Origin of the sequence: Loktanella sp. DJP18, assembly GCF_049310965.1 — a bacterium.
Classification (GTDB): Bacteria; Pseudomonadota; Alphaproteobacteria; order Rhodobacterales; family Rhodobacteraceae; genus Loktanella.
In genome coordinates this window covers 1-53,772 of sequence record NZ_JBMERN010000026.1, presented here as the reverse complement: position 1 = coordinate 53,772, position 53,772 = coordinate 1, and the positions used below count along the sequence as shown (strand labels likewise).

The following is a 53,772-nucleotide window of genomic DNA, read 5'->3' as shown; positions in this document are numbered from 1 at the left end:
TCGTCAAGTCAACAAATTCGGCTTCCGCAGGACTCGGAGTATAACCATAAAAATTTGTAGCAAGGTGGTGGCGTGGGGGAGACTTGAACTCCCGACCTATCGATTATGAGTCGATCGCTCTAACCAACTGAGCTACCGCGCCTTACCACGGCGCATCCGATAAGCGGACCCGGAGGTGGTGTCAAACCGAATCTTGGCGATTTGCCGCGCGGGTCGGATATCGGACGCCTCGGCCCAGATGTCCGGGTTGACAAGCCTTGCACAGCACCGCTTGGTGCGGGTCGGCTTTCAAGGAGTGATCTGATGGCGCAAGGCTTTCTGACGACCCATGTGCTCGACACCGGGCGGGGGCTGCCCGCACCCGGGCTGGTCATCGTCCTGTTTCGGATCACGCAGGACGTCCGGGCCGAGATCGCCCGCCTGACCACCAACGCCGACGGTCGCACCGATGCGCCGATCCTGCCGCAGGACGACTTTGCTGTCGGAACCTATGAACTGGAGTTTCATGTCGGCGACTATCTGCGGGCGACGGGGCAAAATGGCGCCGACCCGCTGTTTCTGGACACCGTGCCGATCCGGTTCGGGATCAGCGATGCGGCGGCGCACTATCATGTGCCGCTGCTGCTGTCGCCCTACGGATATTCCACCTATCGCGGCAGCTAGGCACCCTGCGCTGGGCGTGCAAAGCTGTATGTGGTGAACTGCCGATAGGGCGCGTCCTCGGTCACGCGGATGGACGGAAATCCGGCATGGGTCGGCGCGTCCGGCCAACCCTGCGCCTCGAAGGCGAGGCCTTCGTAGGCACCCTTGCCGGGGCGCACGACCCAGCGGCCGTCGAAGAGTTGCAGGCCGGGTTGGTCGGTGGCCAGTGTCATGGTCGCACCGGTCTGCCCGGTCAGCCAAAGCACGTCGCGCAACGGCATGGGACCGTCGGACAAGCAGACATTCTCGTCCATGTCGGACGCGCCGGGGCTGATCCGGCGGGGTGCCCGGAAATCGAGCTTGGTGTCTGTGATATCGGCAATCTCTCCCGTCGGGGTGAAGTCGGGAGTGGCGGGCAGGTAGCGATCGGCGGCGACCTGTAGGGTATGGCCGTCCCACGTCGGCGTGCCGTCAAGGTTCCAATACGCGTGATTTGCAAAGTTCATCAGGGTCGGCTGGTCGGTCTTGCCGGTAATTTCCATCGTCAGGGTCGCGGGCGCGATGACCGTATAGACGACGCGGATGTGGCGGTCGCCGGGCAGACCGCAGTCGCCGTCGGGCAGGTGCAGCGTCAGCGTGACGCGGTCATGCGACGACTCGCTGATCTTCCATGCGCGGAGGTGCGTGGCATGGCTGCCGGAATGCAGGTGGATGTCGCCTTTACCGTTCCGCTCCAACTCGTACATCATGCCGTCGATGGCGACCCGGCCGGTGCTGATCCGGTTCACGATCGGCCCGATGACGGACCCGCTGTAGCGCGTCTCGCCTTCGTAATCGGCAATGTGATCGGACCCCAGCGTCAGGGGATGGTCCACGCCGGCCAGGCGCACGTCCTGCAGCACGGCCCCCCATGTCAACACCGTGACCGAAAGATCGCCCGCGTGCAGGGTGATCCGGTCGATGTCCTGACCCTTTGCGGTGGTGCCGAAGTGCGTGATCACGGTCGAGCCTCCCAGTGGACCCCCGCGGCGGGGATCGTCGTGCCGTCCCATGTGACAGGCTTGGGGCCGTAATTGAAGAAAAATCGCCTTGTCGCGGTGTCGCGCACGCGCAATCCGTCCGGCAGGCGCAGGGTCGGCACGCCGGCGGCATCGCACAATCCGCCGACGATCCCGTCGAAGGTGGCATCGTCCGGCCAGCCTGCGAGGTAGCGCAGGTGATCGCCGCCCATGATCGCCGGGCGGCCGTCCTTCGTCGACAAATGGACCGGTGCCGTGCCGTCCAGGTGTTCGAACCAGTGCCGGAAACGGCCGCCGCCCTGCAACTTGATCCTGTCGCTGGGCGGCAGGCTTTCGGTCAGCGTGACGGTGACGTCCGTATCGGGCAGAGCCGGGCCCATCGGCAAGGGGATCGCCATGTCGCGCGATTTCAGGTCGCTGCGCGGGCCGATCAGCGCAATGCCGTCATAGGTCGCAAGGGCGGCGCGCAGCGGGTCGGACAGGGTCATGATCCCGGGGGCGAGGACGAGCTTGTAGCCGGACAGATCGCCGGTGTCGGGTGGCAGGATGTCAACCGAAAGCCCCGCCCGGCGCAGGGTGCGATAGGCGGCGAAGGCCAGGCGGAACATGTCGAAGTCGGCCCCCTGCGGTTGGGTGTCCCACGCCCAGGCGGATTCGTAGTCGAAGATCAGGGCGACAGGGGCAGCGGCCTGATCGAGGTCGGGCATCGCCGCGATTTCCGTGGCGACCTGTGCCGCCTCGGCCAATGCGGGGGCAGGCTGGCTGTCAGGCCGCAGCAGGCCCGCGTGCATCTGCTCTTGCGCAAAGGGGGCCTGTCGCCAGCGGAAATAGCAGACCGCCTCGGCACCGTGGGCGAACGCCTCCCACGCCCAGAGCCGGGCCATGCCGGGCAGGGGGGCGGGGTTGTAGGGGGCCCAGTTCACCGGGCCGGGTTGCTGTTCCATGACCCACAGCCTGCCCTTGCCAACGGCGCGATACAGATCATGGTGAAAGGCCTGATTGTCCGGGTGGCCTTGGCGCAGGTAGGTCTGCTTTTCCTTGGCTGACTCCTCGATCCGGTCCGACAGAAAGCCGATCGGATAGCTATCCCATGACGCGATATCAAGGTCGGCCCCGACCTTGTAATGATCGAAGGTCAGGGTGCGGCCCATGTAGTTGTGGATCAGCGGCGCATCTGTCAGCGGGCGCAGGGCATCGACCTGCACGCGGTTGAAGGCCACGACCTGATCCGAACTGTAGCGGCGGAAGTCCATGACATGCGCCGGGTTGGGTTCGGTCACGGTCAGGTTGGGCAATGCGATCTGGTCGAAATGATCGTATTGCATCGACCAGAAGACATTGCCCCAGGCACGGTTCAGGGCGTCCGGGCTTTGGTATTTCTGCGCCAGCCAGTTGCGGAATCCGTCGTGGGAGGCATCCGAGTAGGACAGCGTCGTGTCGTGGCAATCGTATTCGTTGTCGATCTGCCAGGCGGCGACATGAGGATTGCGGCCATAGCGCTCACCCATCGCGCGGACGATGCGGCGACATTCCTCCCGGTAGCCCAGGTGGCTGAAGTCGTAGTGCCGGCGAGACCCGAAGCCGCGCGTCCGGCCCTGCGCGTCGACGGGCAGCATGTCGGGCATGGCATCCACCAGCCAGCGCGGCGGTGTCGCCGTGGGAGTGCCCATGACGACCTTCAGCCCCGCGGCACCCAGAGTCTCGACTGCCCGGTCAAGCCAATCCCAGTCATACTTTCCCGGCGACGGCTCCATCAGGCTCCAAGCGAATTCGCCGATGCGGACCCATGTCAGGCCCGTCGCCTTCATGCGGGCCGCGTCCTCGGCCCATTGCGCCTCTGGCCAGTGTTCGGGGTAGTAACAGACGCCAAGCGTGCGGGGCATGTGAGGGCCTTTTTTGAGTTTATTCTGCCAGATGAAGGGGATGTGTCGCCACTAGAGAATGACGCGGTGTTCCTGCTGGCCGGTATAGCTGGTCTGGATCTTGTAGGTCAGGCCCTGCGCGTCGTCGGGATCATCGATGCCTTGCCGGGCAGAGGTCACGTACAGCGTGCTCAGGTCCGCACCGCCGAAGGCCGGGCAGGACGTATGCTTTGCGGGCAGGTCGAAGGCTTCGATGAACTGGCCCTGCGGGTCATAGACGGCGATGCGCCCGGCCCCCCATTGCGCGTTGAACAGGTTGCCAGCGGCATCGACGACCGCCCCGTCCGGGTGCAGGTCAGTGCCGGTCAGGTCGATGTGGTCCTGCGGCGGGTGGATCGGCCAGCCGTGGGCGTCCAGCGCGGTGCGCATGATCTTCTGTTTCGCGGTATCGGCGAAATAGGCGGTGCGCCCGTCCGGGGCGAAACAGATCGCGTTGCTGATCGAGATGTTGGCGTAAAGGCGGCGCAGGTCGCCGCGGTAGTACCGCCAGATGCTGCCCATGCCGTCCTCTGCGTTCAGGCCCATCGTCCCGATCCAGAAGCCGCCCATCGGGTCCGCGCGGCCATCGTTGGACCGCGTGCCTTTCAGGTCGTGTTCCAGGTCCATGATCTTGACGTGATCGCCCGACGCGATGTCGAAGCGCAGCAGCGCGATTTCAGACGCGACCAACAGCGTTTCGTAATCCACCCATCCCGCTGCAGAGACATGGCCGGGAAAATCCCAGTGCTGGCCCTTGGTGTGCATCCGGTGATTGACGATGTCGAACCAGAACAGTTGGTCGCGTTCGGGATGCCACAGGGGGCCTTCGCCCAACTGGCAGGGGGTGGCGTCAAAGATCATAGGCTGGCCTCGTCGTAGGCTTTCACGATTGCGGTTGCACGCGCGGCGACCTCTGCCGGGCGCAGGCCCGGTGTGTAAAGCGCCGTGCCGATGCCAAAGCCGTCAGCCCCGGCGTGCAGCCAGTCGGCAAAATTGTCCGGCCCGGCACCGCCCACCGCATAGACCGGGCAATCCGCGGGCAGGACGGCGCGCATCGCCTTGACGCCCGCCGGTCCGATCAGCGAGGCGGGAAAGATCTTGAGCCCGTCGGCACCGGCCTGCAGGGCTGCAAAACATTCGGTGGGTGTCATGACGCCGGGCCAACTGGACATGCCGGAGGCCTTTGTCGCCATGATGACGGCGGAATCGCAGTTTGGCGACACGATCAGTGTGCCGCCTGCATCGCGCACCCGGCCCACGTCGTCAGGCGTCAGCACCGTGCCCGCACCGATCTGCGCGATGTCGCGGTGGGCGTCGGCCATGCGGCGGATGCTGTCGAAGGGATTGGGAGAGTTCAGCGGCACCTCGATCCGGGTAATGCCCGCGTCGATGCAGGCGGCCGCCACGGCAACGGCGTCGTTGGGGGTCACTCCTCGCAGGATGGCGATGATGGGGCGTGTCATGTCTTGTCCTTCCAGCGGCGCCAGGCGGCGGTCAGCCCGGCCAGCGTCGCGCGATCCGCATTGACCTGTGTGGCCGGGGCAGACTGCGCGCCAAGGGCGGTGACGTAAAGCAGCGCAAGGGTGCCGGCCCCGATCACGGCGATCTGTTGCCCCAGCCAGTAGGGTTTCGTCGCCGCAAGTTCCGCCCCGATCAGCAGACCCGACAGGCGAGCGCGGGCCACCGCGTCGGGCAGCGCGTTCAGCAAGCCCTCGGCGCGCAGCGAGAACAGCCGCGCCGCCAGCCTTTCGGGGCGAGAGATGGCATCGTCGATACCTTGCAGAAAGCCGGCATCGTCCCAGCCTGCGCCCGTCGAGTGGCGCAGCACGGTATGGCCGGTGATCGCCGCGAACAGATCGCCGGTCATCACGGTCTGAAAGCTGACGACCTCGTCCGCGCTGACGTGCACCCATTTCGTATGGGTGCCGGGCAGACAGATCACCCCGTCCCAGCCGGGATTCAGTGACAAGAAGCCTGCGATCTGAGTCTCTTCTCCGCGCATCACGTCCGCCGGGTCGGTCTGTTTCAGCCCGGGAATGATGTGCGTCCGGTCACCGGCAGGGGTCAGGTTGTCGGCCAGCGGCCGACAGGGGACCGTCGCATAGGCGGCCTCGGCCCAGCCCTGACGCGACCCGACCATGCCGCAGGCGATCACCGGCACGCGCGGCCAGCCGGCGGTCAGCCGGTCCAGCGCCGCGGCGTAGCCGTCGCGCGTCAAAGACCCCATGCCGTCGTCGGACGTAGCAGCGGCCAGCACGCTGCCGCTGGACGACATGGCCCAGACGCGCAGGTGGGTCGTGCCCCAGTCGGCGGCGATCCATGTGGCGGCAGCGGCACTCATCCGGTGAACGCCAGTCCGCCGTCGATGAACAGGCATTGCGCCGTCATCATCCGCGACAGGCTCGATGCAAGGAACAGCGCGGTGCCCGGCACATCTTCGGGGTAGAGGTTCTTGTCGATGCACTGGCGTCTGCGGAAATCCGCGAGGCTGTCTTCGGTATGCACCTCCTCGACCTGCTTTTGCGTCAGCACCAGCCCGGGCGAGATCGCGTTCACGCGGATACCGCGCGGCCCCCAGTCGCGGGCAAGGCTGCGCGTCAGCCCGATGATCCCGGCGTTGGATGCCACATAGGAAGCAAGCATGCCGCCCGCGATCTGGTAGCTTGCGGACGAGAAATTGATGATCGACCCGCCGTTCGTCATCAGCGCAGCCGCCTTCTGGCAGGCAAAGAAGTAGTGTCGCAAGTTGACGGCGATCTGGCCGTCCCAATCCTCGACCGTCACGTCGGCGGGGTCCATGCGGGTGTCGGCGGCGGCATTGTTGATCTGGACCTTCAACGGGCCTTGTGTGGCGACGGCCTGATCCATCGCGGCGTGCAGCGCCGTCGTGTCGGTTACGTCGCATTGGATGAACAGCGGCTTCTGGCCGGTCGCCTCTGCCATGGCGTCGGCGAAATCGGCATAGTCGGACCGTCCGACAAAACTGACCTTCGCGTTTTGCCGCAGGAACGCCTCGGTCAGGGCGGCACCGATGCCGGACCCGCCACCGGTGATGAAGACGTGGGCGTTCTCAAGGTCGGGAAAGTGGGCGGTCATGCGCGGTGTCCTTCGATGATCCACATTGAATCGGGAAGGGCGTAGGGTAGGGCTATGCCCTGCGACATCAAACTCCTGCCGGTCAGCGTCACCGGCCCGGACTTCAGCGCCGGGGTGCCGCGCGACAGGCTCGAGATGTCGTTCCGGTTCGCAAGGTCGATGGTGTAGGTGGCCGTGGGGTCCAGGCCGGTCAACCGCAACGGACGCGGGGCGATTTGGGCGCTGGTCCCCGCATGGCCCGCAAAGACGACAAAGCGACTGCCGTCGGCGGCCTGCTGCTGTTCGGCGATCACGGTCGGGTCGGCAGAGTCCAGTCGCAGGATGTCGGCGGTGCGCAGCCAGTCGCGATTGGCTTTGTACCAGGCCGTCACTTTCGTCAGTGTCGCCGCTTCGTCCTCGGTCAATTCGCGCGGGTCCATCTCGAATCCCATGTGGCGCTGGGCCGCGACCCAGGCGCGAAAGCTGATGGAATGGATGCGCCCGGTCGTGTGGCAGACGCGCGGTCCGACGTGAGAGCCGGTGACGCAGGCGGGCAAGAGCAGGGCCGCGTCATGTTGGATGCGCAGTCGCGAGAGCGCGTCGTTGCTGTCGGACAGCCAGACGCGCTGGGTGTGGTGCAGGATGCCAAAGTCGATGCGGCCACCGCCAGAGGCACAGGACTCGATCTCTAACTTGGGGTGAGTGGTGCGAAGGCGGTGCAGCAGGTCAAGTGTGCCCCGCGTCTGGGCGGCATCGTTGAACGGCAGTACACGATTATGGTCCCATTTGATGTAATCGATTTGATGGGCGTCCAAAATCGTGCTGATTTGATTGAACATGTTGTCGCGCACATCCGTCTTTGCCAGGTCCAGCACGAATTGCCCGCGTCCCAGCGGCTGATCCATCGGTCCCAGAATCCAGTCCGGGTGCGCGCGGGCCAAGTCGCTGTCAGCGTTGACCATCTCGGGTTCGAACCACAGGCCGAAGGTCATGCCAAGGCTGTGGACGTGGTCGATCAGCGGCGTCAGACCGTCGGGCCACTTGGCCGTGTCAATGGTCCAGTCGCCAAGGCTGGTGGTGTCATCGTCGCGACCCTTGAACCAGCCGTCGTCCAGCACGAAACGCTCTGCCCCCAGCGCAGCCGCCCGGTCTGCAATGGCGGTCAGGGCGTCGAGGCTGTGGTCGAAGTAGATCGCCTCCCAGCAGTTGTAATGCACGGGGCGCGGGGTGTCGGGTTTTGGCCAGTTCACGATCCGGTCGCGCAGGTGGCGCTGGAAACTGACGGCGCAGCCGGTCAGGCCGGTGTCGGAGAACGCGAGGTAAAGTGGTGCCGTTACGAAGCGCTGGCCGGGCAGGAGATCGCTGCCACTGGCGTGGCCGAACTGGACCTGGCGTCGCCCGTCAGGCAGTTCTTCGGCCAGCATCCGGTGACCGCCGGACCAGCCGTAGTGCAATGCGTGCGCCTCTCCTCCCGTGTTGGTGCAGCCGCGTGCGGGCAGATAGAGCAGCGGCACATGCTCGTGCCCGGTGCGCCCCGTGCGATTGTCGCGCGTGCGGATGCCGGCGGACCAGGATGTCGTGACCGGTTGGAATTCATCGCACCAGCGGCCCGCGACATCGATCATCCCGTCGGCCAGTTGCGGGCCGGGCAGCACCGGTGCGGCAAGCCAGTCACACAGGATCGGGCTTGTGCTGCCAAGCGTGGTCGATGCGGTGATGACGCCGGTTGCCTCGTCTGCGGTAAAGCGAAAGGTCAGGGTCAGGCCAAGCGCCGCGTCGCCATAGGACAGCGACAGGGCATCGCTGCGCTTGGTCGCGGCCTTGGAGAAAACGGGGCGCAGCGGCGCACCGTCGACACTGCGGACCACCAGTCCCGGCTGGCCGGGAAAGGCGGCGCTGGATTGCGGGCACAGGGTCAGCGCCGGGTTCGCGTCCAGCATCCCGCCGGTCAGGTCCAGTTCCGACGCTGTGGCAACGGCGGCAAGGTCGGCGTTGTCGGGCAGCCGCGCACCCCAGTAGGTGCAGATCGGCAGGCCGTTGGCGGGGGTTGCCAGCACAAGGGTCTGGCGCGCGGCATCGAGGCGGTGATGGGTCATTTACTTGACGGCTCCCAGCGTCAGGCCGGCGATGAAGTGCTTTTGCATCAGGAAGAACATCGCGACGGGCGGCAGTGCTGCGACAATGGACCCCGCAGACACCAGATGCCAGGCCGCGACCCACTGGCCGTTCAGCGACGACAGGCCGGCGGTGACGGGCCGGGTATCGGCGCTTGTGGTCAGGACGGTCGCCCAGAAGAAGTCGTTCCAGATAAAGGTGAAGATCAGCACCGACAGGGCGGCAATGGCGGGCTTCATCAAGGGCAGGACGACATACCAGAAGATCTGCCAGTCGGCGACGCCTTCCACCCGTGCGGCCTCGATCAGTTCTTTCGGCAGGGCGGCGATGAAGTTGCGCATGAACAGCGTGCAGAACCCGGTCTGGAAGGCGATGTGGAACAGGATCAGCGCCTGCGGCGTGTCGTAGATGCCCATTTGCAGCGTCAGGTCGCGCACCGGGACCATCAGGATCTGGAACGGCACGAAATTGCCCGCGACAAACAGGAAGAAGATCAGCAGGTTGCCCTTGAACCGGTAGATGCCAAGGGCGAAGCCCGTCAGGCAGGACAGGGCAACCGCACCTATCACCGTCGGGATCGTCACGACGAACGAATTGCGGATATAGCGCCAGAGGTCGAAGTCGAAGAGGACGGTCCAGTAGTTCTCGAACGCCGCATAGGTCGGCACGCCGAAGTAGTTGCCGGACGCAAGGTCGGAGGCCGGCTTGATCGAGGTCATGGCGATGCCCAGCAAGGGCAGCAGCCACAGGACAAGCGCCACGGGCAGCAGCGCGGAGTAGGACCACTGCGCAGCCTGCGATCGTTGGGCGATGGGGCGGGGAAACATGCTCAGTGACCTCTCTCGTCGCGGACCATCTTCCAGACGAAGCCGGTGATGAAGATCATCATGATCAGGAACAGGACGACCGCGATCGCGGCACCGTAACCCATCCGGTAGCCGTATTCGGACAGCGCCTTTTCATACATGTAGAACGACAGCACGCGGGTTTGCCCGAAGGGTCCGCCGTTAGTCATGATCGACACCAGATCGAATGACCGCAGCGCACCGATAACGGTGACGACGACCGCGATGAAGGTGGCGGGCCGCAGTTGCGGCAGCACGACATACCACAGCATCTTCAACCCCTTGGCACCGTCAAGGCGCGCGGCCTCGACCTGGTCGGGGGCGACGTTGTTCAGGCCCGTCAGATACAGGATCATGCAGTAGGCGATCTGCGGCCAAAGCCCCGCCACGATGATGCCGTAGGTCGCGTATTCCGGGTTCGCCAGCACGGCGGTGCCGGTGCCGAACAGCCATTCGGTCAGGATGAAGAACAGGCCGAAGTTGGGGGCGTAGAACCAGGCGAACATCAGGCCGACGACGACCTGAGAGATCACGAATGGAAAGAAGAACAGCGACTTGTAGATGCGGATGCCGGTCACGGTCTGGTTGAGGAAGATCGCGATGGCCAGTCCCGCCGGCACCGCCAGCATGTAAAGCACCAGCCAGATGATGTTGTTCTTCAGCGAAATGATGAAATTGCGGTCGCCCCAGAGCTCCTGATAGTTGGCCCAGCCGACCCATGTTTTGGGCGACAGCCCGTCCCAGTCGTAGAAGCTGAACTGGAACGACGCGAAGATCGGCCAGATTACGTAAACCACGAACATGAACAGACCAGGGGCCAGGAACAGCCACGGCGTCAGCCTTTGCTGATTGGATTTCCACCACGACCGCTTTGGTCCGTGTGAGTCCGGCAATGCGGCCATGATCGTTCTCCCGACTGTCGCCGGCGGCCCCTGATCAAGGGGCCGCCGGTGGTCCTATTGTGCGTAAATGCGCTGGCGATCGCTTTCGAGGCGGTTCAGGATGTCTTCCAGATTGCCCGGATAGGCCATGAACTCCTGAAAGCCTTCCATGCCGCTGGCCGCCATTTCGGCCGGTGCGTCGCGGTCGAAGAACTGGGCGAGGCCGGATGCTGTGGACAGCATCTCAAATCCCTGGCTCAGGAAGGGATCTGCCTCGTCTACGGTGGATTCGTTGTTCACCGGCAATTGGCCAAGGGCCTTGTTCAGCTTGGACTGGGTGTCGGCACGCGCCAGGAAGGCGAGGAATTTTTTCGCGTCCTCGGGATTCTTGGCACCGGCCGGGATGTGAACCGTGTCGGTCGGCGCGTCCTCCGCACGTTCCACGTCCGGATTGATCGTCGGGAACGGGAAGAATCCCAGCGTCTCGTCGGTCATTCCGCCGTCCTTGAACGTCGCTACTGCAAAGTTGCCCATGACATAGTTCGCGGCCTTGCCCTGGCTCAGCAGGGCCGCCGCATCCTGCCAGTCGATCGCCGCTGCGTTGGCGGTGATGTAGCCGGGTTCCACCAGGCGGTTCCACTGCGCAAAGGTTTCGCGCACGCGCTCGTCCGTCCAGGGAATCTCTCCGGCGGTCAGCTGCATGTGGAAATCATAGCCGTTTGTGCGCAGGTTGAAGTAGTCGAACAACCCCGCTGCGGGCCACATCTGAGAGGTGCCGGTGGTCAGGCAGTCGATGCCCGCATCCTTGAACAACTGACAATTCTCGACGAACTGATCGTAAGTCTCGGGCACTTCGGCGCCGACCTGTTCGTAGACGGATTTGTTGTAGTAAACGCCCCACTGGTAGTAGGTATAGGGTACGCCCCATTGCTTGCCGTCGATGGTCATCGACGATTCCGCCGACGCCAGCTGTTCGTTCAGGCCGTTGTCGGCCCAGACATCCGAGACATCCATGAACTGGCCTGCATCGACGAAGGGCTTCATCCGGTTCCCGGCATACCAGTTGGCCAGATCCGGGCTGTCAGCGGTCAGGAAGTTGCGGATCGCGGTCTTGTAGCCTTCGTGGTCGAACAAGTTCACGATGACGTCGATGTCCGGGTTCTCGGCCTCGAAATCGGCGATCAACGCCTCGAACGCGGCCTTGGGTGCCGGATCGGACGTGTCCGTGTTGAAGGTCAGGACGCGCTGCTGTGCGATGGCGGATGTGCCGGCGAGCAGAGCGACGGACAGCACCAGTCCGGTGCCGAGGGGTTTGCGCAACATTGGTTTCCTCCCTGAATTGCGACCAAGTTTGGTTTCATTATTTGAAACTCGGTTTTGGATATTGATACCAAACCGCGAATCCCCTAGTCTTGTCAACAGTGCCGATCCGCCGCAGCGCAGCATCGGGGCGCAAGGAGGGACGCAATGGCAGGAGGCGCAGACGGGACCGTCGGCAAGGCACTGGATGTGCTCGATCGGGTTGCAGGCTTCGGTCGCCCGGTCCGGTTCTCCGAGGTTCTGGCGCTCAGCGCATTCCCCAAGCCGACATTGTATCGCCTGCTGCAAACCCTCGTCAGCCAAGGCATGTTGTCCTATGACGACGACCGCCAGACCTACGCGCCCGGTGCGCGACTGGTGCGGCTGGCTCATGCGGCCTGGGCGCAGTCAAGTCTTGCACAGGTGGCCAGCGTGCATCTGATGTCCCTGTCCGCAACCACCCATGAGACGGTGCATCTGGCGCAGCTTGACCATGGGCAGGTCCTTTACCTGGACAAGCGCAATGCGGCCAGCCCGGTCGAGATGTACAGTCAGGCCGGCAAGGTCGGCCCGGCCTATTGCACCGGTGTGGGCAAGGCGATGCTGGCCTTCGTCGATCCCGATCAGGCCGACGCGATCATCGCGCAGCAATCCTTCCACCGCTTTCAGCCCGGGACGTTGACCACGCCCGCGGCGCTGCGGCGAGAGCTGCAGGCGACCCGCGCGCGCGGCTATGCCTTTGACCGGGAGGAGCATGAGCCCGGAATCATCTGCATCGCGGCCCCGGTGCTGATGGCCTCCGGCCGCGTGCTTGGTGCTGTTTCTGTCACCAGTACGACGACGCGGATGGACCTGACCGGGCTGGAGGCCTTGGCCCCCCAGGTCCGCGACACGGCCGCCGCCATCGCGCAGGACGCGGCAAAATGGAGCTTTCCGGACACCGGGATGCTGAAGAAAATGAAACTTGCGGGGGAATAGGCCATGTCAGGCGTCACGCTTCGAAACGCGGTGAAGACATACGGTGACGTGGAGGTAATCCACGGTATCGACCTCGAGGTGACGGACGGCGAGTTCTGCGTCTTCGTCGGTCCGTCGGGCTGCGGCAAGTCCACGTTGCTGCGCATGATCGCGGGGCTTGAACAGACAACATCCGGGCAGATCAGCATCGGCGCGCGGGATGTCACCACGCTCGACCCGTCGGACCGGGGCGTGGCGATGGTGTTCCAGACCTATGCTCTGTATCCGCACATGACGGTGCAGGACAACATGGGCTTCGGGCTCAAGATGAACGGCCACCCCAAGGCCGAGATCGCAAGGAAGGTCGCCGAGGCGAGCCGCATCCTGAAGCTGGACGACTACCTCGACCGCAAGCCCGCCGCCCTGTCGGGGGGTCAGCGACAGCGGGTCAGCATCGGGCGGGCCATCGTGCGCGGTCCAGAGGTGTTCCTGTTCGACGAACCGCTGTCGAACCTCGACGCCGAACTGCGGGTCGAGATGCGGGTCGAGATCGCGCGCCTTCACAAGGAGATCGGCGCGACGATGATCTACGTGACCCACGATCAGGTCGAGGCGATGACGCTGGCCGACAAGATCGTGGTCTTGCGAAAAGGCGTCATCGAGCAGGTCGGCGCGCCGATGGACCTTTACCGCGACCCGGATAACAAGTTCGTCGCGGGCTTCATCGGCAGTCCCGCGATGAACTTCATGGCGGGTGACGTTCAGGATGGGACGGTGTCCGTGCCGGGGATGAAGACGCGTTTTGATCTTGGCGTGACGAGCCATAGCGGCCCCGTCACAGTCGGCCTGCGAGCCGAGCATCTGGTGGTCGACGCGGACGGCGACACACACAGTGTCGATATGACCGAAAGCCTGGGCGGCGTGTCCTACGTCTATCTGCTGGGCGATACCGGTGAACGCCTCGTAATCGAGGAACGCGGTGATCACCGATCGCGCAACGGCGACAGGGTCGGCATCAGCATCGATGCCAATCGAGTCTACCTGTTCGATCCGAAGTCCGAGGCCCGCATCCGAACCTGACGTCCGGCCTTCTTCTGCTCAGAAATATCCCGGGGTTTGATGCAGAGCCCTGAGTCGATTTTTCGCGACAGATCGGGAGTGGCAGCCGTCAGCGTTTGCCGTAGTAGAACCCGACGACATGTTCGGCCTGTGCAAAGAACAGCCAGCGCAGGCACAGGACGCCTGCGACATGCGCCAACACGGCGATCAGCGCGGTGATGTGGTTCAGCCCGGCAGCGATTACCGGCATCGGAATACCGAAGGCGAGTATCAGGCCGATGACGCGCAATTGCAGCACATGGCGGCGACCCACGACATAAACGAATTCACGCAGTAGGTAGTTCGATCCGGTGTGCGGCGGCAGAAACGCGCGGACGCGGCCGATGTCACCCAGCCCGGTCGCCGTGGCAAGTGTCGTGCCCGACTGCGCTAGCCGTCCGTCGCCCGTGATCCATGCGACAAGCTGCAGCACAGCCGCCAGCGCCAGCAGCACCAGCGCCGCAGTCCCGCGGTTTGCCAGCAGTGCGCCGCCCGCCAAGGACAGCGTCAGAAACAGTGCGGGTGTGGTCCAGTGCCGCCAGCGCGGCACTGTGCGCATCTGTGCGTAGATCATCGCGGTTGTGAAGACGGTGGCAAGGCAACCGAGCGACACGAGCCAGCCCAACGGCGCAATGCGCTGATCGAAGATCGCCGACAGTGCGAACGCGGCCCCCAGCAGCAGGGTCGCGATGGCCGCGATGCCTTCGCGCGACAGCCAGCTTGTGCGCCACTGGGTCAATGCCAGATGCGCCCGCTCCGGGTGGCCAAGGTGGAAGGTCGAGGCGAGCAGTCCGCCCACGGCCATCGCGTAGGCGAGCGCGAAGAAGGCGAAGGCCACCCAGCCGGACGGTGCCGGCTGGCCGAGCCCGAGCCAGAAAAGCAGGCCGAAGCCGAGGCCCGAGAAGGTCGTGAACAGGATGACGGACGGGGCCGGATGCATCAGTCCCGTGCCCCCGGCAGCTTTGACAGGGCCCGGTCCAGCCAGGCGATAAGACCTTTGCCGTCGCTTGCGACGGGGGCAAGCAGCGGTGCCAGAATGTCGATCTGATCTGCGTCGCGGGGGCGTGGCGGCAGATACTTGTTGACCGGCTTCCTGCCCTGCTCCGGCATCAGGTCGAACCCGCCGCGGTCTGCCACCAGCTGACTGACGGCCGACTCCGGGTCGCCCAGATCGCCGAAATGCCGCGCACCGGCTGGACAGGTCCGCACGCAGGCGGGGGTGCGGTCGACCTCGGGCAGCGCCTCGTTGTAGATGCGATCGACGCAGAGGGTGCATTTCTTCATGACGCCCGCCGCGGGGTCCATTTCGCGTGCGCCGTAAGGGCAGGCCCAGGCGCACAGGCCGCAACCGATGCAGGCATCCTCGTTCACCAGAACGATGCCGTCCTCTGCACGCTTGTAACTGGCCCCGGTCGGACAGACCGTGACGCAGGGCGCATCCTCGCAATGCAAACAGGATTTCGGGAAATGGACCTGCTGGGTCGGACCCGATGCGGGCGTCACCTCGTAGCTGTGCACGCGGTTAAGGAAGGTGCCAGTGGGGGCAGCGCCGTAGGGGTCCTGATCCGACAGCGGCGCGCCAAGGTCGCTTTGCGTGTTCCAGGCCTTGCAGGCCACGACGCAGGCATGGCAGCCGACGCAGGTGTCCAGATCGATGACGAGACCGAGCTTGACCTTGGACGGTGGGGGAAGCGTCGTCATGCGGTGCAGCCTTCGCGCTGTGGAGACTCTTTGCCGAAAGATCGGACTTTGGCACGTGCGGCCTGCGCCGGAGCCTCCGGCGGGAGTTTGTCTGGCCAGATGAAGGGGATGCGTCGCGTCAAGGGCGGACCCGCCAGCGCAGGGATCGGGGTGGCTTGTCGACGGGTGAGCCGACGGACGGCAGGACCGGTTGGGACTCTCGCGGTGCGCCCGACTTCTCGATCTTGACCCGCAAATCGAACCACGCGGCCTGACCTGTCACCGGGTCGGAATTGGCCCAGCGCAGGCCGTCGCCCTTGGGCGGCAGCAGTTCGTGGATCAGATGGTTCAAGAGGAACCCCCGCGTCGCCTCTGGCGCGTTGCGGTCCAGCGCCCAGGCCCCTTTTCGCTTGCCGATGGCGTTCCAGGTCCAGACGGTGTTTTCGTTCAGGCTTTCCTGCAAGGCGACCGGCACGGTGATCGATCCGTGGGCCGACGTGACGCGCGCCCAGTCGCCGTCCTTGAAGCCGTGCTTGGCCCAGATCCTTGTCGGCACATAGAGCGGATTAACCCCATGGATCTGCCGCAACCATGCGTTCTGGCTGCCCCAGCTGTGATACATCGCCATCGGGCGCTGGGTCAGGGCGTGGACGTCATATTCGGCGGGGTCGATGTGGGCATCCTCGAACGGAGGATACCAGATCGGCAGCGGGTCCAGCGTCACCTTGATCTGGCCGCGCAGATGATCCGGAGGCTGGCGCGGTCCGTGCCCTTCGGCCGCAAGCTGGAAGCGGCGCAGGGGTTCGACGTAAAGCTGAAAGATGTAGGGCTGCGGGCTATCGTAAAGGCCCATCGTCACCGCCCAATCCTGATAGGCGCGGTTGAACGGCTTGTAGTAGGCGGCCTCTGCGGGGACATGGCTGGCCCAGAAGCCGCCGTGCGCGATGTATTCGGCCAGCTGGTTGTCGTTGGGATCGCCGCGTCCGCCTTGCAGACCGGTTTCGCCCACGCGCCAGCCGGCCAGTGGGCCGATCCCGGGGCGCCGGATGTGGTGAGTGATGTAGTCGGCGTAATCGGCGTATTTCGCGCTGCCGTCCTCGTTCACGAAGCCGGGCAGACCAAGCCGGGCACCAAGGTCGCAGAGGACCGACTGGAAAGCGCGCACGTCACGGTCGGGTTCCACGACCGGCCAACGGATCGCGTCGGCCACGGCGTCCGCCTCGGAGATCGGGCGGTCCAGCAGGCTGATGCAGTCGTGCCGTTCAAGGTAGGTCGTGTCGGGCAGTATCAGGTCGGCGTAGGCCACCATCTCGGACGCATAGGCGTCGGAGTAGATGATGCGCGGGATGACGTAGTCGCCGTCGGCGTCCGTGTCGGTCAGCATGTCGATGACGCCGCGCGTGTTCATCGACGAATTCCACGACATGTTGGCCATATACATGAACAGCGTGTCGATCTTGTAGGGATCGCCTGCGTGGGCGTTGCTGATGACCATATGCATCAGTCCATGCGCCGACAGCGGATTTTCCCACGTAAAGGCCTTGTCGATGCGCGCGGGCGTGCCTGCATCGGTCAGGCACAAATCGTCTGGCCCCTGCGGATAGCCCAGATGCGGACCGTTCAGAGGCTGACCCGGCACCACCTTGCAATGGGGCCGCGGGTGGGCTGTGGCGGGCTTGGGGTAGGGCGGTTTGAACCGCATGCCGCCGGGGGTTTCCACGGCACCGAGGATGATCTGCAACATGTGCAGCGCGCGGCAGGTCTGGAAGCCGTTGGAATGGGCGCTGATGCCCCGCATGGCGTGGACACTGACCGGACGGCCGATCATCGTTTCGTGCCGCTTGCCCCGGAAATCTGTCCACGGCTGGTCCAGCACGACCGGCTGGTCGAAGGCGACGTCGGCCATGTCGGCTGCCAGTTGACGGATGCGGGCGGCTGGGATGCCGACACGCGCGGCCACGTTCTCGGGCGCATGGACCGGGTCGGTGTAACGGTCGGCCATCAGGTGGAACACGCTGCGATGGGTGACACCGGCATTGCGCCAGGTTCCCGTCAGGGCAGGTTCCACGCCTTCGCCGTTCCAGGGGGCAAGCTTCCCGGTGCGACTGTCGATCACTTGCGGGCGCAGTTCGTCGTCGCGGATGAACAGGCCGTGTTCCGGCGATTTCGGGTCCTGGTTCACCAGAACGGACGCATTGGTGAACCGTGCAAGGTAGTCCGTGTCGATCTTGCCTGCCGTCATCAGGCAGTGGATCAGCGCCAGAATCAGCAGGCCGTCGTTGCCCGGGGTCACGCCGAACCAGTCGTCCGCCACCGCGTTGTAGCCGGTACGGATCGGATTCACGCCGACGATGCGCGCGCCGCGTCCCTTCAGCTTGCCGATGCCGATCTTGATCGGGTTGCTGTCGTGATCCTCGGCCACGCCGAACAGCAGGAACAATTTGGTGTGGTCCCAATCGGGCTGGCCGAATTCCCAGAACGCACCGCCCATCGTGTAGATGCCCGCCGCCGCCATGTTCACCGAACAAAAGCCGCCGTGCGCGGCATAGTTCGGCGTCCCAAACCCCTGTGCCCAAAGCGACGTGAACGACTGCGACTGGTCGCGACCCGTGAAGAAGGCGAGCTTTTCCGGTGCCGTGTCGCGCAGCGGCTTTAGCCACGAGGTCGCGAGGGTCAGCGCCTCCTCCCAGGTGATTTCCTCATACTGGCCGGACCCGCGCGGGCCGGTGCGGCGCAGGGGCGCACGCAGTCGGGCGGGGGCGTTGTGCTGCATGATCCCGGCGCTGCCCTTGGCACACAGCACGCCCTTGTTCACCGGATGGTCGCGGTTGCCTTCGATGTAGGCAACCTTTCCGCCCTTCATGTGGACGTCGATGCCGCAGCGGCAGGCGCACATGTAGCAGGTGGTCTTGCGCACTTCGTCCCCGATGGGCCGTGACAGGGCGATCACCGGATCGGTCACGCGATCAGCCTCAGCGCGGCCGCCGCGATGGCGCGCTCTTCCTGCGCAGGCACGATCCAGGCGCTGACGGGTGACGTGTCGGTGTGCAAGCGGGCGTCTCCCCTGACGTTTGCGTCCGCGTCCGTGACCAGCCCGGTAAAGGCCAGCCCCTCCATGATGGCGGCGCGGATGTTCGGGTCATTCTCTCCGATGCCGCCGGTGAAGGCCAGTGCATCAATCCCGCCCATCGCGGCGATCATGCTGCCGGCGTGGCGCACCGCCCAGTAGGTGAAATGACCGATGGCAAAGCGGGCGTCCTTGGTCTGCGCCCGGGACAGCGTGCGCATGTCCGATGCTCCGCCCAAGGCCAGCAGCCCGCTTTTGCGGTTCAGCAAGGTTTCTGCGCCGTCGATACCGTGCAGGCGCGCGAGCGCGAGGACGGCTGCGGGGTCGATGGTGCCGGAGCGTGTGCCCATCGTCAGCCCGTCGAGCGGCGAGTAGCCCATCGTCGTGGCGACCGAATGTCCGGACCTGATTGCGCAGAGCGACGCCCCGTTGCCAAGGTGCAGGGCGAGCAGACGATGCGGCTGCGGGTCAAGACGACCGACAAGGTCGGCGTAACTGATTCCGTGAAAGCCGTAGCGCCGGATGCCGGGTGTATCGGGGATCGCATAGGCGGTGGCCACGCGCGGGTTGGTCGCATGAAAGCCGGTGTCGAAACACGCGACCTGCGGCAGATCGGGTGCCAAGGCCGTCACGGCATCGATCCCCGCGAGGGCCGCCGGGTTGTGCAGCGGGGCGAGCGGGATCAATGCCGCAATCTGGGCGCGGACCTTTGGTGTGATCCGGGTCGGGATTGTCAGCGCCACGCCGCCATGCACGACGCGATGCGCTGCGGCGGTCAGCCTGTGGGCCGCATAGTGGTCGAGGATCGTGGCGACGGCGTCCTGGTGATCCGCGACCTCGGACAGGGTCAGGCTATCGATCGGCGCAAGATCGCTGTCAAACAGCGCCGATTTGACGGAAGACGATCCGGCGTTGAGGACAAGGATGCTCATGCCAGCGACCTGATCAGGCCCAGACCCGCGAGGACAAGCAGCAGTCCCACGGCAAAGCGGCGGAACGCTGCGGGCGGCGCTGCGGCGAAGCGCCGGTTGCCCAGCAGGATTCCGGCGGCCAGCAGAGGACTTGCCAAGGCCGCCGCGATGAAGGTGTCGGTGGTCACGGCACCGCCCCAGGCCATCAACGGCAGGGTCATCAGATCGACGCCGGTCAGAAAGACGATCATCGTGGCTCTGAATGTGGCGGCGGGCATGGGCTGTGCGGCCAGGCACGTCGCGACGGGAAGACCGCCGACGCCCACCGCATTGGCGGCACCGGCCGCAAGGCCTATGGCGACGTGGCCCCCTTGGCCCAGCCTGCGCTGCAGGGTCCATCCCGACAGCATGACCAGCGCCAGGCCGCCGACGATGATCGACACCAACAGCCGTACGCCGTCGACGGGAAGGCTGAGTAAAGCAAAGACCGCGAACGGCAGCGCAATCGCGGCCCCCAGCAAAAGGGCACGGACGCGGGGCCAGTCGACGTGGCCCCGGAGGCCGCGGGCCTGCAAAGCCGTCATCGCCAGTTCCGCCAAAAACACGACCGGGATCAGCGGCACCGGATCGGTCACCAGCGCCGCGAAGGCGATGAAGATCGCCGAAAATCCGAAGCCGGCGTAGCCCCTGACCAGCGCCGCCACCAGCAGGGCAGCAGCCAGCAGGGTCACCGTGCCAGGGGGCAGGTCGAAGGGCATCAGACCTGGGCTGTTGCCATGTCCGCCTTGCTGATGCCGGCCACGCGCACGGGCTTTTTCATCGCGTCCCGGCGGAACGGTTCGCCCAGTTCCTGGTTCAGCAGGACCTCGATCAAGGTGGTCTTGCCGTGCTGCATCTGGTCCGCGATCGCGGTATTCAGAAGTTGCGTCAGCGCATCCATGCCCTTGGCCTGCACGCCCTGAAGGCCGCAGGCCTGTGCGATGGCGGCGTAGCTGACACCTTCGTCCAGTTCGGTGCCGACGAAGTTGTCGTCGAACCACAGGGTCGAGTTGCGCTTTTCCGCGCCCCACTGGTAGTTGCGAAAGACGATCATGGTGATCGCGGGCCATTCGCTGCGTCCGATGGCCGTCAGTTCGTTGCAGGCGATGCCGAAGGCACCGTCGCCGGCAAAGCCCACGACAGGCACATCCGGGCAGCCGATCTTGGCCCCGACGATGGACGGCAGGCCATAGCCGCAGGGCCCGAACAGGCCGGGGGCCAAGTATTTGCGACCCGCCTCGAAGCTGGGGTAGGCATTGCCGATGGCACAGTTGTTGCCGATGTCGGACGAGATGATCGCATCGCGCGGCAGGGCGGACTGGATCGCGCGCCAGGCCATGCGGGGAGACATCCAGTCGGGCTTGTCCGCGCGGGCGCGTGCATTCCAGGTGGTGCCCTCGTCGTCGTCCTCGTGATCCATGCTGGACAGTTGCTGCGCCCAGCGGGACTTGGTGTCGCCGATCAACGCTCTTCGGTCCTGCCGTCCCTCATCGCCTGCGGTGTGGGTCAGCGCGTCACGGATGCGGTCGGCCACGATCGCGGCGTCGCCGACGATGCCGACGCTGACCTTCTTCGTCAGGCCGATGCGGTCGGGATTCAGGTCGACCTGGATGATTGCCGCATCCTTCGGCCAGTAGTCGATGCCATAGCCGGGGAGGGTGCTGAAGGGGTTGAGACGGGTCCCGAGCGCCAGCACCACATCGGCTTTTGCGATCAACTCCATCGCGGCCTTGGAGCCGTTGTAGCCCAGCGGCCCGGCGAAAAGGGGGTGCGATCCGGGGAAGGCGTCGTTGTGCTGGTAGCCCACGCAGACCGGCGCATCGAGGCGTTCGGCAAGCCGTATCGACGCGGCGATGCCGCCGTCGGACAGCACGACGCCGGCACCGTTGAGGATCACCGGGAATCTCGCCCGGCTCAGAAGGTCGGCGGCGCGTGCGATGGCGTCCGTGCCGCCGGACGGACGCTCGAACGCGACGATCTGCGGCAGGTCGACGTCGATGACCTGCGTCCAGAAATCGCGCGGGACGTTGATCTGGGCGGGGGCAGAGGCGCGCTTGGCCGCCATGATGACGCGGTTCAGGGTTTCCGCAATGCGCGAGGGATCGCGGACCTCTTCTTGATAGGCGACCATGTCGGCGAACAGCTTCATCTGCTCGACTTCCTGAAAACCGCCTTGACCGATGGTCTTGTTGGCGGCCTGCGGGGTGACCAGCAGCAGCGGCGTGTGGTTCCAGTAGGCGGTCTTCACTGCGGTGACGAAGTTGGTGATGCCCGGTCCGTTCTGCGCAATCATCATCGACATGCGGCCCGTGGCACGGGTATAGCCGTCGGCCATCATCCCTGCAGAGCCTTCGTAGGCGCAGTCCCAGAAGGTGATTCCGGCATCGGGGAAGATGTCGGAAATCGGCATCATCGCTGACCCGATGATCCCGAAGGCCTGATCGATCCCGTGCATTTGCAGGGTTTTGACAAAGGCCTCTTCGGTGGTCATTTTCATGGGCTTGATCCTTGGGCGAGGGGCGTGGCGGCAGGCTTTTCCGATTCTTCGCCGAAAAATCGGCTTGGGGCGCTGCCCCAAACCCCGGAGTTTATCGGGCCAGATGAATGTGGGGCGTCAACCCAGAACGCGGGTCAGGGCGCGGTCGACGGCGTCGGTGATCTGGTCGATGTCGTCCGTCGTGGCAATCAGGGCGGGCGCGAACAGCAGGGTGTTGTTGAAGCCCGGAACGGACCGGTTGGTCGCACCGATGATCACGCCCTGCGCCATGCAGTCGGCGACGATGGCACCCACCTGCTTTTCGTTCAAGGGGTCTTTCGTGGCGCGGTCGGTGACAAGTTCCGCGCCACAGAACAGACCCTGACCGCGCACGTCGCCGATGACGGCGTGCTTGTCCATCAGGGCGTACAGATTGTTCTTCAGATGGATGCCCATCGCGGCAGAGTTGCCCAGCAGGTCCTCCTCTTCGATGATGGCCATGTTCTCGATCGCGGCGGTCGGGCCTGCGGTGCAGCCGCCGAAGGTCGAGATGTCGCGGAAGTAGGACATCGGATCGGTGTCGTCCTTGAACTGCTCGAACACCGCATCGGTCGTCACGCAGCAGGAGATCGCGGCATAGCCCGAGGCGACGCCTTTGGCCATCGTCACGATATCAGGCTGCACACCGTAGTGCTGGTAGCCGAACCAGGTGCCGGTGCGGCCAAGGCCGCAGACGACCTCGTCGATATGCAGCAGGATATCGTATTTGCGGCAGATCTCCTGCACGCGGTCCCAGTAGCCCTTGGGCGGGGTGACGATGCCGCCGCCGGCCGTGATGGGTTCGAGGCACAGTGCGCCCACGGTGTCGGGGCCTTCGCGCAGGATCACCTCCTCGATCGCCTCGGCGGCGCGGATGCCATAGTCGGCGTCGGTCAGCCCGTCCTGACGGCGGTATTCCAGGCAGTGCGGCACCTGCACGAAGCCGGGCGTATAGGGACCGTACTGCGCGTTGCGTTCCTGCTGGCCACCGGCGGACAGGTTGGCGATCGTCGTGCCGTGGTAGTCGCGTTCGCGGAACAGGATCTTGTGCTTGCGCCCGCCGTGATGCTTGTGCGCGATCTGGCGCACCATCTTGAACGCCTTCTCGTTCGCCTCGGACCCCGAATTGGCATAGTAGACGCGGTCGAGGCCCGGCATCTTGGCCACCAGCATCTCCGCGAACTGCGCACCGGGAATGGTGCCGGACGCCCCGGCGAAGAAACACATCTTCGTCAGTTGTGCCGCCACCGCATCGGCGATCCGCTTGCGCCCGTAGCCCACGTTCACGGTCCAGACCGCCCCTGACACGGCGTCGACGTGTTCCTTGCCCTTGATGTCCCAGACGCGCAGGCCGCGGCCTTCCACGATGATGCGGGGGTCGATCGTCTCGAACGGTTTGTGCTGGATCAGGTGGTGCCAGACATGGGCGCGGTCGGCGGCGATGACGGCGGCGGGATCGTTCGACAGGGCGTGCTGGTTCATGGGTGTGATCCGGGGTTGAAGCGGCGGGGGTTGCGGTGTTCAGTCTTGGCCATGCCTTCCGCATTTGGCAAGAGACTGCATCCGCCTGCACGATTTTGCGGCATTGACCGCGACCGCTGCGCGGCCGGAAACGACATGGACAGGGGGCCGGACCTGGGCTCTGGTCAGAGTGGGGTGGGCTGTGATTAGCTGCATTCCGTGACGCGGGAATAAACCTGCGCTGACCATGCCCCACAAAGGCGCTTTCAACCGGGAGACAACGCATGAAGATCAGGACGATGATGATGGGGGCCACAGGCGCGCTGGCCCTGCTGGCCGGTGGTCAGGCGATGGCCGAGGCGCACGGAGAACTGACCGTGGGCTACTTCCTCGAATGGCCGATGCCGTTCGAATACGCCAAGGTGCAGGGCACCTACGACGAGGCGCTGGGCATGAAGGTGAACTGGGTCAGCTTCGACACCGGCACGGCGATGTCCGCTGCGATGGCATCGGGCGACGTGCAGATCAGCGTCAGCCAGGGCGTCCCGCCCTTCGTCATCGCCGCGAGCGCCGGGCAGGACCTTCAGGTGCTTGACGTCGCGGTCAGCTATGCGGACAACGACAACTGCGTCGTCGCCAGCGCATTGGAGATCGACAAGGACAGCGCGGGCGAATTGGCCGGCAAGAAGGTCGCCGTGCCGCTGGGCACCGCGGCGCACTACGGTTTCCTCAAGCAGATGGACCACTTCGGCGTGGACCTTGCCAGCCTCGAGGTCGTCGACATGGCCCCGCCCGAAGGCGCCGCGGCACTGGCGCAAGGGTCGGTGGACATGATGTGCGGCTACGGCGGATCGCTGCGCACGGCGATGGAGTACGGCAACGTCCTGCTGACCGGGGCCGAAAAGGAAGAGCTGGGTATTCTGGTGTTCGACGTGACATCCGCCCCTGCCGCTTTCGTCGCGGAAAACCCCGATGTCGTGGCGCAATTCCTGGCTGTCACGGCCAAGGCCAACGCCGACTGGAACTCGGGTGCCATGGTCGATGAGATGGTCCCCGTGATCGCGCAGGATTCTGGCATGGACGAAGCGGCGGTGCGGGAGTTCATGTCGACCTTCACCTTTCCCAGCATCGAGGATCAGTTGAGCGAGAAGTGGCTGGGCGGCAATGCTGCCGAATTCATGAAGGGCGTGGCGCAGGTCTTTGTCGAGGCGGGGTCGATCCCGTCCGCGCTTGACGGCTACGAGGCCGCCGTGAACACCGGTCCGCTGGAAGCTGCTCAGGGCCTTTGAACCCAAGACGGCGCGCGGGTGACTCCGCGCGCCTTTTTCAAGAAAGGGGCTGACTTGACCGGTCTGCACATCGAAAACCTGTCCATGCGGTTCGATCTGCCGCAGGGTGGTGCCGTCCAGGCGCTGAAGGACGTGACAATCGACCTTAGACCGGGAGAGTTGCTGAGCGTCCTCGGCCCGTCCGGGTGCGGCAAGACCACCTTGCTGAATATCGTCGCCGGGTTCCTTGCCCCGACCGAGGGCAAGATCACCCTGAACGACAAGCGCGTCACCGGGCCGGGTGCGGACCGGGGCATGGTGTTCCAGCAGGGCGCGCTGTTCGAATGGATGGACGTGCGCGAAAACGTGGGCTTCGGACCGCGCATGAAGAGGATGAAGGCCGCACCTAAGAAGGAGATCGTCGATCACCTTCTCGACATCGTGGGTCTGCGGGATTTCAAGGACAAGGCGGTTTACGAACTGTCGGGAGGCATGCAGCAGCGCGTGGCGCTGGCCCGCTGCCTTGCAAATGAACCCGACGTGATCCTGATGGACGAACCGCTAGGCGCGCTGGACGCGCTGACGCGGGAAAAGATGCAGGGCCTTGTCCTGAAGCTGTGGAAAGAGACGGGCAAGACCATCATCCTGATCACCCATTCGGTCGAGGAAGCGCTGCTGCTGGGTGAGCGTCTGATCGTCATGGCGCCGCGTCCGGGGCGCATCCACAAGGAATACAACCTGCCCTTTGCCGACATGGGGGTGGGCCGCGACCTGCGCGAGGTCAAGAAGGACCCCCGCTTTGCCCAGACCCGAGAGGAGATCCTCTCGATGATCTGGAACATGGAGGAAGAGATCATGGGCAGCACAGGGGAGTCCGTCTGATGTCCGTGATTGCCGCCCTTTGGGGCGAGGTTCTGACGGTGCTGGCCGCTGTCGGCACGGCCTTGCCCTACATCCTTGCCTACCTCGCCCTGATTTTGATGCTGATGGTCGTCTGGTCCGGCGTGCGTCGTCTGCTACGACTGCGTCACGACTACGGCAGTCTGAAGACCGTGACCTTCGGCGACGAATCCGCGGTGGTGTCCAATTCTGTCGCATCCGTCATCAGCATCGTCCTGATCTTCGTGTTCTGGGGGGCCTTCACCGGGTCGAAACTGCTGCCCGGTTTCCTGCACATGCCGGGTCCGTTCGAAGGCACGGCGACCTTCGACTATACTCTTACCCTGCCTGACGGCGCGACGGACGACGCGAAGGTGACGGTCTTGGTGCATCCGCCGGACGTCAGCACCGACGATCCCACCGTCGATCCCGGCGAAGGTGCCGCGGTCAACGATTCCATCGCGATTGGCATGTTCCGCAGCGCTCTGCTGCGGGTCGCGGACAACGACGCGGTCACGCGCGAGGCGGGGGCAGAGATCACGGCCGTCGATGGCACCCCCATCGCGCCGGGCGAAAGTGTCCGCACCGGCTTTGGCCGGGTCGCGATGACGCCCAAGGGCACGCTGAACATCTCGCCTGCCTCTGGCTGGCAAATGGAGCCGATCTGGTTGCCCCCGCCAGAGGCCGTCTGGAGCCAAGCCGTCACTATCGCCCGCGAAGGCTTTCGCGGGGCCACGTTGTGGGAACACCTGGGTTATTCGCTGTTTCGCGTGATCGTGGGATTCCTGCTGGGTGCGCTGGTGGGCATTCCGCTGGGCTATGCGATGGGCTTGTCGGACTGGTTCCGGGGCTGGTTCGACCCCATCGTCGAGTTCATGCGCCCGGTGCCCCCACTGGCCCTGATCCCGCTGGTCATCATCTGGGCGGGCATCGGTGAGACGGGCAAGATCATCCTGCTGTTCCTTGCCGCACTGTGGATCATGGCGATTGCCGCGCGGTCCGGCGTGTCAGGCGTGCGGATTTCCAAGGTCCACGCCGCCTATTCGCTGGGCGCGTCCCGCTGGCAGGTCATGCGGCACGTCATCGTCCCCAACTCCCTGCCCGAAATCTTTACCGGCGCGCGGGTCGCGATGGGCGTCTGCTGGGGCACGGTCGTCGCGGCGGAATTGGTGGCGGCGCAGACCGGCGTCGGCATGATGATCATGGTGGCCTCCAAGTTCCAGAACACCGACATCGTCCTGATGGGCGTCATCGTGATCGGGATCGTCGGTTTCACCATCGACCTTGGCATCCGCTGGCTGGAACGGGTCATGGTTCCCTGGAAGGGCAAGGGCTGACCCCGTGATGCCCGTTGCAGCGGCGCTGGCCGCCTTGTTCGTCCTGCTGGCGCTGGGCGGTGCCGATCCGCAGGGCCTGCACGGTCTTGGTTTGCTGGTGCTGGCCGCAATGGCGCTGGGCGTTGTCTGGGACATCATGTTCCTTGTGCTGCGGCGACGCAGACCGACCGGCAGGGTCGTCCCGCGCCGTGTCCCGCCACGCATTGGGCCGACGATCTTGGTCGACGGCTCCAACGTCATGCACTGGAACGGCGACCCCTCGGCAAAGGTGCTCGCCCGCGTGGTGCAGAACCTGCTTGAGAGGGGTGAGCGGCCGCACGTCTATTTCGATGCGAACGCAGGCTACAAACTGGCGGATCGTTACCTCGGCCCGGCGGCGCTGGGCGCGATGATCGGCTTGCCGGGACAGAACGTGACTGTGGCCGATAGCGGCTGTCCCGCCGACCCGCTTCTTCTGGACCATGCGTCCCGGTCGCGCCTTCGGATCGTATCCAACGACCGCTTTCGCGACTGGTGCCAGCAGTTTCCCGGCGCTACACGCCACGGGGCGTTGGTCAAGGGGCGGTGGCGGGAAGGGACGCCACTCCTGCAACTGTAAGCCGGGGGTCTCTGTCACTGGCCCGCACTTGGACACACCGGCGTATCAAGCAGCATCCGCCTCGGTTCCGGTCGCCTGGGGCGATAACCGCAACCGCTGGCCCGACACGTTGCGGACGACGCGGTGGCGGCAGGTTCGAACGACTGTCGCGCCGCCGTTTTCATCGTCACGGCCGTTTTTCACTTTGCCAAAGGCGATTGAAGGACAACGCCGCCCCGGATCCGCACCGCCCGAGCTCGGCAAAGTCGGGTGGAGGAAAGTCGGACGGAGGACAGGTCACACGTCATCTTGCGCTATTGCGAATCCACCGCGCTGTCGTCGGGCAACGCATAGGCAATGAAGTAGTCGCCGATCTTGGTTTCCATGAAGTCATGGCCACCGGCATTGATCACGACGATCTGACGACCGCCTGCTTCATAGGTCATTGGGGTCGCCTGACCACCTGCGGGAAGGGCGACATCCCAAAGCCGGTCTCCGGTTTGCACGTCGACGGCGCGAAAGAGGTCATCCGTCGCTGCACCGATGAAGAACAGACCCGATGCCGTCACGACGCCGCCGCCGTTGTTGGGTGTCCCGATTTCGATCGGGAGCATCGACGGGATGCCGAAGGGGCCATTCTTGCGCGCCGTCCCAAACGGGCGGTCCCACAGGACTTCACGTGTGTTCAGGTCGATTGCCGCGATGCCACCATAGGGTGGTTGCGAGCAGAGCAGACCCGTGAACGGCACTCTCCAACCAGCGTTGACGCGAATTCCGTAAGGCGTTTGAGCCTGTGGGCTGATCGAGCCATGAGACCCGCCGCCAGCATCCGCATCGTAGTTCGGATCGGTGATCGGCAGGATGCCCATTTCCTCGATTTCTTCGCGAGGCACCAGCTGGTTGTAGTTCGGCATGTTGTTGTAATTGCTGATCATGATGTTGTTTTCGGGATCGATCGCTACGCCCCCCCAGTCGACACCCCCATTGTAACCGGGATATTGGATCCAGGGACGGTCCACCGTGGGAGGCGTATAGACACCGTCATAGGACGCTTGGCGAAACCGGATTCGACAGTACAACTGGTCTAGCGGGGTGGCCCCCCACATGTCGGCTTCGGTGAGCGTGGGTTTGATGAGGTTCGGGAAATCGGTCACATAGGGTTGCGTCGGTGACAGGCGCTCCGGCTCGACGCCGCCCTGCGGTGCAAGTCGTTCTTCGACGTCCACAAGCAGCTCCCCCGTCTCGCGGTTGAGGATATAGAATTGGGCCTGCTTGGACGGCATGATGATGGCAGGGACCGGGCCGTCGGCCGTGGGGAAATCCACCAACGTGCCTTGTCCGCCCAGATCGTAGTCCCAGACGTCATAGTGCACCGTCTGGTAATGCCAGGCGACCTCGCCCGTTTCCACGTCCAGCGCCACGATCGCGGTCGAATATTCGTTTTCTGCGTCCGAGCGATCGCCACCCCAGTAATCGACAGCAGAGTTGCCCATCGGCATATAGACGAGCCCCAGTTCGCTGTCGCCCGAGGCGATGGTCCACATGTTCGGCGTGCCTGGCGTATAGATTTCGCCTTCCGGCGGAAGGCCCGTTTCCCCGGGCCGCCCCATGTCCCAGGCCCAGTCGAGTTCGCCGCTTACGACATTGTAGCCTCGGATCACCCCGGAAGGTGCCTCTCGCGTCTGGCCGTCGCTGACCTGACTGCCCACGACCAGAACGTCGCGCACCAGGGTTGGCGGCGATGTCGGCGCGTAGAAACCGGGGGCAGAGTCGCCAATGCCTTCCATGAGGTCGACGACGCCACTCTGCCCGAAATCGGGGCAAAGCTGACCAGTCTCTGTGTCGAGAGCGATCATGCGTGCGTCATGTGTCAGGTTGACGACCCGTGTGGCACAGATTTCAGTCCGCTCAGCGGTAGGGTCCTCGAAATAGACGAGGCCGCGACACGAGGCGTTGTAGCCGATCGCATCGGATGGCGTCTCGGGATCGTGCGTCCAGTATTCGGCACCGGTCGCGGCATCGAGCGCCGTGATCTTGTTCATGGCCGAGCACAGGTACAGGCGATCGCCCACCTTGACGGGCGTGTTCTGGTTGCCGAATGGTTCATCATCTTCCGGCAGGTCGCCGGTGCGAAATTCCCAGATCTGCTCGAGCTGGCCGACGTTCTCTTTCGTGATCTGCGTCAGGGGCGAATAGCGCATGGCATGGTGGGTTCCGCCGTAGGCGGGCCAGTCGACCCCTGCTTCGAGAACATTGTAAGACTGAACTGCGTCGACCTGGGGGTCGCCCTCCGCTGTTGCGGGTTCGACCGGCAGCTCGGCCGCAGGCGTATCGGCATCGACCACGCCTTGGTCGCCTGCCGGGGGCGGGGTGCCCGTATCATCATTCTGGACCAAGGGAGCGTCGGAACCGCTGTCTGAGTCCTGTTCATCAGTGGTCACACGTCCGTCCTGCGCCGCGGCCGGTGATACGGCTTGACTTGCGAACCCGACAAGCCCGGTGGCCCCGACCAGTACACTGACGGTTGCAGCCGGGCCGACACGCCGCGCCGATCTGCGCAGGGCGGGCAGGGTGGTCAGCACAAGGACAAGAACGACAGTCGGCGCGACTAGCCTTGGCACTTGCGCCCAAGGGTCAAGTCCCGCTTCCCACAAGGCCCAGATGACGGTGCCGGCGAATGTGATCAGGTAAATCCAGACCGCCAGACGCTCTTGCCGGAACAGGAACCATGCGGTCAAAATCAGACCGGTGCCTGCAGGAAGGTAATACCATGACCCACCGAGAGACATGAGCCAGGCACCCCCGGCTACCAGCGGAAGTCCAAAAATCATCAGCACCGCAGCGACGAACATGGTCCACCACCGTGCCGGCCTGGATGCGTGTGACGACTGACGGTTTTCGATCATGGCCATTTCTCCCAACTTGTGACCGGAACACGATAGCGCGAGAAAATGTTCCTGATTTTCCGTCGCTCACTTGGGTCTGGCAACCGGGCAGGACGACAGCGACGCTCGGACGGGACCAAGGCCGAGACATTTTGCAGGAACAAACTGGCGTCGGGGCTGTTCGGACCAAAGGCCCGCCGCGCGTCACCTCTCTGATCCGCGCGATACTCGGGTCGGAACGATGGAATGACTGTATGTCCCGGGACACACATATGGCCGAAAGCATTGGAACCGCGCTGCGCGCGTCGAAGGAAAGTTCGGAGGGACAGGGCGGCGCGCCTGTTTCCGGACCGTGATGCAGCAGGGTTGGAATCGGATCTACTGCGGTCCGGCATCCGATCCAGACGGGATATGGATGCGCTGGAACCTCGATCCCGTGCTGATCGCGGTGCTGCTTCTTCTGGCGCTGATGGTGGGCCGATCGCGATCTGGGGCCTTGTCGGTTCTGGCGCTGGTCGTGGTTTTCGTCTCGCCACTTTGCGCACTGTCTGCCGCGCTGTTCTCGGCGCGGGTCGTGCATCACGTCCTGCTGGTCGCGGTGGCCGCACCCTTGCTGGCGATGGCTTGGCCGAGTCGCGCGCCGCGGTCCGGCACGATTCCCTTTCTGGCCTCGGCCGTCGTACTGTGGGCGTGGCATCTGCCGCCCGCCTATGATCTGGCAATGTCTCATGTCGCGGTCTACTGGGCCATGCAGGCGTCCTTGCTGCTGTCGGCCGTCGCGTTCTGGCGGGCGGCACTCCATCCGCACCAGGGTGGCGGGACGGCCGTTCTGCTGATCCTTGGCGCTTACATGCAAATGGCGCTTCTGGGTGCCTTGCTGACCTTCGCGCCCACGCAGCTTTACGCGATCCATGCCATGGCACCGTTGGCATGGGGCATGGCTCCGCTGGCCGATCAGCAGCTTGGTGGATTGATCATGTGGGTTCCGGCCAGCCTGCCGTACGTCCTGTTCGGTGCGATGATCGCCCGACGGGAATGGCGGACAATGCAGCAGGTCCGCGCATGATCGGTTGGTTGGAACCGGTCGTCGCGCATCTCAAGGTCTTGCACATCATGATGCTGGCGCTGTGGGTCGCCGGTCTGTTCGCGTTGCCGCTGATGCTGGCGCGGCATGATCCAGCCATTGGACAGGCCGACTACGATCGCATCCGCCGGGCCACGCACTATGGTTATACCTTCGTGATTACACCTGCCGCGATCATTGCTATCGCGTCCGGCACATTGTTGATCTTTGTGCGCGAGGTGTTCGTGACCTGGATGTTCGCCAAACTGGTCTTCGTGGCCCTGCTGGTCGCCTTTCATGCCTGGATCAGCTACGTGCTGGCCGCCGTGGTCGAGACGGAAGGCCCCCACACCACCCCAAGTCCCCGACTGCCATTGACGTTGCTGATGGTGCCGGTGCTGGCCATCCTGACCCTGGTGCTGGCCAAGCCCGACCTAGGGGTGATTCCGTTGCCAAACTGGCTGCTGGAGCCGAGGGACAGTCAACTGCCCTTCGACGTCCCCAGACGATAATCGAAAACGAGCTTGCCCCCATGCCAACCCGTCGCCGACACAACGAGCACGTTGAAGCCCGACAACAGAATGCCGTAGGGCAGGACAGCCGTTTCGTATCCATACAGACGATAGCCCCAGTTCGCCCCCAGCAGGGACAGCAGCAGGACGGCGATGACGGCATGGGTCCATGCGGCCGCGCGGACGCGGATGCCCGACACCAGCAGCAACTCTGCCGTGCCGGTGGCGGCCGCGGCAAGCCCGAACAGAAATGCGGTTCCGGCGGCCCAGATGCTGGCCCGCGCCCAGAACACGTCGCCCGACCACCAGTACAACGCGTCCGCCCCGAAAGCGCAGAAGGTCAGCGCGACCGGGAAGGCCACCGTCATGGCGTGCAGCGGGTGACCCCAGAAGCCGACCTTGGTTTCCGTCTCGTCGTATCCTCCCCTTTCCGAGATGGGATCGGTCAGCGGGTCTTGCCTCGACTCTACGCGGTTCTCTGTCGTCACGGCCGGCTCCTACGATTGTACTTTGCAGGGACAACGCTTTTCCTGCTGTCAGGTTGCGAGGAGACATTGTCCACGGTCCATCCGGCGGGTCCGGCGGCCCAGGTGATCGCCACACTGTGGTGGGTGATGCTGGCGGGGGCCACGGCAATCTTTGCGCTGGTGATGACCATTCTGGTGCTTTCGTTCCGGCCCCGCACGACTCATGACGGACCGCAGGACGACGACAGGGACCATAGGCTCTGGATCTACGGACTGGGTCTTGGATTTCCGCTGGCCGTCCTTGGCTCGCTGCTGGCCTATGGCCTGATCGTCGGAGAGCGGCTTCTGCCGCGACCCGACCCTCAAGTCGTGGCCGTGGCCGCCGAAGGCCGCCAATGGGACTGGCGCTTTCGGTATGATGCGCTGCCCGGACTGGTGACCGATGGCGTGCTGCACATTCCCGCAGGTCGGCCGGTTGACGTTCACATCACCAGCGTAGATGTGATCCACAGCTTCTGGGTACCGCGCCTTGCCGGCAAGCTGGATGCTGTTCCGGGCCACGTCAACGTCCTGCGGATCGAGGCTGATGCGCCCGGACAATATGCCGGGGTCAGTGCCGAGTTCAATGGCACCGGATACCGCAGGCACGACTTTGCCGTCGTGGCCCACGATGCACCGGGCTGGGCCTCCTTTCTGTCGGACGGTGCGCCATGAACGCGCTGCGCCGCCATCGCGCGTTCACGCGCATCTGGGCCTCGGACCCGGGTTGGAAAGGCTGGTTCACGACCGTCAACCACACGGATCTGGGGCGGATGTTCATGGCGATGGCCGTCCTGTTCTTCGTGATCGCCGGGCTGCTTGCGATGCTGATACGGGCACAGCTTGCCAGCCCCAGATCGGCGTTCCTGGGGTCCGAGATCTACAATCAGGTCTTCACGATGCACGGGACCATCATGATGTTCCTGTTCGCGATCCCCCTGTTCGAAGGGCTTGCAGTCTATCTGCTGCCGAAAATGCTGGGGAGCCGCGACTTGGCCTTTCCACGGCTGACTGCCTACGGCTTCTGGTGCTATGTCTTCGGCAGCGCGATCCTGATCTTCGCACTGATCGCCGGGATCGCCCCCGCTTCGGGGTGGTTCATGTATCCGCCGCTGTCCTCGACCATCGGCAGTCCGGGGATCAATACGGATTTCTGGCTGCTGGGGATCACTTTCGTCGAGATTTCAGCCATCTGCGCGGCGGTCGAGATCACGGTCACGATTCTGAAATACCGTGCGCCGGGCATGTCGCTGGACAAGATGCCGATCTTTGCGTGGTATGCGTTTGTCGTCGCCGTCATGATCCTGACGGCGTTCCCGCCGCTGATCCTCGGCTCACTCCTGCTGGAACTGGAACGTGCCTTCGACATGCCGTTCTTTCAGGTCGACAACGGCGGCGACAGCCTGTTGTGGCAGCACCTGTTCTGGCTGTTCGGCCATCCAGAGGTCTATATTATCTTCCTGCCCGCCGCCGGGGCCGTGTCCACGATTCTGCCGGTCATGGCCCGCACGACGCTGCTGGGCTACGGCTGGGTGGTCGCCGCGACCATTTCGCTGGCCGTGCTCAGCTTTGGCATCTGGGTTCACCACATGTTCACGACGGGCATCCCGCACATGGGTCTTGCCTTCTTCTCGGCGGCCTCCACGCTGGTGGCGGTCCCGACCTCGATCCAGATATTCGCATGGCTTGGCACGCTGTGGCGGGGAACGCCGCAATTGCATTTGCCGATGATGTGGATTCTGGGGTTCTTCGTCACCTTCGTCATCGGCGGACTGACGGGCGTGATGGTGGCCGTGGTGCCGTTCGATTGGCAGGTGCACGACACTCATTTCATCGTGGCGCATCTGCATTACGTTCTGGTCGGCGGCTTTGTCTTTCCCATGCTGGCTGCCCTCTATTACTGGATGCCGCAGGTCACTGGCCGCAAACGGTTCTTCAAGCTGGGCGAGACAGCCTTCTGGCTGATCGCTGTCGGGTTTCACGTCACGTTCATGGCGGTCCATTGGGTCGGACTGCTGGGGATGCGGCGGCGCATCGACACCTATGACTCTGGGCAGGGGTGGGAGGCGATCAATCTGATCTCGTCCATCGGCGGTTTCGTGATGGCCATCGGCTTTGCGCTGGTTCTGATCGATGTGGTCATCAACGCCGCAGTCGCGGTCCACGGATCGCGCGATCCCTGGGGGGCGGGCACGCTGGAATGGGCCATGCCCACGCCGCCGCCGGCCTACAACTTTGCAAGCATACCCCAGGTTCAGGCCCGCGATCCCTTGTATGACGACCCGGACCTGCCGGTGCGCATTGCGCGAGGAGAGGGCTATCTGGGCGATCCGTCCCGCAACCGACGCGAGACGCTGACCGTGCGGATCGCCAGCGGGGAACCGGACTATCTGGTCATCTATCCGACCAACACGGCCTTGCCGATCATCATGGCCTTCGTCACCAGCGGCATCTTTCTGGGTATGCTGCTGAAGCTTTACTGGCTTGTGCCGCTGGCCGGCCTTGGCGTGGCGGCGCTGGTCGTATGGTGGGTCTGGGGCCTGGGCCAAACCCATGACGAGGGGCGGGTGGACGTCGGGCGTGGCGTGGCTCTTCATCCCGCGAGCGAAGTGTCCGATCCGCCCGGGTGGTGGGGGACGATGTTCCTGCTGGTGGCCGATGCGACGCTATTCGGCTCCTTGCTGTTCGGCTTTGCGTTCCTGTGGACCGTCGCACCGGACTGGCCGCCGCCTGCCACCTTGCGTCCCGACCTGCCAATGGCGGCACTTGCCATTGCAGGGGCCATCCTGGCACCCATCGGCATGCGCCTGTCCCAGACGCGGCTGCGTCGCGGGCGCGAAATCTGGTCGGGCCTGATCGTCGCCGTGACAGGCCTTGCGGCCCTGGCGATCAATGCGGGCCTGATCTTCTTGCGCACACAGCCGCCGGACAGCCATGCCTATGACGCCACGCTGTGGGTCATCGCGGGCTATCTTCTTTTCCACGTCGGTCTGACCATCGCGATGACGGCCTTTCTGGTGGCGCGGATGGTCGGCGGCTACTTGTCGCCGCGCCGTCTGGGAGAGGTTCGGATCACGCAACTTTGGGTCGACTACGCGTCCTTGACGTCGCTTCTTGGGCTGGGGGCGGTGTATCTGCCGGGGCTGCTGCCTTGACCGATATCTTGCGCCTTTCGCTTCCCTTGACGGTCTGGCTGGCAAGTTTCAGCGCGATTTATGGTCTGCAAGGGTTGATCTGTTCGGATCGATGGCCCGAGACGGACGGATTTGCGATCGGGCGCACGGCCCTGCTGTTCGCATGGCTTCTGGCCGGTTCGATCCAGACGGCACTTCTGGTCGGGCTGCGGTCGCAGCGCTATGCGTCGCCGTCGGCCTTCGTGCGCCAGGTCAGCCTCATCCTGGCCGTCGCGGCACTGGTGGCGACCGTTTGGACCCTGCTTCCCGTGGTCGTGACATCGGCGTGCCTGCCCAACGGCTGACCGTGCCTACGCGATACTGCCGTGCATTGCCCGCCGCCAGTCCCGCATTCAGGTCCAGATCATGGCGGGCGGCTTCGGCGTCGAAATCGCGATCACACAAGCGTTCCCGGTTGAGCTGTCAGCGTCTCGACGTTGCGCGAGATTCTGAACCGGCTGACCGTGGAAAATCTCGTCACTGCCGAGGGTCAGCGCGGGTTCGAGGTGGCACCGGTCAGCCAGGACGGGCTGCGTGACATCGCCGACCTCCGGATCCTGTTGGAAACCCACGCGATCCGGCGCTCGCTTGCGGAGGGTGATCTGGACTGGCGAGGCAATGTCGTCTCGGCGCACTACAAGTTGTCGCAGGTCGAAAAGAACCTGATCGGCGGCGACGCGAGTATGGTCGAACAATGGGTCCGTCAGGACTGGGGATTCCACCACGCCGTGATTTCGGCCTGCGAATCGCCCGCTGTGACGGAGGTCCATTCCTCGGTCTTCGACCGGTTCCAGCGTTATCACATCCTGGTGCTGGATTTTCGCGGCAAGCCGGCGGCGGACGAACATCAGCAGTTGCGCGACCTGGTGTGGAGCGGGACGCCGACGGTGCAGTCGTCTTGCTGGAACGGCATGTGCGCAGCGGCGTGGAACACATCCTGTCGACCGGCCGCATTCCCTGAACGATTACGACAGGACAAGCCGATCGCCGCACTAGCGGGCCTGTCATTGTGGTCGCTGATGATGCTCGGCTAAGCGGTAATGTATGCTGATCTTTTAATTGACGTACGATATTGCTGATGTCGAAGTCATGCGCTACGTCCTTGACCGGCCCGTCGGCTGGACGGTCGAGATCTGCGTCATGGCCTGGATCTGGATCATCCTCTGGGGCCAGTCCGTCTCGGCACGAGAGACAGACCGTGCGCCACCTGTTGCCGTTCGTCGGCATCATGATCTTCGATCTGGGGATCATAAACTACGTGCCTGACATCGTCCTGTGGCTGCCGCGGCTTTACGGTTACGCCAACTGACCGTCACGGCCGCGACGGCCACCCTATCAAGGAGAGCCCCGTGTCCGATCCGACCGCTTCAACCCAGACATCTGTTCCGCCGGTGATGCGGATCATCAACGGTCCGAACCTCAACATGCTCGGCGTCCGCCAGCCCGAGGCCTATGGCTACGACACCCTCGCTGACGTGGAGACCCTATGCCGTGCGGCGGGGCAGGGTGCCGGAGTTGGCATCGACTTTCGGCAAAGCGACAGCGAGTCCGAGATCATTGGGTGGATCCAGCAGGCCTGCCAGACGGTGGCCGGCATCGTCATCAACCCGGCCGGGTTCACCTCCACGTCCATCGCGATCCTCGACGCGTTGCTCATCTTCGACGGCCCGATCTTCGAATGTCACATCTCGCCGTTGTTCCGGCGCGACGAGTTCCGACACCTGTCCTATGTCTCGAAAGCGGCAACGGCCAAGATCGAAGGCTTTGGGATCGCGGGATAAGGATACGCCATCGCGCGCTGCGCCGAACTGGTGGCTGCACGTCACTGATCCCGTAATCACGGTGGATGCTCCACCGCACTTGCTGCCGCGGGCCGACTCTTACCTGATGCAGGTGGTATCGGGGGCGCTGCTGCGTCCCGTTTCACAGTCGGAAAGCCGGGCAGCAGCCACACCTATTTCAGCAGATGCGACAACAGATCCGCCACGTGCCGCAGTCCCTTGTCCTTTGTCCTGCGGCGATGCCAGCCCAGATGCAGCGGAAAGCCCGCGACGGCGATCGGCACCGGCAGGCTGACCAGGCCCGGCAGGTCTGCAACGATGCGCGACGGCAGCATCGCGATCATGTCTGACCCGTGCAAAAGCGGCGGCACCAGGACGAAATTCGGCAGCACCATCCCGATCCGCCGAGAGTGGCCAGTCCGAGCGAGTTCCGTATCAAGCGGGCTACGCGCCTCGCCTTTTCCGGACACGAGAATATGTGGAAACGCAAGCCAGCGGTCCAAGTCGAAATTCTCGATCGAAGGATGACCGACGCGGACAGCAATGACATAGTGTTCGACCAACAACTCCTGCTGGTTTATCTCTTCATGCGCGCCAGACAGCACCGAAACAGCAATGTCGGTTGTTCCGGCGATCAGCGCAGATGCCGCTGCCTCCGCACCATGCCATGGCTGGATGATCAGATCGATCCCGGGAGCAGAGACTTGCAATGCGCGTTGCAGCGGACCGGTGACCAGAACCGCCGGGTAATCGGCCATCGAGATGCGAAGCGTCTGATGCAGATCGGCAAGAGATGGCTCTGCCGGATCGACCAGATCGCCAATCCCCGCGAGCAGGGATTTCAACGGCGCACGCAACGCCTCCGCCCTGGGTGTCAGCCGCATGTTGCCACGCCCCCGTTCCAGCAGCTCATCCCGGAACAGGTGGCGACAACGCTGCAAGGCGGCGGACGCCGCAGGTTGCGACAGGTTCAACCGGTCGGCCGCCCGGCTGACATGCGCCTCTTCCAGGAGTGCGTCTAGAATGACCAGAAGGTTGAGGTCGAGACCACGTAAATTCATGAGATGGATAATAGTATAGATCTTTAATCGATTGGAGTGATTTGTTTGGTTCCCTCATCGTGCCTGTATCGCAACGCAGGAGATGACGATGACACGCACGCTCATACTGGTTTTCCATCCGGATCTTACCCAGTCCCGCGCCAATGCCGCCTTGGCAAAGGCCGCCACGACGATACCCGGCGTCGAGGTGATCGACATGCAGGCGGCTTTTCCCGACGGCCTCGACATGGCACGTGACGGCGCGGCAGAGGCAGCGCGATTGCTGACGGCAGACCGGATCGTACTGCAGTTCCCGGTGCAATGGTATTCCGCGCCACCGCTACTGAAGGCCTGGCAGAACGCCGTGCTGACGCGGATGTTCTACATCCATTTCGAGGATGAGGGGCGGCAACTCGCCGGTACCCCGCTGATGCTCGCGGCCACCGCCGGCAATGTCCCCGAAGCCTATAGTCCCGAAGGCAGCAACGGCTTTCCCATGACCGACCTGTTCATGCCGCTGCGGGCCATGGCGCACCGCTGCGCGTTCGATTGGGCCGAACCGTTCGTGCTGTATAACGCCATGAAGATGTCGGAAGAAGCGTTTCAGGCGGCTGGAAACGATTACGCGACAACATTGGCCCGCTGGATCGCCACGCCCCAGCGCAGGGCGGCCTGACCATGGAACAATCACATGATACCTTCACCGACCTGTCGCTTGGAACGCCGGTCTGGTTCACCCTCTCTGCCTGCGCACTCCCGCTTGGGCTACTTACACAATTCCTGAGCGCTGGCAGCGCGCTGTTCCGCGATCAAACGTTGTGGGGCCTGCACGGGACCATCGGAGGGGCGCTGTCCATTCCGATCATGACCCTGCTTGCAGGTGCGGTCTTAGTCCCCCGGCTGCGCGGCTTTGGCTGGTGGGCCGGCCTGATCTGCCTGCTGTTCTTGACCCAGATCGGATTGGCTGCCGGAGGAGGTCCGCTGCCTCTGTCCCTGCACCCGATGAATGGCGCGCTGCTGTTGGTGGCCAGCGTTGTCCTGCTTGCCAAGATCGAACGCCGCCGCGCCCAGCCCCTGCCCGGAAGGAGCCTGTCATGACCCCGACACGCCGCGCGGATCAAGGCCGGCCCGGTCGCCGCCATTGAACGGCCGGTCTCGGTGCCTGCGGGAGTCCACGGCAACTGGATCGACGATCCGGCAATCCGATCCGGCCGCAGCGGGCCTGCGCAGGCTTTCCGCCACTCGTCCCATGAATCCCGCCACATTTGGCTACGACGGCGCAGGCCGCCTTAAGCCACACACCGCACCAGGAGACATCATGTCGATAAAAATTCAGACGGCTGCCCGACATGCAGCAAGTCCTATCCCGGCCGCGCGCGACAAAGCCGCACGCTATCTGATGATCGCGCTGTCGGTCGCAACCTGGGGTGCCTTCGCCAATGCCGCAGCCGAGTTTAGAACCCTACCCCCTGACCGGCTGATTGTCGGCACCTGGCAGATGTTGGGCTTTGCGGTTTTCGCCGGTCTCTTTGCTGTTCTCGCGATCTGGCCACGGCGCATGCCGGGCCTGTGGGAGTTGATCCTTTTCCACAAGATCGGGGTCACGCTGATGAGCATCGGGTTTATCGGAACCGTCTCGGGCCCGATGCCGTCGGATAATCCGACAGCCGTCGTAATGATTGACGGCACCCTGATCGTGGTGACCTTGCTTGCCTACGTGCTCGCCGAGGGATGGCGTCCGTGGTTTGCGAGGTCAGCAGATTAGTTGAGATCTGACACCCCGGCTTCAGACCCTAAACGGTGCAGGCCCGCGACGATCGTCGCGGCCTCGCACGCAAGCTGCGCCCGCGTGGGGGTGCGACCGATCACCACCATGCGCCAGTAGAGCGCCGCCGGAATAAGATCGAGCGCAAGGTCCATGTCGATGCTCTGCCGCAGCTCTCCTCGCGCGATGGCCCGGTCCAGGATAGCGGTCCCCTGCGCGCGTCTGGCTTCGGCAATCTGGGTGTTGAGGCGGCGCATGTCGGGCGAGCGTGCCGCCTCGGCGTGAAGATCCGGCAGGATGCGGCGGATCAGGGGATGACGCAGCACCCTGCGCAGCCCGGTCAGAAACGCCAGAACATCGGATTCGAGATCGCCATGATCCGCCGCGACCGCAATCTTGAGACTGTGAGCAGAAACGGCCGCCGCGGCAAAGGCTTGGCGCGAGGCGAAGCGGCGGTAGATCGCCGCCTTGCCGGCACCGGCCCTCGCTGCAACCCGTTCAAGGCTGATGGCAGCGAAGCCGTGCTCGGCCCAATCCTGAAAGAACGCCCGGTAAAGCGCCTCGGTCAAATCCGCGCGGGGCACGGCGGCACCACTCGGCTTGCGGTGCTTTTTTTCGTCGGAACGGTTGCGTGTCAACCAAGGCTCTCCCATATGGACGATACGATAGCGTTCCAACCATAAGAGGTTTTCCCATGACTGACAAGTTCGACACCTTCTCCCATTTGCTGCGCACTGTGCTTGGCTCCCGACTGACCTCTGCGGACGACCTGCCGGGCCTGTTCACCGACGACATCGTCTTTGAGTTTCCATTTGCCCCCGCAGGGCTGCCGGTCAGGCTTGAGGGGCGCGACGCGCTTGCCGCCCATCTGGCGAGACTCGGCCCATTACTGTCGCTTGGCGAGATGGAGTTGCACGCCGTCTATCCGTCTGGGGACACAGTGATCGCCGAGTTTTCCTGCAAGGGCCGAGGCGTGCAGACGGGTCTGCCCTATGACCAGATCTATGTGTCGGTCATCACGCTGCGCGACGGTCGCATTGCGCGGTACCGCGATTACTGGAATCCACTGGTCGTGCTTGCAGCACTGGGCGGTGCCGATGCCGCAAACGCGGCTTTCCACGGTGCCGGAAGATGATTGACCCCGTCCTCGTCACCGGAGGCACCGGCAAGACCGGCCGCCGTGTCGCCGCACGCCTTGCGGCAGCGGGCATCGACGCCCGCGTAGGCACGCGGTCCCCCCAAGAACCGCAGCACCGACGCTTTGACTGGGGTGACCTGTCCTGTGCTGATGCCTTCAATGGCTGCACCGCCGCATGGCTGGTCGCGCCGACCGACCGCGCGGATCATCTGGCAGTCATGCAGCCGATGCTGGAGCAGGCAATGGCGCGTGGCGTACGGCGCTTCGTGCTCCTCAGTTCCTCGCTCTTCGGTCCGCAGAGCCCGCTGATGGGCGAGGTCCACGCCTGGCTGGCCGGACATGCCGAAGATTGGGCTATTCTGCGCCCTTCGTGGTTCATGCAGAATTTCACTGAAGGCGCACATGGCGACACCATCCGCAACGAGGGCGCGATCTACAGTGCAACGGGCAGCGGGCGGGTTGCGTTCATCGACGCGGACGACATCGCCGCCGCTGCCGTTGCGGCCCTGACCGCAGGCAAAGCGATGAATGCGGATGTCATCCTCACCGGGCCAAAGGCGCTGAGCTACGACAATATTGCGGCGCTCGTCTCGGAACGGGCGGGCCGGACGATACGCCATGTCGCGATGGAACCGGAAGCCTTGTCGGCTCGCCTGAACGCACTCGGCATACCCCCGGAATATGTCGATGCCCTCGTCCAGCTTGATCTCGTCATCCGCGGCGGTGCCGAAGATCGGACGACGGCTGGCGTGATGGATATGACCGGAAGGCCGCCTAGGTCGTTCCGAGCTTTCGTCACCGCGAACAAGGATATGTTGGGCTGAGGAAATACGTCGCCGCAAAGCCTCGGTGAATGAAGCCATGAGCTACGAGGACTGGTAGTGTCCGGAAGCCAACGGGACTGTAATCCGATGACCGGGCCCCAGAATAAGGTCGCTGCTGGCGGCGTCGAATCGGGCGGCCGGAAGGGCGGGATCGATGCCCGTCAGCGCGATCGATCGAGCCCAGAGCCGCTGCGCGACGCGCGGATCGACAGCATCCGGACTGCGGCCCGACGGCCCTGATGGCCCTTTCAGCTCGTTCCATCCGATCGGGCCGTAATACCCTCCAGGATGGACGACGCTCGTCGCCGCCTGAAGCGCCGGCCACGCCCCCATGGCCGCCGAGTTGAACCGGAACAGCTTTGCCAGCGGGACCGCAATGGCTCGCAAAAGCCTCTTTTCCCGACCGAGACTGGTAGTCGCCAGACCCGGATGCGCGCCGACTGCGAGAATGGGCGACCGAGCGGCTCGCAGCCGCTGGTCGAGTTCGAAGAGGAACAATAAGTTTGCGAGCTTGCTGTTGGCGTAGCGTGATGCGTGACCATAGCGCTTTCCCGCGTTGTCGAGGTCTTCGAAGTCGATCGCGCCGTTCCTGTGCGATGCACTGCCGGTGACGACCACCCGAGGTGCCGGGGCTTCGGACAGCTTTGGCAGCAGCAGGGAGGTGAAGGCGAAGCTGCCCAGATGATTTGTGCCGAAATGCTGCTCGAATCCCTGCCGTGTCCGCGAAACCCTGAACTCCATCACGCCCGCGTTGTTGATCAGCACATCTAGACCGGGACCGGCAGAGAGCTTTTCAGCGGCAGCACGGATACTGTCGAGATCGCTCTGATCGTAAGCGAGAAACTCCAGTTCAGCCTGCGGTGACAAGTCACGGATCTGCCGCATCGCCTGCTCTGCCTTCGCCTCGCTCAGGCAGGCCATGACCACTCGTCCGCCGTGCGCGGCTAGGACCCGCGTTATTTCGAATCCCAGTCCGGCATTCGCTCCGGTGACGACAAACGTCTTGCCGCTTTGGTCAGCTACGTCATTCTCGGAAAATCCGCTCATCTTGATCTCTTTTCTCTCGAAGCTTTTGTGGAAGGCCGCGCGGTCCGCTTGGGCAGGTCTTCACACGCGAATCTGAACATCGTATAGATCGGGATAAACCCTAATTTGAACGCTGTCTAGATTGGACCGAGAATGAGAGAATCTGATGCTGAGCGCAGTTATCATCACGGTGATCTGCGCAGTGCCCTGATCGAGGCCGCCGATGCGATCCTTCGGGACGACGGAGTTGAAGGCTTTACCTTGCGTGCGGCAGCCCGGCGGGCAGGGGTATCCCCCGGTGCGCCCGCCCATCATTTCGGCAATACGGCAGGCCTGTTGACCGAAGTGGCCACGCTCGCCTACGAGGATCTGCATATCTGTTTCAAAGAGGTCAAGCGTGGTCCCACGCCTGCGGCGACGCTGCGATCCATGGCAGGGGCTTACATCAACTTCGCCCTCGGCAACCCGGGGCTTTTCCAGTTGATGTATCGCAAGGATCTGGTGAACCGCACCGACCCGCGCTACGCAGCGGCCAGCAGAGCCACGCTGGAAACGTTCGCGCTGATCGCTGCAAAGGTTTACGGGACGGATGACCTCGCGGTCGAAGGCCAGAGCATGGGCTATGCCGGCATCATCGCCGCATGGTCGACCGCCCACGGCATCGCTCATCTGGCGCTGGAGGAAAAACTGACTTTCGCCACGCAGGGCGAAGACGGGATGCGCGATTTCACAGACCGCGTCCTGCCATCGGTTTTGCGGGCACAATGGCCGGGGTGAACAGCCGATCATGTTGCAGAGGCGGGACCCGACGATCGTGCGCAGCCCCGAGCGAAGCGGTGCCGAAGCTGCCGCAGGGGCGGACCAGGCCGTGACCGGCTGAGGTGCAGTTGCCGCCGCGCTCGCGGCCATGCCACGAAGGTGCGCAACGTCGGCGGCGATATCGGTCCAGCATTGTTCGGGGCTTTTGCCTCAGCCGAGATTGCGGTCGGCGAGCGACATCGGGACGGGTATCTGCCTTTGGACAGGATGACGACTTGCGCGCGCGATTGCGCTTGCGTTAATCTCCAAGGGTGACAGTAAGGCAAAGTGCATGAAGTCCCATAGTGTACCACAGCGGCGTGACAGGCCAACCCTTGGGCAGGCCACGCGTGTCTGGGGCAAGATCGGTGTTCTGTCCTTTGGCGGCCCCGCCGCGCAGATCGCGCTGATGCACAAGGAACTGGTCGATGACCGTGACTGGCTGACGGAGGACCAATTCCTCAACGCGCTGAGCTTCTGCATGTTGTTACCCGGGCCCGAGGCGATGCAGCTTGCGACCTATGCCGGCTGGCGGCTGCATGGGACGTTGGGTGGGCTGATCGCGGGGCTCCTGTTCGTGTTGCCCGGTGCCGCGGTGATCATGACCCTGGCCGTGATCTACAGTCTGCATGGCGACGTGCCGCTGGTCGCCGCGCTGTTCTATGGCATCAAGGCCGCGGTTCTGGTCATCGTCGTCGAGGCGTTGCTGCGGGTCGCGAAACGGGCCCTGTCCCGGCGGTGGCACTGGATCATTGCAGGACTGGCGTTCGTGGGCATCTTCTTTCTGTCGATCCCCTATCCGCTGATCGTCCTGCTGGCGGGCGTTGCGGGGTGGTTCATGGCCGAGACAGAGCCGCACCCGCGCATGATCGACATGGCGCATGTGTCGCTTGGCAAGACTGTCGGCACCATCGTCCTCTGGCTTGCGATCTGGCTGCTTCCCCTTCTGGCACTGACGTGGCTGGATGCCCCGGACCTTCTGGTTCAGGTCGGCCGCTTCTTCTCGACACTCGCCGTCGTCACGTTCGGCGGCGCCTACGCCGTTCTTGCCTACATGGCACAGGATGTCGTCGTCCAATTCGGCTGGCTGTCGCCGCGCGAAATGGTCGACGCCCTGGGTCTGGCCGAGACGACGCCCGGCCCCTTGATTCTCGTGACGCAGTTCGTGGGATTTCTGGCGGGCTTCAAGGAAGGCGGCCTGCTTCTGGGGGTGGCGGCGGCGCTCGTGGCGCTTTGGGTGACCTTCGCGCCGTGCTTTCTGTGGATCTTCGCGGGTGCGCCCTACATCGAATGGATCTCGGCGCAGCCCCGGCTGAAGGGAGCGCTGAAGTCGATCACCGCTGCGGTCGTGGGAGTCATCCTCAACCTTTCGATCTGGTTCGGCCTGCACGTCCTGTTCGCGGCCGTCGCCCGACAGCAGGCCGGACCGATCACGCTTTGGCTGCCGGATACCGCGACAATCGAATGGCTGGCCATCGCGCTGTCCGTGCTGTGTGCCGTCCTCGCCTTCCGCCTGCACTGGGGCATCTTTCGCATCCTGCTGGTCGCCGCCAGTCTGGGTGCGGTCGGGCGGCTGACCTTCTGATCGCAGGTTCCAAGTGGCGCGCAGTGCTGCGCAGACGATCATTTGCCCTTATCCGCTTCCATAAGGTCGGAAGACGCAGTAGGCATCGCGCTCTTGCACGTATGGGGGCGGATCATGGCGCAAAAAGCCACCATCTACAAAGTCGAGCTTTCCGTCTCTGACATGGATCGCCACTACTACGAGACCCACAAGCTGACACTGGCCAAGCATCCGTCGGAAACCGACGAACGCCTGATGGTCCGCATCGTCGCATTTGCCCTGAATGCCCATGAGCATCTGGAGATGACAAAGGGGCTGTCGACGGATGACGAGCCGGACATCTGGCAGAAAAGCCTGAGTGGCGCGCTTGACGTGTGGGTTGCCTTGGGGCTGCCCAGCGAAAAGGTCGTCCGTCAATCCTGCGGCAAGGCTGGCAAGGTGATCGTCTACGCATACGGGGGCAGGACGGCAGAAGTCTGGTGGGACAAGATCAGAAACAGCACCACACGTTTCGACAATCTTCAGGTCGTCAGCTTTTCAGAAGCCGAGACGGGCAAGCTGGCAGAACTCGCGAGCCGGGCCATGAAGTTGCAGGTCAATGTCCAGGACGGTCAGGTCATGGTCAGCGTCGGCGATCATATCGCCTACGTCACGCCGATTGCGTGGAAAACGGCTGCGGATTCCCGCGCGTAAGCCAGCTCCTTAAATCTGCGAACGGCATCGCCGCGATGTGAACGGACACGTCCCGTCATTGCCTGCGAGGTCCGGGTATCAGCACAGGCGGAGGTGCAGGATCACGGCCTTATTCGACCCGTCAGCCTATTGCTGGCGGCGGCGACACAGGGAGATCCGCTGACGAAAAAGGGGCCGGCACTGGCAGCAGGCCGACCCCCTTTGGGTCGATCAGGCGCAAGCGCGCTTGCGATCAATGATGATGTTCCGGCAGGTTCTTCAACTGATCCTTGGTCATGGACGTGGTCGCATGAACCTCACCGCTTTCGTCGCGCATGAAATTCAGACTGGACACGTCCAGCGCGACCGGCTTCGCGCCGATGCCCAGAAAGCCGCCCACGTCGACGATGACCTGCGCGCCGGCACCCGCGCCATGCAGGTGCGCGATGCTTCCGATCTTGCTGTCGTCAGGTCCATAGACGTTGGCACCGTCAAGGTTTTCGTTCGTCAGTTCGTCAGTCCGCAATGGGATATGCTTGGAATGATCCATGGTTGGCTCGCTTTCCTGTTGTTTTCATCTGCTGACATAACCCTGCGCGGACGCTGAGGTTCCAGATGCAGGTTGCCGAGCGCGGCAGCGATGACGGATTTGCCCGAGCCGATGCCAGCAAAGACACCCCGTCAGGGCCGCGCGGCTCCTGCCGGCGGGACTGTCCGCGGCTCTGATTGCGGCATCACTGAACCGTCAGAACCGGGCATGCGGCGTGAGAGGTCAACTTTTGCGACACGCTGCCGACCAGCAGACCGCGCAGCGTGCCCAGCCCACGGCGTCCGGCGACGATCAGATCGATGCCGTCCTCCTTCGCGAATTTCAGGATGGCTTCTGCCGGGCTGCCGCGCAGCACCTTCGTGGTCGCCGCAGCATGGCCTGCTTCCGTTGCGATGGCCACGCCGTTGGCCAGGACTTCGGCGGCGCGCGCCCGGATTTCGGCCTCGTCGGTGGGGACGAAGATGACTTCGGCACCGACGGCGATGGCATCGTTCTGCTGCTCTGGGACATGCACGATGACAAGGATCGCGCTGTACCTTTTCGCAAGGTCGGCGGCGATCCGCAAAGCTGACGCGGCATGATCCGATTGGTCAAAGCATACCAGTATTCGACTGAACATCCTGATCCCCTTTCTGATTGATCCGACTGATACGCCAAATCGTGATCGCCGGACTTGATATGGATCAACGCGCGAAAGAAACTTGCAGGTGACCTGTTCTCGTGTGCCTCAGGTGCAGTCCGACTTGTGCCGCGCTGGCCCGACCACCGGCGCATGGCGGCGATTGCCGATCAAGTATGGCGAATTTCGCAACGTCGAGGGCACGTCCACCGACCCCTACAGCCGCATCATTTGCGGCAGCAATCTGGCGCGATGACTGTGATGAACACCAAACGGCATCAACGGCGTGGCGGTGTCGCGATGTCGCCTGACAGGGTGCCGGGGGTCGTTCTCAAAGCCATGAAACTGCCGTTCAGCAACGCAAAGGTCAGCCTTGGCGACAGTTTTCCGACGCGGAAGGCGACGACATTCCAATAGCCTGCGTGACACGGGACTCGCGCAGAAGGTCCGCCCGAGGCCGCATGAGGGGCGCGCGTGGATCATCCGATCGAGATCATGGACGCGTCATCAGGGGCGGCGGCTCTACGTCGCGGCCGGTTCCTTAGTGAACGATGGTCTCAAAGCTGAAGGCTGGCGTCTTCGGGTTTCGCATCTCTCGCGACGCTTTCGAACATTCCGACAATCTCGGACTCGGGCGCACTTTCCAGAATGCCGGACGAGAGCTGATCCGGACTCCATATCAACGACTTGGCTGGATCATGGAGCATGGCCCAATGTTGGAACATGCGTTCGGTAATCTCTCTGCTCACGAGCCGGTTGATCCCGACGTGGCGATCATCCCGAGCGATGCGTGCGTAGGCGGCATCGACCTGTTCTGATGGGCCTTCGAGGAGCTGAAGGTAAATGTCGTGACGGCAGACCAGCGCGCCTGTTATGCCGTCGCGCTGGTTGCACCTGCGTGCATCCAGCAGGATGCCGTTCAGTATTGCGTCGTCAAAACCGAAGGGTTGCGATGCGTAAATCAACTGTGTCAGGTGTGCGATGATCTTGACTCCTCTTGCCGGTTTGGACCGTCTGATCGATCGCAAGCGATCTGGATCATCGCCGCATCTCGACGCCAGCATAGCCGAGAGGGGGACCAGCGCAACATCGCAACGCGGGACATCCGGATCGCACATCGTTTTCAGGAACCCCTCGACCGCGAGCCACTGATAATACGGCGTCGACAGGGTCTTGGCGGAATGAAAATCGGCGACCCAGCTGGTATCGTTCGCGGCCAGGAACTCGACGACCTTGTTGTGGAACCGCAGCACGCTCAGGTGGAATTGCGCGACGATGATGTTTTCGTCATTGCGCATGTCGCCGATCAGCGCGCGCTTCGGCAGTCCGGCCTCGAACGTGGGCACGCATTCGCCGCAGCCCGTGACGCCGCCATCCACGACCGTCACCGTCACCATCACCGTCAGCACCTGCGCCTCGGTCCGTGATCCGCGCGAGATGTTCTCGGTGGCCGAGGTCATGACCCGCCTCATGCCGGAACTGCCCGCCACGGTCGAACTTTTTCCACTTGGCGCAGCGGGTGGCCGAATACCGAGAGATGGCCGGCATACACTATGCCTCCGATAGCATGGCAGGCCGGGAACTGGCGCGCATGTTCGCGCTCAATCTGACTACGCGTGCCGCCGCCTCATGCGCGACGCACTCTCCGAGTGGGGTGCATAGGATATGTCGGAGCGTGACGTCTTTTGTCTGTGGCATCGGAACATCTGGGGCTGATCAGCCGGACGACAGATGGTTGGTCCGCCCCGCTTTGGGACGATGCCCGCGGACACAAAGCCATCACCGTCGCGATCATCGATAGCGGCCTCGATCCCCTGCAACCCAGTCTGGCATCGGCACTGGTCACACCGCAGATCGACTTTGGTCCGCGGGCTGCCGGAGCAGTCTATCGCAGCTCAATCCCCACCGTCGCGACCTTGCGGCAGGCTTTGGCAACCTCGCAAGGCGACCTCAGGGCGATCGTGCAGGGCGAGCTGGCAGAGGTCCGCGATCATACGGCGCGGACCGGGCTGGATTTCGCCCGGTTGAGCCTGTTGCACGACGCCGTTCAGGCCGCAGGCAACCCGGTGCCGGCTGCGCAGGAATTTCTTGCGGTCCTGTCGGTCCAGCCACTGGGGCTGTCAAAGGCTGATCCTGCCTTCGATGACGCGTCGGCCAAGCTTGCAGACCTTGATCTGGAGGAGGATCAGATCGTCGCCATCGCGACCCTCGTGGGACAGATGTCGAACGGTTATGCGCAGATCGACATGCCGGACCCGGCGCAGTATTTTGGCACCCATGCGACCGCATGTGCCGGGCTGGTAGGGGGTCGCCCGCCAAGGGATCGGCCACATGAATTCTTCAGCGCGCTGCCATATCACGGTGTGAACCCGTTCTGCCGGATCGCATCCTACGCCACGCCGTACAGCATGAAATCAAACCAGTCATCAACGCTCTTCTCGTCGCATACCTAAGCGGGGTACCGGTGATCCTGATGCCGCGCGGTTTGCCGGATGTCGCGGCCCAGGCGGACCTGCCGCCCAGCGCCCGCCGCCGAACCTGCATCGAAGCCCGCGACGCCGTCCACCCGGAGACGCTGGTTGACGATGACCAGGCCCATCTGAGGGCCCTCGAATGCGATCAGCACCTTGTCGAGGCGCTTTTGCGTGCCATCGCGAAACGGCGCTATCTCGTGCTGGCTACCGGGAACGGAGGGCGCGTCACCCGATTGGCCTGTCCGGCCAGTGTCGCGGGGCTTGCGGACAGCGCGATCGTCGTGGCGGCCGTGACACGCGCGGGCTGGCGGGCGTCCTATTCCAATGGCGCGCCTGACCCTTCGACCTTGCTCCACGTGGTCAGCGATGATGCGGAAATCCTGCACCGCGAGGATCAACGCATCGAGACGTCCCAGACCACGAGGATGGCATCGACATTGCGTCCCTCTACACGTTGTTTGGCGGCACCTCTGCTGCTGCTTCACAAGCGGCGGGTCTCGTCTCACTCCTCAGCCAGGCCGGCAAATTGCCGATCATCCCAGCGGGTGGTGTTCAACCCATCATCACCGCGATGCAAAGAGCAGGACTCCACCACGCCCCTCCGATCCGGTGATCGGCCGGAATGCGCTGTCCCGCTGCCGGTTCCAGATTGCCTGTGATGTCAAAGAAAGTCGTGTCCGATGACGCAACTTACCGCATCGGATGCAGAATTGCACATCGTCTCTGAACGCAAACGGCCCCGCCATCGCTGGCGGGGCCGCTGTTCAGTGCGTCAGTGCAGATCAGCCTTCGGCGGCTTCTTCGGCCATCTCGGTGCCGTTGGTCTGATCGACCATCTTCATCGACAGGCGAACCTTGCCACGATCGTCAAAGCCCAGCAGCTTGACCCAGACGTCCTGGCCTTCCTTCAGCACGTCCGACGGATGGTTCAGGCGGCGGCTCTCGATCTGCGAGACGTGGACAAGGCCGTCCTTCTTGCCGAAGAAGTTCACGAAGGCGCCGAAGTCGACCAGCTTGACGACCGTGCCCTTGTAGATCTTGCCTTCTTCCGGCTCTGCCACGATCGACCAGATCATGTCATAGGCCTTCTTGATCTTGTCGGCATCGTTGGACGCGATCTTGATCACGCCATCGTCGTTGATGTCGACCTTGGCACCGGACACTTCCACGATCTCGCGGATGACCTTGCCGCCGGACCCGATGACTTCACGGATCTTGTCGGTTGCAATCTGCATCGTCTCGATCTTCGGGGCGTGGACGCTGAACTTTCCAGCGCCGGTCAGGGCCTTGCCCATCTCGCCGAGGATGTGAAGACGGCCGGCCTTGGCCTGCTCCAGCGCCTTCTTCATGATCTCGGGCGTGATGCCTGCGATCTTGATGTCCATCTGCAACGACGTGATGCCGTTCTCGGTGCCGGCAACCTTGAAGTCCATGTCGCCGAGGTGGTCTTCGTCACCCAGAATGTCGGACAGCACGGCATAGCTGCCGTCGTCTTCCATCACCAGACCCATAGCCACACCGGCCACTGCGGACTTCAGCGGAACGCCCGCGTCCATCATCGACAGCGAACCGCCGCAGACCGATGCCATCGAGGAGGAGCCGTTCGACTCCGTGATCTCTGACACGATGCGGATGGTGTAGGGGAAGTCGGTCGCGGCAGGCAGGACAGCCTGCAACGCACGCCACGCCAGCTTGCCATGACCGATCTCGCGGCGACCCGGCGAACCCACGCGGCCCACTTCACCGACCGAATACGGCGGGAAGTTGTAGTGCAGCATGAAGTTGGTCTTGTACATGCCGGTCAGCGCGTCGATCATCTGCTCGTCATCGCCGGTGCCCAGCGTGGTGACGACCAGTCCCTGCGTCTCACCACGGGTGAACAGCGCGGAACCGTGGGTCCGGGGCAGAATGCCGACTTCGGACACGATCGGGCGGATTTCGTCCAGACGGCGCCCGTCGATGCGGCGACCGTTCTTGACGACATCGCCACGCAGCACGCCCGATTCCAGCTTTTTCAGCGCAGACCCGAGGTTGCCGTCGGCCTGCTGCTCTTCGCTCAGACCGGCGACGATGTCGGCCTTGGCCTGTGACACGGCGGCCGTACGGTCCTGCTTGTCGGTGATCGCATAGGCGGCGCGCATCTTGTCTTCACCGGCGGCCTTCACGGCAGCGGACAGCGCCGAGTAGTCGGCGGGTGTGAAATCGAAGGGCTCTTTCGCGGCGTCTTCGGCCAGATCAATGATCAGGTCGATGACCGGCTGGATTGCATCGTGCGCGAAGGTCACGGCACCCAGCATTTCGTCCTCGGTCAGCTCATAGGCCTCGGATTCCACCATCATGACGGCATCCTTGGTCCCGGCGACAACCAGATCGAGCCGCTGCTCGGGGTTGTTGCGCAGGTTGTGCATGTCGTCGATTTCGGGGTTCAGGATGTATTCACCATCCACGAAACCCACGCGGCAGGCGGCGATCGGGCCGCGGAACGGCGCGCCAGAGATTGTCAGCGCGGCAGAGGCGGCGATCATCGCGACCATGTCGGGGTCATTGACCATGTCGTGCGACAGCACGGTGCACATCACCAGCACTTCGTTCTTGAAGCCGGGGACGAACAGCGGGCGGATCGGACGGTCGATCAGGCGAGAGGTCAGCGTTTCCTTCTCGGTCGGGCGGGCTTCACGCTTGAAGAAACCGCCGGGCACCTTGCCGGCGGCGTAATACTTTTCCTGATAGTGCACGGTCAGCGGAAAGAAGTCCTGACCGGGCTTCTGCTGGCGGGCGAATGTCACGTTGGCCATGACAGAGGTTTCGCCCAGCGTGGCGATCACCGAACCGTCGGCCTGACGGGCAACCTTGCCCGTTTCGAGTGTGAGCGTCTCTTCGCCCCACTGCATGGATTTCTTCACTTCATTGAACATCTATCGTCTTTCATATTGGGCCTGCGCGGCGGTCCGCGTGGCCCGTTGATTGGCGGCCCCATTGCCGCCGACCCCTGTCCTTTGCCTAACGCCGGGGCCTTGTGCGTTACGTCACAGATGGGCGGGCCATACAGTAAAAGGCACCCTATTGAAAGCACCGCGTTGTCGCGGGAACATGGCGCGAGGTCGAGGGGTTGGGGCGGCATGAACAAGGCATTCACCAAGGAAGACGAGGGACCGCAGGCCGACCGGCTGGACGATCTGCCGCAAAGCCCGCATCCGAACTATGTCACGCCAGCGGGCCTTGCCGCGCTGCAACAACGGTTGCGCGAAAGACATGCCGATCTGTCGACCCTGCCGCGCGACTCTCTGGACGCCAAGATACCCCGCGCAATGGCGGAACGTGATATCCGATTTCTCGAGACGCGGATCAATCGAGCAATCGTCGTCGAACCCGCACGGCAGGACCGTGACGTGGTCGCATTCGGTGCGTGCGTCACCGTCGCGGACGAAGATGACGTGCGGGCCGACTGGCATATCGTCGGCGAAGATGAGGCGAACCCCGCATCCCATCGCATTGCGCCGTTTTCGCCACTGGCCCGGGCCATGTTGGGCGCGCGCGTGGGTGACGTCGTGGATTGGCGCAAGCCGGGTGGACCTGTCGCGCTTGAAATAATGGCGATCCGCTATCTGACCGCGTAGATTCGCAGGCAAGGTTCTGTCGGAAATTTCATGCGTATTCAGTTCCGACCGGACGGCCACATTTCCATGCAAATTGAAGGCCCGAGGGTCATCCGTTCATTTGGCGGAATGGCAGCTGGGCCTTGCATCCTTGGGGCAACCCCGTAGGGTTCACCATGGCGTGATGTATTGATGTGTCGCGGCATTTTATTTGAAGGAA

The 53,772-nt window shown here is 63.7% G+C and carries 52 protein-coding genes and 1 tRNA gene; 26 read left to right on the top strand and 27 right to left on the bottom strand.

What is annotated here, in order from left to right:
* Positions 1–65 precede the first annotated feature (65 nt).
* A tRNA-Met gene (locus ACOI1H_RS10160) sits at positions 66–142 on the bottom strand.
* Between the two features lie 161 nt (positions 143–303).
* Here ACOI1H_RS10160 and uraH point away from each other — a divergent pair.
* Positions 304–663, top strand: a complete 360-nt coding sequence (uraH, locus tag ACOI1H_RS10155; protein WP_422437143.1) for a hydroxyisourate hydrolase — start codon at positions 304–306, stop codon at positions 661–663.
* On the opposite strand, the gene ACOI1H_RS10150 is transcribed toward uraH, so the two are convergent.
* The 10 genes from ACOI1H_RS10150 to ACOI1H_RS10105 are packed head-to-tail and all read right to left on the bottom strand — an operon-like array spanning position 660 to position 11,801.
* On the bottom strand, positions 660–1,643 hold the full coding sequence (locus tag ACOI1H_RS10150; RefSeq protein ID WP_422437142.1) for an aldose epimerase family protein: 984 nt from the start codon (positions 1,641–1,643) through the stop codon (positions 660–662). The two genes, uraH and ACOI1H_RS10150, sit on opposite strands and share 4 nt — an antisense overlap.
* On the bottom strand, positions 1,640–3,544 hold the full coding sequence (locus ACOI1H_RS10145) for a beta-galactosidase (RefSeq protein WP_422437141.1): 1,905 nt from the start codon (positions 3,542–3,544) through the stop codon (positions 1,640–1,642). The genes ACOI1H_RS10150 and ACOI1H_RS10145 overlap by 4 nt, the downstream gene beginning before the upstream one ends.
* A 51-nt stretch (positions 3,545–3,595) precedes the next feature.
* Entirely contained in the window at positions 3,596–4,423 is an 828-nt protein-coding gene (locus tag ACOI1H_RS10140) for an SMP-30/gluconolactonase/LRE family protein (protein ID WP_422437140.1), read from the bottom strand.
* Positions 4,420–5,025: a 2-dehydro-3-deoxy-6-phosphogalactonate aldolase gene (locus ACOI1H_RS10135; RefSeq protein ID WP_422437138.1), complete on the bottom strand. Its 606-nt coding sequence runs from the start codon at positions 5,023–5,025 to the stop codon at positions 4,420–4,422. The genes ACOI1H_RS10140 and ACOI1H_RS10135 overlap by 4 nt, the downstream gene beginning before the upstream one ends.
* A complete protein-coding gene (locus tag ACOI1H_RS10130; RefSeq protein WP_422437136.1) occupies positions 5,022–5,903 on the bottom strand; it encodes a 2-dehydro-3-deoxygalactonokinase in 882 nt (293 codons plus the stop codon). Before ACOI1H_RS10130 ends, ACOI1H_RS10135 begins: the two co-directional genes overlap by 4 nt.
* Positions 5,900–6,658 carry an SDR family NAD(P)-dependent oxidoreductase gene (locus ACOI1H_RS10125; protein WP_422437135.1) on the bottom strand — a complete coding sequence of 253 codons (759 nt, stop codon included), beginning with the start codon at positions 6,656–6,658 and terminating at the stop codon, positions 5,900–5,902. Before ACOI1H_RS10125 ends, ACOI1H_RS10130 begins: the two co-directional genes overlap by 4 nt.
* Entirely contained in the window at positions 6,655–8,733 is a 2,079-nt protein-coding gene (locus tag ACOI1H_RS10120; protein WP_422437133.1) for an alpha-galactosidase, read from the bottom strand. Before ACOI1H_RS10120 ends, ACOI1H_RS10125 begins: the two co-directional genes overlap by 4 nt.
* Complete coding sequence (locus ACOI1H_RS10115; protein WP_422437131.1) at positions 8,734–9,579, bottom strand: carbohydrate ABC transporter permease; 846 nt, start codon at positions 9,577–9,579, stop codon at positions 8,734–8,736. It lies immediately after the preceding gene.
* A gap of 2 nt (positions 9,580–9,581) precedes the next feature.
* Positions 9,582–10,499 (bottom strand): carbohydrate ABC transporter permease, encoded by a 918-nt coding sequence (locus ACOI1H_RS10110; RefSeq protein ID WP_422437130.1) that lies wholly within the window; start codon positions 10,497–10,499, stop codon positions 9,582–9,584.
* A 54-nt stretch (positions 10,500–10,553) separates the two neighbouring features.
* The gene (locus tag ACOI1H_RS10105) at positions 10,554–11,801 is read right to left on the bottom strand and encodes an ABC transporter substrate-binding protein (protein ID WP_422437128.1); all 1,248 of its coding nucleotides are present in this window, start codon (positions 11,799–11,801) and stop codon (positions 10,554–10,556) included.
* Positions 11,802–11,945: 144 nt separating this feature from the next.
* Here ACOI1H_RS10105 and ACOI1H_RS10100 point away from each other — a divergent pair, with 144 nt between their 5' ends.
* Both ACOI1H_RS10100 and ACOI1H_RS10095 read left to right on the top strand, forming a co-directional pair.
* Complete coding sequence (locus tag ACOI1H_RS10100; protein WP_422437126.1) at positions 11,946–12,755, top strand: IclR family transcriptional regulator; 810 nt, start codon at positions 11,946–11,948, stop codon at positions 12,753–12,755.
* 3 nt (positions 12,756–12,758) lie between these two features.
* Entirely contained in the window at positions 12,759–13,814 is a 1,056-nt protein-coding gene (locus tag ACOI1H_RS10095; RefSeq protein ID WP_422437125.1) for an ABC transporter ATP-binding protein, read from the top strand.
* Between the two features lie 88 nt (positions 13,815–13,902).
* Here the strand turns inward: ACOI1H_RS10095 and ACOI1H_RS10090 are convergent, their stop codons facing one another.
* From ACOI1H_RS10090 to ACOI1H_RS10060, 7 genes are all read right to left on the bottom strand, one after another.
* Positions 13,903–14,772, bottom strand: coding sequence for a dimethyl sulfoxide reductase anchor subunit family protein (locus ACOI1H_RS10090; RefSeq protein WP_422437123.1), 870 nt, complete (start codon positions 14,770–14,772; stop codon positions 13,903–13,905).
* Positions 14,772–15,533, bottom strand: coding sequence for a 4Fe-4S dicluster domain-containing protein (locus ACOI1H_RS10085; protein ID WP_422437122.1), 762 nt, complete (start codon positions 15,531–15,533; stop codon positions 14,772–14,774). Before ACOI1H_RS10085 ends, ACOI1H_RS10090 begins: the two co-directional genes overlap by 1 nt.
* 118 nt (positions 15,534–15,651) lie before the next feature.
* The gene (locus ACOI1H_RS10080) at positions 15,652–18,474 is read right to left on the bottom strand and encodes a molybdopterin oxidoreductase family protein (protein ID WP_422437120.1); all 2,823 of its coding nucleotides are present in this window, start codon (positions 18,472–18,474) and stop codon (positions 15,652–15,654) included.
* A complete protein-coding gene (locus ACOI1H_RS10075) occupies positions 18,471–19,511 on the bottom strand; it encodes an acetate/propionate family kinase (protein ID WP_422437118.1) in 1,041 nt (346 codons plus the stop codon). Before ACOI1H_RS10075 ends, ACOI1H_RS10080 begins: the two co-directional genes overlap by 4 nt.
* Positions 19,508–20,248 carry a TSUP family transporter gene (locus tag ACOI1H_RS10070; RefSeq protein ID WP_422437116.1) on the bottom strand — a complete coding sequence of 247 codons (741 nt, stop codon included), beginning with the start codon at positions 20,246–20,248 and terminating at the stop codon, positions 19,508–19,510. The genes ACOI1H_RS10075 and ACOI1H_RS10070 overlap by 4 nt, the downstream gene beginning before the upstream one ends.
* Positions 20,248–22,026 (bottom strand): sulfoacetaldehyde acetyltransferase, encoded by a 1,779-nt coding sequence (xsc, locus tag ACOI1H_RS10065; protein WP_422437115.1) that lies wholly within the window; start codon positions 22,024–22,026, stop codon positions 20,248–20,250. Before xsc ends, ACOI1H_RS10070 begins: the two co-directional genes overlap by 1 nt.
* A 117-nt stretch (positions 22,027–22,143) precedes the next feature.
* Positions 22,144–23,526: an aspartate aminotransferase family protein gene (locus ACOI1H_RS10060; RefSeq protein ID WP_422437113.1), complete on the bottom strand. Its 1,383-nt coding sequence runs from the start codon at positions 23,524–23,526 to the stop codon at positions 22,144–22,146.
* 263 nt (positions 23,527–23,789) lie between these two features.
* Here ACOI1H_RS10060 and ACOI1H_RS10055 point away from each other — a divergent pair, with 263 nt between their 5' ends.
* From ACOI1H_RS10055 to ACOI1H_RS10040, 4 genes are all read left to right on the top strand, one after another.
* Positions 23,790–24,794, top strand: a complete 1,005-nt coding sequence (locus ACOI1H_RS10055; protein ID WP_422437111.1) for an ABC transporter substrate-binding protein — start codon at positions 23,790–23,792, stop codon at positions 24,792–24,794.
* 54 nt (positions 24,795–24,848) lie between these two features.
* Positions 24,849–25,655: a taurine ABC transporter ATP-binding protein gene (locus ACOI1H_RS10050; RefSeq protein WP_422437109.1), complete on the top strand. Its 807-nt coding sequence runs from the start codon at positions 24,849–24,851 to the stop codon at positions 25,653–25,655.
* 98 nt (positions 25,656–25,753) lie between these two features.
* Positions 25,754–26,989 (top strand): ABC transporter permease subunit, encoded by a 1,236-nt coding sequence (locus tag ACOI1H_RS10045; protein WP_422437150.1) that lies wholly within the window; start codon positions 25,754–25,756, stop codon positions 26,987–26,989.
* Between the two features lie 7 nt (positions 26,990–26,996).
* Positions 26,997–27,587: an NYN domain-containing protein gene (locus tag ACOI1H_RS10040; RefSeq protein ID WP_422437148.1), complete on the top strand. Its 591-nt coding sequence runs from the start codon at positions 26,997–26,999 to the stop codon at positions 27,585–27,587.
* 293 nt (positions 27,588–27,880) lie between these two features.
* On the opposite strand, the gene ACOI1H_RS10035 is transcribed toward ACOI1H_RS10040, so the two are convergent.
* The gene (locus ACOI1H_RS10035; RefSeq protein WP_422437107.1) at positions 27,881–30,418 is read right to left on the bottom strand and encodes a membrane-bound PQQ-dependent dehydrogenase, glucose/quinate/shikimate family; all 2,538 of its coding nucleotides are present in this window, start codon (positions 30,416–30,418) and stop codon (positions 27,881–27,883) included.
* 448 nt (positions 30,419–30,866) lie between these two features.
* On the opposite strand from ACOI1H_RS10035, the gene ACOI1H_RS10030 reads away from it, so the two are divergent.
* Complete coding sequence (locus ACOI1H_RS10030; RefSeq protein WP_422437106.1) at positions 30,867–31,517, top strand: cytochrome c oxidase assembly protein; 651 nt, start codon at positions 30,867–30,869, stop codon at positions 31,515–31,517.
* Entirely contained in the window at positions 31,514–32,026 is a 513-nt protein-coding gene (locus ACOI1H_RS10025) for a CopD family protein (protein WP_422437104.1), read from the top strand. Before ACOI1H_RS10030 ends, ACOI1H_RS10025 begins: the two co-directional genes overlap by 4 nt.
* Here ACOI1H_RS10025 and ACOI1H_RS10020 read toward each other — a convergent pair.
* The gene (locus tag ACOI1H_RS10020) at positions 31,996–32,514 is read right to left on the bottom strand and encodes a DUF2231 domain-containing protein (protein ID WP_422437102.1); all 519 of its coding nucleotides are present in this window, start codon (positions 32,512–32,514) and stop codon (positions 31,996–31,998) included. The genes ACOI1H_RS10025 and ACOI1H_RS10020 overlap by 31 nt on opposite strands.
* A gap of 66 nt (positions 32,515–32,580) precedes the next feature.
* Here ACOI1H_RS10020 and ACOI1H_RS10015 point away from each other — a divergent pair, with 66 nt between their 5' ends.
* The 5 genes from ACOI1H_RS10015 to ACOI1H_RS09995 all read left to right on the top strand — a co-directional run bounded on the left by ACOI1H_RS10015 (position 32,581) and on the right by ACOI1H_RS09995 (position 37,486).
* On the top strand, positions 32,581–33,207 hold the full coding sequence (locus ACOI1H_RS10015) for a cytochrome c oxidase subunit II (RefSeq protein WP_422437101.1): 627 nt from the start codon (positions 32,581–32,583) through the stop codon (positions 33,205–33,207).
* On the top strand, positions 33,204–35,687 hold the full coding sequence (ctaD, locus tag ACOI1H_RS10010; RefSeq protein ID WP_422437099.1) for a cytochrome c oxidase subunit I: 2,484 nt from the start codon (positions 33,204–33,206) through the stop codon (positions 35,685–35,687). The genes ACOI1H_RS10015 and ctaD overlap by 4 nt, the downstream gene beginning before the upstream one ends.
* Positions 35,684–36,010, top strand: a complete 327-nt coding sequence (locus ACOI1H_RS10005; RefSeq protein ID WP_422437098.1) for a hypothetical protein — start codon at positions 35,684–35,686, stop codon at positions 36,008–36,010. Before ctaD ends, ACOI1H_RS10005 begins: the two co-directional genes overlap by 4 nt.
* 132 nt (positions 36,011–36,142) lie before the next feature.
* Positions 36,143–36,739 carry a GntR family transcriptional regulator gene (locus ACOI1H_RS10000; RefSeq protein WP_422437096.1) on the top strand — a complete coding sequence of 199 codons (597 nt, stop codon included), beginning with the start codon at positions 36,143–36,145 and terminating at the stop codon, positions 36,737–36,739.
* A gap of 360 nt (positions 36,740–37,099) precedes the next feature.
* Positions 37,100–37,486, top strand: coding sequence for a type II 3-dehydroquinate dehydratase (locus ACOI1H_RS09995; protein WP_422437147.1), 387 nt, complete (start codon positions 37,100–37,102; stop codon positions 37,484–37,486).
* A gap of 173 nt (positions 37,487–37,659) precedes the next feature.
* Here ACOI1H_RS09995 and ACOI1H_RS09990 read toward each other — a convergent pair whose 3' ends face one another.
* Entirely contained in the window at positions 37,660–38,547 is an 888-nt protein-coding gene (locus ACOI1H_RS09990; protein ID WP_422437095.1) for a LysR family transcriptional regulator, read from the bottom strand.
* Between the two features lie 88 nt (positions 38,548–38,635).
* On the opposite strand from ACOI1H_RS09990, the gene ACOI1H_RS09985 reads away from it, so the two are divergent.
* The 3 genes from ACOI1H_RS09985 to ACOI1H_RS09975 all read left to right on the top strand — a co-directional run bounded on the left by ACOI1H_RS09985 (position 38,636) and on the right by ACOI1H_RS09975 (position 40,291).
* Positions 38,636–39,202: an NAD(P)H-dependent oxidoreductase gene (locus ACOI1H_RS09985; RefSeq protein ID WP_422437093.1), complete on the top strand. Its 567-nt coding sequence runs from the start codon at positions 38,636–38,638 to the stop codon at positions 39,200–39,202.
* 2 nt (positions 39,203–39,204) lie between these two features.
* On the top strand, positions 39,205–39,624 hold the full coding sequence (locus tag ACOI1H_RS09980) for a DUF6220 domain-containing protein (RefSeq protein WP_422437092.1): 420 nt from the start codon (positions 39,205–39,207) through the stop codon (positions 39,622–39,624).
* Between the two features lie 151 nt (positions 39,625–39,775).
* The gene (locus ACOI1H_RS09975) at positions 39,776–40,291 is read left to right on the top strand and encodes a hypothetical protein (RefSeq protein WP_422437090.1); all 516 of its coding nucleotides are present in this window, start codon (positions 39,776–39,778) and stop codon (positions 40,289–40,291) included.
* Here the strand turns inward: ACOI1H_RS09975 and ACOI1H_RS09970 are convergent.
* On the bottom strand, positions 40,288–40,929 hold the full coding sequence (locus ACOI1H_RS09970) for a TetR-like C-terminal domain-containing protein (RefSeq protein ID WP_422437088.1): 642 nt from the start codon (positions 40,927–40,929) through the stop codon (positions 40,288–40,290). The genes ACOI1H_RS09975 and ACOI1H_RS09970 overlap by 4 nt on opposite strands.
* A 56-nt stretch (positions 40,930–40,985) precedes the next feature.
* On the opposite strand from ACOI1H_RS09970, the gene ACOI1H_RS09965 reads away from it, so the two are divergent.
* On the top strand, positions 40,986–41,426 hold the full coding sequence (locus ACOI1H_RS09965) for a nuclear transport factor 2 family protein (RefSeq protein WP_422437086.1): 441 nt from the start codon (positions 40,986–40,988) through the stop codon (positions 41,424–41,426).
* Positions 41,423–42,253, top strand: a complete 831-nt coding sequence (locus ACOI1H_RS09960) for an NAD(P)H-binding protein (protein ID WP_422437085.1) — start codon at positions 41,423–41,425, stop codon at positions 42,251–42,253. The genes ACOI1H_RS09965 and ACOI1H_RS09960 overlap by 4 nt, the downstream gene beginning before the upstream one ends.
* A 42-nt stretch (positions 42,254–42,295) precedes the next feature.
* On the opposite strand, the gene ACOI1H_RS09955 is transcribed toward ACOI1H_RS09960, so the two are convergent.
* Positions 42,296–43,300 carry an oxidoreductase gene (locus ACOI1H_RS09955; RefSeq protein ID WP_422437084.1) on the bottom strand — a complete coding sequence of 335 codons (1,005 nt, stop codon included), beginning with the start codon at positions 43,298–43,300 and terminating at the stop codon, positions 42,296–42,298.
* Between the two features lie 132 nt (positions 43,301–43,432).
* Between ACOI1H_RS09955 and ACOI1H_RS09950 the strand changes: the two genes are divergently transcribed.
* The 3 genes from ACOI1H_RS09950 to ACOI1H_RS09940 all read left to right on the top strand — a co-directional run bounded on the left by ACOI1H_RS09950 (position 43,433) and on the right by ACOI1H_RS09940 (position 46,334).
* The gene (locus ACOI1H_RS09950) at positions 43,433–44,056 is read left to right on the top strand and encodes a TetR/AcrR family transcriptional regulator (RefSeq protein WP_422437083.1); all 624 of its coding nucleotides are present in this window, start codon (positions 43,433–43,435) and stop codon (positions 44,054–44,056) included.
* Between the two features lie 313 nt (positions 44,057–44,369).
* Positions 44,370–45,662, top strand: a complete 1,293-nt coding sequence (gene chrA, locus ACOI1H_RS09945) for a chromate efflux transporter (RefSeq protein WP_422437082.1) — start codon at positions 44,370–44,372, stop codon at positions 45,660–45,662.
* A 114-nt stretch (positions 45,663–45,776) separates the two neighbouring features.
* Positions 45,777–46,334 (top strand): YaeQ family protein, encoded by a 558-nt coding sequence (locus ACOI1H_RS09940; protein ID WP_422437080.1) that lies wholly within the window; start codon positions 45,777–45,779, stop codon positions 46,332–46,334.
* A gap of 232 nt (positions 46,335–46,566) precedes the next feature.
* On the opposite strand, the gene ACOI1H_RS09935 is transcribed toward ACOI1H_RS09940, so the two are convergent.
* On the bottom strand, positions 46,567–46,863 hold the full coding sequence (locus tag ACOI1H_RS09935; protein WP_422437078.1) for a PRC-barrel domain containing protein: 297 nt from the start codon (positions 46,861–46,863) through the stop codon (positions 46,567–46,569).
* A 184-nt stretch (positions 46,864–47,047) separates the two neighbouring features.
* Complete coding sequence (locus ACOI1H_RS09930) at positions 47,048–47,482, bottom strand: universal stress protein (RefSeq protein WP_422437077.1); 435 nt, start codon at positions 47,480–47,482, stop codon at positions 47,048–47,050.
* Between the two features lie 88 nt (positions 47,483–47,570).
* On the opposite strand from ACOI1H_RS09930, the gene ACOI1H_RS09925 reads away from it, so the two are divergent.
* The gene (locus ACOI1H_RS09925; RefSeq protein ID WP_422437075.1) at positions 47,571–47,738 is read left to right on the top strand and encodes a hypothetical protein; all 168 of its coding nucleotides are present in this window, start codon (positions 47,571–47,573) and stop codon (positions 47,736–47,738) included.
* A gap of 301 nt (positions 47,739–48,039) precedes the next feature.
* Here the strand turns inward: ACOI1H_RS09925 and ACOI1H_RS09920 are convergent, their stop codons facing one another.
* Entirely contained in the window at positions 48,040–48,942 is a 903-nt protein-coding gene (locus ACOI1H_RS09920; protein ID WP_422437073.1) for a BLUF domain-containing protein, read from the bottom strand.
* A gap of 231 nt (positions 48,943–49,173) precedes the next feature.
* Between ACOI1H_RS09920 and ACOI1H_RS09915 the strand changes: the two genes are divergently transcribed.
* A complete protein-coding gene (locus ACOI1H_RS09915) occupies positions 49,174–49,935 on the top strand; it encodes a S8 family serine peptidase (RefSeq protein ID WP_422437145.1) in 762 nt (253 codons plus the stop codon).
* Between the two features lie 11 nt (positions 49,936–49,946).
* On the top strand, positions 49,947–50,615 hold the full coding sequence (locus tag ACOI1H_RS09910) for a hypothetical protein (RefSeq protein ID WP_422437072.1): 669 nt from the start codon (positions 49,947–49,949) through the stop codon (positions 50,613–50,615).
* Between the two features lie 123 nt (positions 50,616–50,738).
* Here the strand turns inward: ACOI1H_RS09910 and pnp are convergent, their stop codons facing one another.
* On the bottom strand, positions 50,739–52,871 hold the full coding sequence (gene pnp, locus ACOI1H_RS09905; RefSeq protein ID WP_422437071.1) for a polyribonucleotide nucleotidyltransferase: 2,133 nt from the start codon (positions 52,869–52,871) through the stop codon (positions 50,739–50,741).
* Positions 52,872–53,075: 204 nt separating this feature from the next.
* Between pnp and ACOI1H_RS09900 the strand changes: the two genes are divergently transcribed.
* A complete protein-coding gene (locus ACOI1H_RS09900; RefSeq protein WP_422437069.1) occupies positions 53,076–53,573 on the top strand; it encodes a GreA/GreB family elongation factor in 498 nt (165 codons plus the stop codon).
* Positions 53,574–53,772: the final 199 nt, after the last annotated feature.

Bases quoted from the DNA above. Each gene is read 5' to 3' on its own strand.
- uraH (WP_422437143.1), top strand. From the start codon at position 304: ATGGCGCAAGGCTTTCTGACGACCCATGTGCTCGACACCGGGCGGGGG.
- ACOI1H_RS10145 (WP_422437141.1), bottom strand. From the start codon at position 3,544: ATGCCCCGCACGCTTGGCGTCTGTTACTACCCCGAACACTGGCCAGAG.
- ACOI1H_RS10140 (WP_422437140.1), bottom strand. From the start codon at position 4,423: ATGATCTTTGACGCCACCCCCTGCCAGTTGGGCGAAGGCCCCCTGTGG.
- ACOI1H_RS10135 (WP_422437138.1), bottom strand. From the start codon at position 5,025: ATGACACGCCCCATCATCGCCATCCTGCGAGGAGTGACCCCCAACGAC.
- ACOI1H_RS10130 (WP_422437136.1), bottom strand. From the start codon at position 5,903: ATGAGTGCCGCTGCCGCCACATGGATCGCCGCCGACTGGGGCACGACC.
- ACOI1H_RS10125 (WP_422437135.1), bottom strand. From the start codon at position 6,658: ATGACCGCCCACTTTCCCGACCTTGAGAACGCCCACGTCTTCATCACC.
- ACOI1H_RS10120 (WP_422437133.1), bottom strand. From the start codon at position 8,733: ATGACCCATCACCGCCTCGATGCCGCGCGCCAGACCCTTGTGCTGGCA.
- ACOI1H_RS10115 (WP_422437131.1), bottom strand. From the start codon at position 9,579: ATGTTTCCCCGCCCCATCGCCCAACGATCGCAGGCTGCGCAGTGGTCC.
- ACOI1H_RS10110 (WP_422437130.1), bottom strand. From the start codon at position 10,499: ATGGCCGCATTGCCGGACTCACACGGACCAAAGCGGTCGTGGTGGAAA.
- ACOI1H_RS10105 (WP_422437128.1), bottom strand. From the start codon at position 11,801: ATGTTGCGCAAACCCCTCGGCACCGGACTGGTGCTGTCCGTCGCTCTG.
- ACOI1H_RS10100 (WP_422437126.1), top strand. From the start codon at position 11,946: ATGGCAGGAGGCGCAGACGGGACCGTCGGCAAGGCACTGGATGTGCTC.
- ACOI1H_RS10095 (WP_422437125.1), top strand. From the start codon at position 12,759: ATGTCAGGCGTCACGCTTCGAAACGCGGTGAAGACATACGGTGACGTG.
- ACOI1H_RS10090 (WP_422437123.1), bottom strand. From the start codon at position 14,772: ATGCATCCGGCCCCGTCCGTCATCCTGTTCACGACCTTCTCGGGCCTC.
- ACOI1H_RS10085 (WP_422437122.1), bottom strand. From the start codon at position 15,533: ATGACGACGCTTCCCCCACCGTCCAAGGTCAAGCTCGGTCTCGTCATC.
- ACOI1H_RS10075 (WP_422437118.1), bottom strand. From the start codon at position 19,511: ATGAGCATCCTTGTCCTCAACGCCGGATCGTCTTCCGTCAAATCGGCG.
- ACOI1H_RS10070 (WP_422437116.1), bottom strand. From the start codon at position 20,248: ATGCCCTTCGACCTGCCCCCTGGCACGGTGACCCTGCTGGCTGCTGCC.
- xsc (WP_422437115.1), bottom strand. From the start codon at position 22,026: ATGAAAATGACCACCGAAGAGGCCTTTGTCAAAACCCTGCAAATGCAC.
- ACOI1H_RS10060 (WP_422437113.1), bottom strand. From the start codon at position 23,526: ATGAACCAGCACGCCCTGTCGAACGATCCCGCCGCCGTCATCGCCGCC.
- ACOI1H_RS10055 (WP_422437111.1), top strand. From the start codon at position 23,790: ATGAAGATCAGGACGATGATGATGGGGGCCACAGGCGCGCTGGCCCTG.
- ACOI1H_RS10045 (WP_422437150.1), top strand. From the start codon at position 25,754: ATGCTGATGGTCGTCTGGTCCGGCGTGCGTCGTCTGCTACGACTGCGT.
- ACOI1H_RS10040 (WP_422437148.1), top strand. From the start codon at position 26,997: ATGCCCGTTGCAGCGGCGCTGGCCGCCTTGTTCGTCCTGCTGGCGCTG.
- ACOI1H_RS10035 (WP_422437107.1), bottom strand. From the start codon at position 30,418: ATGTTCGTCGCTGCGGTGCTGATGATTTTTGGACTTCCGCTGGTAGCC.
- ACOI1H_RS10030 (WP_422437106.1), top strand. From the start codon at position 30,867: ATGCGCTGGAACCTCGATCCCGTGCTGATCGCGGTGCTGCTTCTTCTG.
- ACOI1H_RS10025 (WP_422437104.1), top strand. From the start codon at position 31,514: ATGATCGGTTGGTTGGAACCGGTCGTCGCGCATCTCAAGGTCTTGCAC.
- ctaD (WP_422437099.1), top strand. From the start codon at position 33,204: ATGAACGCGCTGCGCCGCCATCGCGCGTTCACGCGCATCTGGGCCTCG.
- ACOI1H_RS09995 (WP_422437147.1), top strand. From the start codon at position 37,100: ATGCGGATCATCAACGGTCCGAACCTCAACATGCTCGGCGTCCGCCAG.
- ACOI1H_RS09990 (WP_422437095.1), bottom strand. From the start codon at position 38,547: ATGAATTTACGTGGTCTCGACCTCAACCTTCTGGTCATTCTAGACGCA.
- ACOI1H_RS09985 (WP_422437093.1), top strand. From the start codon at position 38,636: ATGACACGCACGCTCATACTGGTTTTCCATCCGGATCTTACCCAGTCC.
- ACOI1H_RS09980 (WP_422437092.1), top strand. From the start codon at position 39,205: ATGGAACAATCACATGATACCTTCACCGACCTGTCGCTTGGAACGCCG.
- ACOI1H_RS09975 (WP_422437090.1), top strand. From the start codon at position 39,776: ATGAATCCCGCCACATTTGGCTACGACGGCGCAGGCCGCCTTAAGCCA.
- ACOI1H_RS09965 (WP_422437086.1), top strand. From the start codon at position 40,986: ATGACTGACAAGTTCGACACCTTCTCCCATTTGCTGCGCACTGTGCTT.
- ACOI1H_RS09960 (WP_422437085.1), top strand. From the start codon at position 41,423: ATGATTGACCCCGTCCTCGTCACCGGAGGCACCGGCAAGACCGGCCGC.
- ACOI1H_RS09955 (WP_422437084.1), bottom strand. From the start codon at position 43,300: ATGAGCGGATTTTCCGAGAATGACGTAGCTGACCAAAGCGGCAAGACG.
- ACOI1H_RS09950 (WP_422437083.1), top strand. From the start codon at position 43,433: ATGAGAGAATCTGATGCTGAGCGCAGTTATCATCACGGTGATCTGCGC.
- chrA (WP_422437082.1), top strand. From the start codon at position 44,370: ATGAAGTCCCATAGTGTACCACAGCGGCGTGACAGGCCAACCCTTGGG.
- ACOI1H_RS09940 (WP_422437080.1), top strand. From the start codon at position 45,777: ATGGCGCAAAAAGCCACCATCTACAAAGTCGAGCTTTCCGTCTCTGAC.
- ACOI1H_RS09935 (WP_422437078.1), bottom strand. From the start codon at position 46,863: ATGGATCATTCCAAGCATATCCCATTGCGGACTGACGAACTGACGAAC.
- ACOI1H_RS09930 (WP_422437077.1), bottom strand. From the start codon at position 47,482: ATGTTCAGTCGAATACTGGTATGCTTTGACCAATCGGATCATGCCGCG.
- ACOI1H_RS09920 (WP_422437073.1), bottom strand. From the start codon at position 48,942: ATGACCTCGGCCACCGAGAACATCTCGCGCGGATCACGGACCGAGGCG.
- pnp (WP_422437071.1), bottom strand. From the start codon at position 52,871: ATGTTCAATGAAGTGAAGAAATCCATGCAGTGGGGCGAAGAGACGCTC.
- ACOI1H_RS09900 (WP_422437069.1), top strand. From the start codon at position 53,076: ATGAACAAGGCATTCACCAAGGAAGACGAGGGACCGCAGGCCGACCGG.